The sequence below is a fragment of the Phytohabitans sp. LZ39 genome (assembly GCF_059359075.1).
This window is the reverse complement of the sequence record NZ_JCADBM010000028.1, coordinates 1-55,886: the sequence shown is the minus strand read 5'-3', so window position 1 is coordinate 55,886 and position 55,886 is coordinate 1. Positions and strand designations below refer to the sequence as shown.

The 55,886-nt window shown below is 69.6% G+C and carries 61 protein-coding genes, 4 pseudogenes and 1 CRISPR repeat array (1 of these 66 running past the window's edge); of the genes and pseudogenes, 30 read left to right on the top strand and 35 right to left on the bottom strand.

All coding sequences use genetic code 11. The features are described 5' to 3' along the window. A protein-coding gene (locus AC5L36_RS38785; RefSeq protein ID WP_441223675.1) for an SLC13 family permease crosses the window boundary here: on the bottom strand, positions 1-191 show its 5' portion. 265 nt of this gene lie to the left of the window's left edge; 191 of the gene's 456 nt are visible here — the first part of the coding sequence; it begins with the start codon at positions 189-191; its stop codon lies beyond the left edge, outside the window. A 34-nt stretch (positions 192-225) separates the two neighbouring features. On the opposite strand from AC5L36_RS38785, the gene AC5L36_RS38780 reads away from it, so the two are divergent. Further along, complete coding sequence (locus AC5L36_RS38780; RefSeq protein WP_441223674.1) at positions 226-756, top strand: MarR family winged helix-turn-helix transcriptional regulator; 531 nt, start codon at positions 226-228, stop codon at positions 754-756. Between the two features lie 16 nt (positions 757-772). On the opposite strand, the pseudogene AC5L36_RS38775 reads toward AC5L36_RS38780, so the two are convergent. Together AC5L36_RS38775 and AC5L36_RS38770 are read right to left on the bottom strand one after the other, a co-directional pair. Further along, a pseudogene (locus AC5L36_RS38775) lies at positions 773-1,162 on the bottom strand (zinc-binding dehydrogenase); the annotation flags it as partial. A 61-nt stretch (positions 1,163-1,223) separates the two neighbouring features. Then, positions 1,224-1,766 carry an alcohol dehydrogenase catalytic domain-containing protein gene (locus tag AC5L36_RS38770; RefSeq protein ID WP_441223673.1) on the bottom strand — a complete coding sequence of 181 codons (543 nt, stop codon included), beginning with the start codon at positions 1,764-1,766 and terminating at the stop codon, positions 1,224-1,226. Positions 1,767-1,919: 153 nt separating this feature from the next. On the opposite strand from AC5L36_RS38770, the gene AC5L36_RS38765 reads away from it, so the two are divergent. The 7 genes from AC5L36_RS38765 to AC5L36_RS38735 all read left to right on the top strand — a co-directional run bounded on the left by AC5L36_RS38765 (position 1,920) and on the right by AC5L36_RS38735 (position 5,237). Beyond that, positions 1,920-2,249, top strand: a complete 330-nt coding sequence (locus AC5L36_RS38765) for an STAS domain-containing protein (RefSeq protein ID WP_441223672.1) — start codon at positions 1,920-1,922, stop codon at positions 2,247-2,249. Positions 2,250-2,354: 105 nt separating this feature from the next. Further along, positions 2,355-2,576 (top strand): hypothetical protein, encoded by a 222-nt coding sequence (locus AC5L36_RS38760; protein WP_441223671.1) that lies wholly within the window; start codon positions 2,355-2,357, stop codon positions 2,574-2,576. A gap of 94 nt (positions 2,577-2,670) precedes the next feature. After that, complete coding sequence (locus tag AC5L36_RS38755) at positions 2,671-3,039, top strand: STAS domain-containing protein (RefSeq protein ID WP_441223670.1); 369 nt, start codon at positions 2,671-2,673, stop codon at positions 3,037-3,039. Beyond that, on the top strand, positions 3,033-3,335 hold the full coding sequence (locus AC5L36_RS38750) for a BON domain-containing protein (RefSeq protein WP_441223669.1): 303 nt from the start codon (positions 3,033-3,035) through the stop codon (positions 3,333-3,335). Before AC5L36_RS38755 ends, AC5L36_RS38750 begins: the two co-directional genes overlap by 7 nt. Positions 3,336-3,382: 47 nt before the next feature. After that, complete coding sequence (locus AC5L36_RS38745) at positions 3,383-4,567, top strand: FAD-dependent oxidoreductase (protein WP_441223668.1); 1,185 nt, start codon at positions 3,383-3,385, stop codon at positions 4,565-4,567. Next, a complete protein-coding gene (locus tag AC5L36_RS38740; RefSeq protein WP_441223667.1) occupies positions 4,564-4,950 on the top strand; it encodes an STAS domain-containing protein in 387 nt (128 codons plus the stop codon). Before AC5L36_RS38745 ends, AC5L36_RS38740 begins: the two co-directional genes overlap by 4 nt. After that, on the top strand, positions 4,950-5,237 hold the full coding sequence (locus tag AC5L36_RS38735) for a BON domain-containing protein (RefSeq protein WP_441223666.1): 288 nt from the start codon (positions 4,950-4,952) through the stop codon (positions 5,235-5,237). The genes AC5L36_RS38740 and AC5L36_RS38735 overlap by 1 nt, the downstream gene beginning before the upstream one ends. Here the strand turns inward: AC5L36_RS38735 and AC5L36_RS38730 are convergent. The 4 genes from AC5L36_RS38730 to AC5L36_RS38715 form a co-directional block, all read right to left on the bottom strand. Then, complete coding sequence (locus AC5L36_RS38730) at positions 5,234-5,956, bottom strand: DUF4142 domain-containing protein (protein WP_441223665.1); 723 nt, start codon at positions 5,954-5,956, stop codon at positions 5,234-5,236. The two genes, AC5L36_RS38735 and AC5L36_RS38730, sit on opposite strands and share 4 nt — an antisense overlap. 298 nt (positions 5,957-6,254) lie before the next feature. Continuing rightward, positions 6,255-6,536 carry an adhesin gene (locus AC5L36_RS38725; protein WP_441223664.1) on the bottom strand — a complete coding sequence of 94 codons (282 nt, stop codon included), beginning with the start codon at positions 6,534-6,536 and terminating at the stop codon, positions 6,255-6,257. A gap of 65 nt (positions 6,537-6,601) precedes the next feature. Then, complete coding sequence (locus AC5L36_RS38720; protein WP_441223663.1) at positions 6,602-8,038, bottom strand: alpha,alpha-trehalose-phosphate synthase (UDP-forming); 1,437 nt, start codon at positions 8,036-8,038, stop codon at positions 6,602-6,604. 91 nt (positions 8,039-8,129) lie between these two features. Further along, on the bottom strand, positions 8,130-8,534 hold the full coding sequence (locus AC5L36_RS38715; RefSeq protein WP_441223662.1) for an STAS domain-containing protein: 405 nt from the start codon (positions 8,532-8,534) through the stop codon (positions 8,130-8,132). Between the two features lie 159 nt (positions 8,535-8,693). On the opposite strand from AC5L36_RS38715, the gene AC5L36_RS38710 reads away from it, so the two are divergent. From AC5L36_RS38710 to AC5L36_RS38655, 12 genes and pseudogenes are all read left to right on the top strand, one after another. After that, on the top strand, positions 8,694-9,371 hold the full coding sequence (locus AC5L36_RS38710) for a response regulator transcription factor (RefSeq protein ID WP_441223661.1): 678 nt from the start codon (positions 8,694-8,696) through the stop codon (positions 9,369-9,371). Next, positions 9,368-10,723 carry a HAMP domain-containing sensor histidine kinase gene (locus AC5L36_RS38705; protein WP_441223660.1) on the top strand — a complete coding sequence of 452 codons (1,356 nt, stop codon included), beginning with the start codon at positions 9,368-9,370 and terminating at the stop codon, positions 10,721-10,723. The genes AC5L36_RS38710 and AC5L36_RS38705 overlap by 4 nt, the downstream gene beginning before the upstream one ends. Next, the gene (locus AC5L36_RS38700) at positions 10,720-11,307 is read left to right on the top strand and encodes a GerMN domain-containing protein (RefSeq protein ID WP_441223659.1); all 588 of its coding nucleotides are present in this window, start codon (positions 10,720-10,722) and stop codon (positions 11,305-11,307) included. Before AC5L36_RS38705 ends, AC5L36_RS38700 begins: the two co-directional genes overlap by 4 nt. 149 nt (positions 11,308-11,456) lie before the next feature. Further along, positions 11,457-11,897 carry an STAS domain-containing protein gene (locus tag AC5L36_RS38695; protein ID WP_441223658.1) on the top strand — a complete coding sequence of 147 codons (441 nt, stop codon included), beginning with the start codon at positions 11,457-11,459 and terminating at the stop codon, positions 11,895-11,897. Between the two features lie 124 nt (positions 11,898-12,021). Then, positions 12,022-12,394, top strand: a pseudogene (locus AC5L36_RS38690) (acyl-CoA thioesterase/BAAT N-terminal domain-containing protein); the annotation flags it as partial. Further along, positions 12,363-12,770 (top strand): annotated as a pseudogene (locus AC5L36_RS38685) (alpha/beta hydrolase family protein); the annotation flags it as partial. The pseudogenes AC5L36_RS38690 and AC5L36_RS38685, both read left to right, overlap by 32 nt. A 98-nt stretch (positions 12,771-12,868) precedes the next feature. Further along, positions 12,869-13,183 (top strand): acyl-CoA thioester hydrolase/BAAT C-terminal domain-containing protein, encoded by a 315-nt coding sequence (locus AC5L36_RS38680; RefSeq protein WP_441223718.1) that lies wholly within the window; start codon positions 12,869-12,871, stop codon positions 13,181-13,183. A gap of 360 nt (positions 13,184-13,543) precedes the next feature. Further along, positions 13,544-15,298, top strand: coding sequence for a DUF1996 domain-containing protein (locus tag AC5L36_RS38675; protein WP_441223657.1), 1,755 nt, complete (start codon positions 13,544-13,546; stop codon positions 15,296-15,298). A gap of 1,057 nt (positions 15,299-16,355) precedes the next feature. Further along, positions 16,356-16,724: an STAS domain-containing protein gene (locus tag AC5L36_RS38670; protein WP_441223656.1), complete on the top strand. Its 369-nt coding sequence runs from the start codon at positions 16,356-16,358 to the stop codon at positions 16,722-16,724. Between the two features lie 22 nt (positions 16,725-16,746). Continuing rightward, complete coding sequence (locus AC5L36_RS38665; RefSeq protein WP_441223655.1) at positions 16,747-18,063, top strand: NfeD family protein; 1,317 nt, start codon at positions 16,747-16,749, stop codon at positions 18,061-18,063. Next, the gene (locus tag AC5L36_RS38660) at positions 18,053-18,865 is read left to right on the top strand and encodes a slipin family protein (protein ID WP_441223654.1); all 813 of its coding nucleotides are present in this window, start codon (positions 18,053-18,055) and stop codon (positions 18,863-18,865) included. The genes AC5L36_RS38665 and AC5L36_RS38660 overlap by 11 nt, the downstream gene beginning before the upstream one ends. A 172-nt stretch (positions 18,866-19,037) precedes the next feature. Continuing rightward, positions 19,038-19,361, top strand: coding sequence for a DUF3040 domain-containing protein (locus AC5L36_RS38655; protein ID WP_441223653.1), 324 nt, complete (start codon positions 19,038-19,040; stop codon positions 19,359-19,361). Between the two features lie 577 nt (positions 19,362-19,938). Here AC5L36_RS38655 and AC5L36_RS38650 read toward each other — a convergent pair. The 3 genes from AC5L36_RS38650 to AC5L36_RS38640 all read right to left on the bottom strand — a co-directional run bounded on the left by AC5L36_RS38650 (position 19,939) and on the right by AC5L36_RS38640 (position 20,869). Continuing rightward, entirely contained in the window at positions 19,939-20,121 is a 183-nt protein-coding gene (locus AC5L36_RS38650; RefSeq protein WP_441223652.1) for a hypothetical protein, read from the bottom strand. Between the two features lie 198 nt (positions 20,122-20,319). After that, a complete protein-coding gene (locus AC5L36_RS38645; protein WP_441223651.1) occupies positions 20,320-20,445 on the bottom strand; it encodes a hypothetical protein in 126 nt (41 codons plus the stop codon). 223 nt (positions 20,446-20,668) lie between these two features. Beyond that, a complete protein-coding gene (locus AC5L36_RS38640) occupies positions 20,669-20,869 on the bottom strand; it encodes a hypothetical protein (RefSeq protein ID WP_441223650.1) in 201 nt (66 codons plus the stop codon). A gap of 877 nt (positions 20,870-21,746) precedes the next feature. On the opposite strand from AC5L36_RS38640, the gene AC5L36_RS38635 reads away from it, so the two are divergent. Further along, positions 21,747-22,361 (top strand): ATP-binding cassette domain-containing protein, encoded by a 615-nt coding sequence (locus AC5L36_RS38635; protein WP_441223649.1) that lies wholly within the window; start codon positions 21,747-21,749, stop codon positions 22,359-22,361. A 551-nt stretch (positions 22,362-22,912) separates the two neighbouring features. Continuing rightward, complete coding sequence (locus tag AC5L36_RS38630) at positions 22,913-23,281, top strand: hypothetical protein (protein WP_441223648.1); 369 nt, start codon at positions 22,913-22,915, stop codon at positions 23,279-23,281. Positions 23,282-23,622: 341 nt separating this feature from the next. On the opposite strand, the gene AC5L36_RS38625 is transcribed toward AC5L36_RS38630, so the two are convergent. Together AC5L36_RS38625 and AC5L36_RS38620 are read right to left on the bottom strand one after the other, a co-directional pair. Then, the gene (locus tag AC5L36_RS38625) at positions 23,623-23,871 is read right to left on the bottom strand and encodes a hypothetical protein (protein ID WP_441223647.1); all 249 of its coding nucleotides are present in this window, start codon (positions 23,869-23,871) and stop codon (positions 23,623-23,625) included. 463 nt (positions 23,872-24,334) lie between these two features. After that, a complete protein-coding gene (locus AC5L36_RS38620; protein WP_441223646.1) occupies positions 24,335-25,447 on the bottom strand; it encodes a serine hydrolase domain-containing protein in 1,113 nt (370 codons plus the stop codon). A 384-nt stretch (positions 25,448-25,831) separates the two neighbouring features. Between AC5L36_RS38620 and AC5L36_RS38615 the strand changes: the two genes are divergently transcribed. After that, positions 25,832-26,149: a hypothetical protein gene (locus AC5L36_RS38615; RefSeq protein ID WP_441223645.1), complete on the top strand. Its 318-nt coding sequence runs from the start codon at positions 25,832-25,834 to the stop codon at positions 26,147-26,149. A 5-nt stretch (positions 26,150-26,154) separates the two neighbouring features. Here AC5L36_RS38615 and AC5L36_RS38610 read toward each other — a convergent pair whose 3' ends face one another. Together AC5L36_RS38610 and AC5L36_RS38605 are read right to left on the bottom strand one after the other, a co-directional pair. Further along, positions 26,155-26,574, bottom strand: coding sequence for an STAS domain-containing protein (locus AC5L36_RS38610; RefSeq protein ID WP_441223644.1), 420 nt, complete (start codon positions 26,572-26,574; stop codon positions 26,155-26,157). 460 nt (positions 26,575-27,034) lie between these two features. Continuing rightward, positions 27,035-28,276 (bottom strand): cation:proton antiporter, encoded by a 1,242-nt coding sequence (locus tag AC5L36_RS38605; RefSeq protein ID WP_441223643.1) that lies wholly within the window; start codon positions 28,274-28,276, stop codon positions 27,035-27,037. A 191-nt stretch (positions 28,277-28,467) separates the two neighbouring features. Between AC5L36_RS38605 and AC5L36_RS38600 the strand changes: the two genes are divergently transcribed. After that, positions 28,468-28,956, top strand: coding sequence for an Rv1733c family protein (locus AC5L36_RS38600; protein WP_441223642.1), 489 nt, complete (start codon positions 28,468-28,470; stop codon positions 28,954-28,956). A gap of 522 nt (positions 28,957-29,478) precedes the next feature. On the opposite strand, the gene AC5L36_RS38595 is transcribed toward AC5L36_RS38600, so the two are convergent. The 12 genes from AC5L36_RS38595 to AC5L36_RS38540 all read right to left on the bottom strand — a co-directional run bounded on the left by AC5L36_RS38595 (position 29,479) and on the right by AC5L36_RS38540 (position 39,086). Next, on the bottom strand, positions 29,479-31,161 hold the full coding sequence (locus tag AC5L36_RS38595; RefSeq protein ID WP_441223641.1) for a Na(+)/H(+) antiporter subunit D: 1,683 nt from the start codon (positions 31,159-31,161) through the stop codon (positions 29,479-29,481). After that, entirely contained in the window at positions 31,151-31,420 is a 270-nt protein-coding gene (locus AC5L36_RS38590; protein WP_441223640.1) for a hypothetical protein, read from the bottom strand. Before AC5L36_RS38590 ends, AC5L36_RS38595 begins: the two co-directional genes overlap by 11 nt. Beyond that, on the bottom strand, positions 31,417-32,898 hold the full coding sequence (locus AC5L36_RS38585; protein WP_441223639.1) for a proton-conducting transporter transmembrane domain-containing protein: 1,482 nt from the start codon (positions 32,896-32,898) through the stop codon (positions 31,417-31,419). The genes AC5L36_RS38590 and AC5L36_RS38585 overlap by 4 nt, the downstream gene beginning before the upstream one ends. After that, a complete protein-coding gene (locus tag AC5L36_RS38580; protein WP_441223638.1) occupies positions 32,891-34,369 on the bottom strand; it encodes a monovalent cation/H+ antiporter subunit D family protein in 1,479 nt (492 codons plus the stop codon). Before AC5L36_RS38580 ends, AC5L36_RS38585 begins: the two co-directional genes overlap by 8 nt. Next, positions 34,366-34,725 carry a cation:proton antiporter subunit C gene (locus AC5L36_RS38575; RefSeq protein WP_441223637.1) on the bottom strand — a complete coding sequence of 120 codons (360 nt, stop codon included), beginning with the start codon at positions 34,723-34,725 and terminating at the stop codon, positions 34,366-34,368. Before AC5L36_RS38575 ends, AC5L36_RS38580 begins: the two co-directional genes overlap by 4 nt. Beyond that, on the bottom strand, positions 34,722-35,714 hold the full coding sequence (locus AC5L36_RS38570) for a DUF4040 domain-containing protein (RefSeq protein ID WP_441223636.1): 993 nt from the start codon (positions 35,712-35,714) through the stop codon (positions 34,722-34,724). Before AC5L36_RS38570 ends, AC5L36_RS38575 begins: the two co-directional genes overlap by 4 nt. Next, entirely contained in the window at positions 35,714-36,022 is a 309-nt protein-coding gene (mnhG, locus tag AC5L36_RS38565) for a monovalent cation/H(+) antiporter subunit G (RefSeq protein ID WP_441223717.1), read from the bottom strand. Before mnhG ends, AC5L36_RS38570 begins: the two co-directional genes overlap by 1 nt. A gap of 2 nt (positions 36,023-36,024) precedes the next feature. Next, positions 36,025-36,306, bottom strand: coding sequence for an MrpF/PhaF family protein (locus tag AC5L36_RS38560; protein ID WP_441223635.1), 282 nt, complete (start codon positions 36,304-36,306; stop codon positions 36,025-36,027). After that, the gene (locus AC5L36_RS38555) at positions 36,303-36,779 is read right to left on the bottom strand and encodes a Na+/H+ antiporter subunit E (RefSeq protein WP_441223634.1); all 477 of its coding nucleotides are present in this window, start codon (positions 36,777-36,779) and stop codon (positions 36,303-36,305) included. The genes AC5L36_RS38560 and AC5L36_RS38555 overlap by 4 nt, the downstream gene beginning before the upstream one ends. 56 nt (positions 36,780-36,835) lie before the next feature. Beyond that, entirely contained in the window at positions 36,836-38,029 is a 1,194-nt protein-coding gene (locus AC5L36_RS38550) for a PucR family transcriptional regulator (RefSeq protein ID WP_441223633.1), read from the bottom strand. Continuing rightward, entirely contained in the window at positions 38,026-38,490 is a 465-nt protein-coding gene (locus AC5L36_RS38545) for a CBS domain-containing protein (protein ID WP_441223632.1), read from the bottom strand. The genes AC5L36_RS38550 and AC5L36_RS38545 overlap by 4 nt, the downstream gene beginning before the upstream one ends. Positions 38,491-38,810: 320 nt before the next feature. Beyond that, positions 38,811-39,086: a hypothetical protein gene (locus AC5L36_RS38540; RefSeq protein WP_441223631.1), complete on the bottom strand. Its 276-nt coding sequence runs from the start codon at positions 39,084-39,086 to the stop codon at positions 38,811-38,813. Positions 39,087-39,199: 113 nt separating this feature from the next. On the opposite strand from AC5L36_RS38540, the gene AC5L36_RS38535 reads away from it, so the two are divergent. Together AC5L36_RS38535 and AC5L36_RS38530 are read left to right on the top strand one after the other, a co-directional pair. Continuing rightward, positions 39,200-39,637, top strand: coding sequence for an NfeD family protein (locus AC5L36_RS38535; RefSeq protein ID WP_441223716.1), 438 nt, complete (start codon positions 39,200-39,202; stop codon positions 39,635-39,637). Positions 39,638-39,655: 18 nt separating this feature from the next. Beyond that, entirely contained in the window at positions 39,656-39,799 is a 144-nt protein-coding gene (locus tag AC5L36_RS38530; protein WP_441223630.1) for a hypothetical protein, read from the top strand. A 537-nt stretch (positions 39,800-40,336) separates the two neighbouring features. Here the strand turns inward: AC5L36_RS38530 and AC5L36_RS38525 are convergent. The 3 genes and pseudogenes from AC5L36_RS38525 to AC5L36_RS38515 form a co-directional block, all read right to left on the bottom strand. After that, positions 40,337-40,521 (bottom strand): annotated as a pseudogene (locus AC5L36_RS38525) (cytochrome c biogenesis protein CcdA); the annotation flags it as partial. A gap of 8 nt (positions 40,522-40,529) precedes the next feature. Continuing rightward, positions 40,530-41,300: an AfsR/SARP family transcriptional regulator gene (locus tag AC5L36_RS38520; RefSeq protein ID WP_441223629.1), complete on the bottom strand. Its 771-nt coding sequence runs from the start codon at positions 41,298-41,300 to the stop codon at positions 40,530-40,532. Positions 41,301-41,499: 199 nt separating this feature from the next. Continuing rightward, positions 41,500-41,961 (bottom strand): hypothetical protein, encoded by a 462-nt coding sequence (locus AC5L36_RS38515; protein WP_441223628.1) that lies wholly within the window; start codon positions 41,959-41,961, stop codon positions 41,500-41,502. Positions 41,962-42,236: 275 nt separating this feature from the next. Here AC5L36_RS38515 and AC5L36_RS38510 point away from each other — a divergent pair, with 275 nt between their 5' ends. Continuing rightward, complete coding sequence (locus tag AC5L36_RS38510; RefSeq protein WP_441223627.1) at positions 42,237-43,706, top strand: vanadium-dependent haloperoxidase; 1,470 nt, start codon at positions 42,237-42,239, stop codon at positions 43,704-43,706. A 96-nt stretch (positions 43,707-43,802) separates the two neighbouring features. On the opposite strand, the gene AC5L36_RS38505 is transcribed toward AC5L36_RS38510, so the two are convergent. From AC5L36_RS38505 to AC5L36_RS38480, 6 genes are all read right to left on the bottom strand, one after another. Next, entirely contained in the window at positions 43,803-44,657 is an 855-nt protein-coding gene (locus tag AC5L36_RS38505; protein WP_441223626.1) for a cytochrome c biogenesis CcdA family protein, read from the bottom strand. A gap of 11 nt (positions 44,658-44,668) precedes the next feature. Further along, entirely contained in the window at positions 44,669-45,229 is a 561-nt protein-coding gene (locus tag AC5L36_RS38500) for a TlpA family protein disulfide reductase (RefSeq protein WP_441223625.1), read from the bottom strand. Between the two features lie 98 nt (positions 45,230-45,327). Continuing rightward, positions 45,328-45,762 carry a hypothetical protein gene (locus AC5L36_RS38495; RefSeq protein WP_441223624.1) on the bottom strand — a complete coding sequence of 145 codons (435 nt, stop codon included), beginning with the start codon at positions 45,760-45,762 and terminating at the stop codon, positions 45,328-45,330. Continuing rightward, positions 45,759-46,865, bottom strand: coding sequence for a molybdopterin-dependent oxidoreductase (locus tag AC5L36_RS38490; protein WP_441223623.1), 1,107 nt, complete (start codon positions 46,863-46,865; stop codon positions 45,759-45,761). The genes AC5L36_RS38495 and AC5L36_RS38490 overlap by 4 nt, the downstream gene beginning before the upstream one ends. Then, on the bottom strand, positions 46,862-47,953 hold the full coding sequence (locus AC5L36_RS38485; RefSeq protein ID WP_441223622.1) for a DUF2064 domain-containing protein: 1,092 nt from the start codon (positions 47,951-47,953) through the stop codon (positions 46,862-46,864). Before AC5L36_RS38485 ends, AC5L36_RS38490 begins: the two co-directional genes overlap by 4 nt. A 2-nt stretch (positions 47,954-47,955) precedes the next feature. Further along, positions 47,956-49,693: a CRISPR direct-repeat array (repeat unit 28 nt; unit sequence GCGCTCCCCGCGCACGCGGGGATGGTCC). A gap of 1,778 nt (positions 49,694-51,471) precedes the next feature. Then, positions 51,472-52,458 carry a site-specific integrase gene (locus tag AC5L36_RS38480; RefSeq protein ID WP_441223621.1) on the bottom strand — a complete coding sequence of 329 codons (987 nt, stop codon included), beginning with the start codon at positions 52,456-52,458 and terminating at the stop codon, positions 51,472-51,474. A gap of 588 nt (positions 52,459-53,046) precedes the next feature. Here AC5L36_RS38480 and AC5L36_RS38475 point away from each other — a divergent pair. From AC5L36_RS38475 to AC5L36_RS38465, 3 genes are all read left to right on the top strand, one after another. Further along, on the top strand, positions 53,047-53,682 hold the full coding sequence (locus AC5L36_RS38475) for a hypothetical protein (protein ID WP_441223620.1): 636 nt from the start codon (positions 53,047-53,049) through the stop codon (positions 53,680-53,682). Positions 53,683-53,798: 116 nt separating this feature from the next. Continuing rightward, complete coding sequence (locus AC5L36_RS38470; RefSeq protein ID WP_441223619.1) at positions 53,799-54,092, top strand: hypothetical protein; 294 nt, start codon at positions 53,799-53,801, stop codon at positions 54,090-54,092. Between the two features lie 954 nt (positions 54,093-55,046). Then, positions 55,047-55,511 (top strand): hypothetical protein, encoded by a 465-nt coding sequence (locus AC5L36_RS38465; RefSeq protein ID WP_441223618.1) that lies wholly within the window; start codon positions 55,047-55,049, stop codon positions 55,509-55,511. Positions 55,512-55,886: the final 375 nt, after the last annotated feature.

Sequence of the window (55,886 nt, the reverse complement as noted above, 5' to 3'; positions counted from 1 at the left end):
CTCATGGTGGCCACGTAGGGAATGTTGTCGACGATCGCCGAGAGGAACGCCGATCCCCACAGCAGCACCATGGAGGCGAGGAACAGCCGGCCTTCGGTGGCGTCGGTGGCGGCCCGCGAGATTTCTTCGATGACGCCAGTGTTGACCAGGGCGCCGACCGTGACGAACAGGCCGAGCGGCTCGCGGGGCATCCGTGTCCGGCTACTAGTGTGCAAACATTGCGTTGTGGCAAATTCCGCGGTGCGCGGCCGGCGCACATCGGCCGAAACGGCCGCTCTCGTCGACGGTTTTCTCGGTGCCAGCCGGGCGCTGGTCGCGCTGTCGGCGCGTTCGCTGGCGCAGGTGGATGCCGAGGTGACGCTCGTGCAGTATCGGACGCTGGTCGTGCTCGCCGCCCGCGGCCCGCAGCGGACGACTGACCTGGCCGCCGAACTGGAGGTGGCCGCGTCCACCGCCACACGGATGTCCGACCGCCTGGTGCGCAAAGGGCTGGCCGAGCGGTTCCGGCGCGGTGAGGACCGGCGTGCGGCCTGGGTCTTGCTGACCCCGGCCGGCCGCGATTTGGTCGGGGCCGTCATGCGGCACCGCCGGCGGGCGATCGCCAAGCTGGTGCGCGGCCTCCAGGTCGAGGACCCGCAAGGGCTCGCCGGCGCGCTGGAGGAGTTCGTGGCGGCCGCGGGGGAGGCTTCCGAGCCGCTGTGGTGGCGGCAGTGGCGCGCGTCAACGACGCGGCCGGCGGATACCGTGCCGGCCTGACCGGCGCCGGTAACGGTCACACGGTGAGCACGTTCCGTCCGACGGCTTGGCTGCTGGACAGGTAGCCGATGGCCTGTGCCGCCGCACCGAGGTCGAACGTGCGGGCGAGGACCGGGGCCAGCTGCCCTGCTTCGAGGTATGCGCGCAGCGCGGCCATCGCATCCTGCTTGCTCTGTCGCGCGGGGCCGGGCCGGCGCAGCTGGGGCACGAACAGCGACAGCGCGCCGAGCCGCGCGAACCGGGGCAGGCTGCCCAGCCAGCCGCGTCCGGCGCGGCCGAAGTGGTCGTGTCCGATGAGGACGTACCTGCCGTCGGGGGTCAGCGCCCGCCGGTACGCGGCGAAGGGCCGGTCGCCCGGGATGTCGACGACTAGGTCGTACCGTTGCCCGGTGCGGGTGACGTCGTTGGTGGTGTAGTCGGCGCCGAGCGGCGGACCAGATCCAGCTTCCGGCTGTGGTCCACGCCGGTCACGTGCGCGCCACTAGCCTTCGCGAGCTGCGCGGTGATCGCTCCGACGCCACCGGCCGCCCCGTTGACCAGCACCCGCTGGCCGGACTGGAACGATCCGGGTGGAGGTTGGCCAGGACAATGTATCCGGCGGTCGGCACTGTTGCCGCCCGCTCGAACGTAATGTTGGGTGGTTTGACCGCGAGCCTGCTCTGCGGCACCGAGACGTAGTGCGCGAACGCGCCGCCGTTGCGCCACGAGTATCCACGTAGCGTCTTCCCGAAGACCTCGTCCCCGGGCTGAAACCTGGTGACCGCATGACCGGCCGCCTCGACGGTGCCGGCAACGTCGGTGCCCGGGATGCGGCCCGTGGGGCGGTGTAGGCCCGAACCCTTCGGGCGCGGTACGAACGGCCGACCGGTCACGACATGCCACACGTCCGGATGCACGGACGTCGCGCGCATCCGGAGCAGCACCTCGTCGTCGCCGACCGCCGGCCGGTCGACCTCGGCCAGGCGCAGTCGATCGGCCGGGCCGTAGCCGTCCTGAACGATCGCACGCATGCGCCCCCATCGTCGCATCGTCCCGGCCGAACCAAGCGAACTGTCATAGGAGCGTGGCAATCCTGATCGGTGATCGCCACAAACGGCGGCAAGCGTGGATCGCGTCAGAGCTCTACCGGAGGTGTGCCCCCTCCCGTTCTGGACGGAGATGTGATGACTCTCGTGATCACCACTCGTCGTGTACCCGAACCGTCGATGACCATCGCGATCGCGCCGCAAGGTGGAATCAGGGCGGAAAACGCCCGCATGCTCCACGATCGGGTCATCGCCGTGCTGGCGGCGACTCGACCCCACCGCATCGTCGTTGATCTCAGCGCCGTGCCGTCCATCGACGAGGGTGGCATCGACGCCTTGCGGGCCGGCCAGGAGGCGGCCTCCGCCCAGGGGGCGCGCCTGGTGGTGGCCGACCCGGATCCACGTGTGCGTGAGCTGCTTCGCCGCCACGGCCTCGCCCAGGTCCTGGACGGTTCGGTCCCCGCATAGGCCGGCCCTCAGCGCAGGCGCCGGCTGCGGTGTTGCGGCGCGTCGTTCACACAGCTGCACCTGTGCAAAGATTGCCGAGATGAACGCGGTGTGGTCGGCGCCGGCATGAGCATGCAGCCAAGGCCGAAGCCGGGGCAGCCCGGGTTCGTCGTCCTCGTGTGTGAGCGGTGCGCGGTCGAGTTCGGCTCGGCTGTTCACCTACGGGACTGGTTCGTGCTGTGGCCGGCGGCCGTCCGGGCCGGGTGGAGCGGGGAGCCGAGGCCCTTCGGCACGCACTTTTGCGGCACCTGCGGTGGGCCGGCGGTGCCGGACGAGGTGCCGTCGTAGCTGGTTGTCACGGGACTGTCATGGTTCCGCGAAGGTGCCTCCACATGGCCGCACCAGTCTGGATTTCGTACCGGCCGACGTGAGGAGGTGCGGCGTGAGTGTGGTTGCGCAACCTGTGGCCGGGCCGGTGTCGGTGCCGGTGTTGGAGATCTACCTGACCGACCGCCTCGATCGCGCCAGTTTGGCGCCAGTGCAGGCGGCACTGGACACGGCAGTGCGGCTGCGCCCGGACCGGCTGGTCGTGGATATGGCCGGATGCGTCGGGATCGACGCGGCGGGCGTCGCGCTGCTGCTTGATGTGCACCGCCAGCTTTTGCGGGTCGGTGCGGGCCTGACGCTGCGCGCGCTGTCACCGCGTCTGCGGCGGATTTTGCGGATATCCCGGGTGGAGCAGGTGCTGCACGTGGTGCCCGAGGAGGTGCCGCGCTCCGGGCATACAACGATCGGGAGCGCGCCGTGCTGACGCCGTGGCCGATGCCCGACGACGGGTCCGGACAGCCGGTTCGCCGCCCGGCGCCGCACGCGAGTCGGGACAGAACGCTGGCCGACAAGGTGGTGGCGCGGCTGGTCGAGGATGAGCGGACACGTCTGCAGAACATCGCGGTCGAGGTGCAGAACGGTGTCGCCATCCTCACCGGCCCGGTCGACACACCGGAGCTGATGTTCGTCGCCGGAGGCCTGGCGTGGCAGACGCCGGGCGTCCGCGACGTCTGCAATGCCCTCGAACCGTCCGATGGGGACGATCTGGCCAGCATCTGACCCCGAGTTCTGCGGGCGTGGGCTGCTGCTGGTGTCAGGGAGGAACTGTGAAAGCGATCATTTGTGGTGCGGGTATCGCTGGGCTCACGCTGGCCTGGTGGCTGGAGCGGGACGGCTGGGACGTGGTCCTGGTCGAGCGGGAGGACGGCCCGCGGGCCGGTGGATACATGATTGACTTCTTCGGCTCGGGCTACGACGTTGCCGAGATGATGGGGCTGCTGCCCGAGCTGAACAAGGCCCATACCAGGGTCGCTGAGCTGTCCTATGTAGACCACAATGAGCACGGCGAGGGCGGCATCGCCTGCTCGCGGGTCGCTTCGGTCTTCGACGGACGGATCCTGTCGCTCATGCGCGGCGCCCTGGAGCAGGCGCTGCTCGACGCGGTCAAGGGCCGCATCCACATCCGCTACGGCACGACCATCGAACAGGTCAGCGACGGCGACGCTGTCACGGTGAGGTTGAGCGACGGCAGCGTGCAGCGAGGTGACCTGCTGGTCGGCGCGGACGGCGTGCACTCGCGGGTCCGGGAGCTGGTCTTCGGGTCGCAGGAGCGTTACCTGCGCTACCTGGGCTACCACGCCGCCTCCTTCGTCCTGCGCGACGACGAGCTCGGCCGCCGGGTCGGAGATCGCTTTGTCATGGTTGGTGTGCCGGGCCGCCAGGCCGGGCTGTACCCGACCAATGACGGCCGGCTGGCCGCGTCGTTCATCCACGCCAGCCCCGACCGTGCCATCCCGCAGGACCCGCAGCAGGCGCTGTGCAAGCTGTACGGCAACCTCGGTGGCCTGGTGCGGTGGACGCTGCGGCAGATGCCGCAGGACGGCGAGGTCTTCTACGACCAGGTCGCGCAGATCGAGATGGACTACTGGAGCCGCGGGTCGATCGTGCTGATCGGTGACGCCTGCCACGCCGTGTCCCTGATGGCCGGGCAGGGAGCCTCGCTCGCCGCGGGCGGCGCCTTCGTGCTGGCCGAGGAGCTACGCACGGGCGCCGGTGTCGGACGGGCCATCGCCGCCTACGAGCGGCGGATGCGGCCGTTCGTGCAGGACCGGCAGCGGACCGGACGCAAGACGGCACGCTGGTTCGTGCCCACCGAGCATTGGCGGATGACCGCCCGCCGGATAGCCTTCGCCGCAGCCCGTCTTCCCGGCGCCACCGCGGTGCTGCGCGCCGCCTTCAGCCCACTGCGTGACAGCGTCGTGGAACGGCCAGTGGAGGCGCGAGCGGCATGAACGACGACTCCCAGCCCGAGATGAGCATGTTGATAACGGAGCGGCATAGCGACTCCGGCGTCCGTCTCCTACCGTTCGGTGAGATCGACATGGCCACCGTCGGCCAGGTGCGCGACGCGATCATCGCTGTGCTGGCCCGGGACAAGCCGGCAGCGATCGTCCTGGACCTGCGACACGTGTCGTTCATCGACTCGACCGGCATCGGTGAGCTTGTGCGATGCCACCGTGCCGCGGCCGTCTCCGGCAGCGTCCTGACGGTGGAAAACCTGGCCCCCTTCCCACGCCGCCAACTGTGGGCCACCGGCCTGCTCGGCCTGTTCGGCATGGCCGACCAGCACCACGACGGCCCGGTCCTGGCCCCGCAGATCGAAAGAAGTGCGTGATGGCGGTGCTGTGGCCGTACCCGGAGGACGCCTTCTTCTACCGTGCTCAGCCGGGCCGCTCGGTCGACCGCGAGGATGTCGACCAGGCGGTTGCCGAAGGCGTGCTGGCCCGCCTGTTGGGCCACGACGTTACCGGCGACCAACCCATCCACGTGGATGTGCAGAACCGGGTGGCGGTCCTCACCGGCTCGGTTGACTCGTCCGAAATGATCGGCATGGCCGGCGATCTGGCCTGGCAGGCCCCCGGCATCGTGGACGTCTGCAACGCGCTCACCGTGCGAACCTAGCGGGGTCTGAACAGTCGCCAGGTGCCGCCGATACCGGCGACGATGGCGACGATGGTGATGATCCAGACGTCGGAGGAGTTGAAGCCGCTGCCGGCGGTGGCGCCGGCGAGCGTGGCCCCTTGCAGTGAGCCGCCGTTTTGCTGGTCGCCAGGCAGGACTGCGGGCGGCAGGTCACCGTAGCGGACCAGGCCGGTGCTCTCCAGCAGGGTGAGGTGGTTGAGCACGAACTTGTTCGCCGCCTCGGCGACCTGACGCACGACATCGTTTCGGGTGCCGGAGCGGACCGCGCCGATGACCGGAAAGATCACGCCGTGCGCGGCCCGGAGCCGGTGAACGAAGATGCGGTCGAACTCGCGGTCGGAGGCGGCGCCACGCATTTCGTCGAGCCACTTTTGCTGGGTGGCGCTGGGCTTCGTCGGCAGTTGCACACCGAGCTTGTTGGCGCCATCGACGACGATCTGGTCGAGCTCGGCGTGCTCGGCGGCGATCTGCGCGCCAACCTCGCGGACCCGCTGGGCACTGCCGCGCTCGGCGGCCATCTGCCCGGCCGGCATCTCCCACAGCCCGGCCAGCCGCACACCGTTGAACAGGGCGAGGTCCGTCGCGCCGAGCTGTGCGGGCGCCGCGGGCTGAGCGTTGGCCGCGGCGGCCGGCGCGCCCAATGCGAGTGCCAGCCCGACGAGGACGGCCGTAAGAGCCGTAAGATATCGGCGGGTCACCACGAAATCACCTCCGTGAGTGTCGGCCAAACGCTTCTATTTGAGCACGCTAAACAGTCCGCTATAGGAAGTCAAATGGTGACTTCTTAAGAAAGAATTTGCGCTTGGTCGTTGAATCGACCGTGTCGTCCAAAAGGACGAAGTGGCCACGTCAGAATACGTTTGTTGTGAATGCCACAATACCGCTGCCGGCCGTTTTCCGGAGCGGTTTCGGAACGCTATGGGGTGTGTCAGTCAGTCATGGCCGCCGCCGGTCGCGCGTCGGTGCGCGACCGGCGGGTGGTGCGGGACGAGATGGTCATCCGGCCTGCTCGGTCACGGTGAAGGTGACGGTGCTGTCCTGGATGGCCGCGTCCAGGGCTTTGTCGTCCAAGGTCCGTACCGCCTCGGCGTCGAGATAGACCCGCGCTCCGGAGGTGTCGAGCACGTGGTCGCCGTCGAGAGGGCCGCTGACGACCCCGACGGTGAGCGCACCGGCGGCTGATCCGGTCGCGATGCGCAGGCCCGCTTGGTCGGGGATTCCGGGCCGGTCGGTGAGGCGGCGGATGAGGCCGATCGCGTTGTCGGTGAGGGTGACCATAGGTGTGGAACTCCTTGCCTTTCTGCCGGTTCAGGTGCTGCCGTCCGCGGGGGCGCGGCGGGGGTTCAGTGCGGGGTGCCGATGGCGACGTAGCGTGGATCACCGTCGGTTCGCAGCGGTGGTGCGGCGAGCGCGTGCAGAAAACGTCCGACCCAGCTGTCCATGTCCTGGCTGTGCAGCCGTTGCCGGGTGGCGCTCAGATTGGCGGAACGGATCCCGGTCTCGGCCGCGGCTGCCGCGATCGCGTCGAGCAGGGCGTCCGGGTCGTGCGGGTTGACACTCGTCACTCCGGGCAGCCGTTCGGCGGTGAACTCGCTGAGCACCAGTCGCGCGGTGTCGTCGGTACGCGCGGCGAGGAATTCCTTGGCGGTGGTCGCAGTGCCGGCGCTCAGCGGTGTGGCGAGCAGGACGTCCGCGGCCAGGTAGAGCGCCACCCGCTCGCGCAGCGGCGGGCTACGGCGCAGGTAGTGGATGACCGGGTGTCCGACCCGGGCGTGTTCGCCGTTGATTTGCGCGACGCGGCGGTCGATCCGGGCGCGGACCCGTTCCCGGCGTGTCGTGTCCGGCCCATCAGGGGCGGCGACCTCGACCAGGACGGTGCGGTCAGGGTCCAGGCGCCCGGTGCCCAGCAGGGTGGCGTAGGCGTCGAGACACTGCTCGATCCCCTCGGCCGGGTCCAGCCGGTTGACCGCGAGCAGGGCCGTGCGGGCACCGTGCAGCTTGGCCCGGATGCCGGTCGCCCGGGCACGAACCGAGGGATCGGCGGCCAGTAGTTCGATCGCGGCCGCGTCGATCGATAGCGGATATGAGCCGACCGTGACCCGCCGGCCCTCGATCGTTACGGCGTCATCGCGGACCGCCAGTTGCAGCAGGTGGCCGGCGAGTTCGAGTACGGTGGCGGCCGCCCGCGGGTGCGGCACGCCGATCAGGTCGGCGCCGAGCAGCCCGTGCAGGGTCTGGGCCCGGGTGGGCAGTTGCACGAACAGCTCGGCCGGCGGAAACGGCGCGTGCAGGGACATACCGATGCGCAGGTCGGGTCGGCGGCGGCGCAGCAGGGCCGGTACAGCCTGCAGGTGGTAGTCGTGCACCCAGACGATGCCACCCGGTGCCGCCAAAGCGGCGGCCGCGTCCGCGAACCGCTGGTTGACCCGCTGGTAGGCCACCCGCCACTGGTCCCGGAACTCGGGCGTCTCCACCCGCCCTTGATAGAGCGGGGCGAGCGAGGCGGCGCAGTAGCCCCGTTCGTAGTCCAGGACGTCGGAATGCGACAGGCCGACCGGATGCAGCCGCAGGCCCTCGTGCTCGAACCACGCGGTCGATGCGTTGACGCCTCCGGCCCAACCCAGCCAGGCCCCGCCGCGAGCGGCGACCGCCGGGCCCAACGTGGCTGTGCCGTCACCGATCCGGTCCGCCCACCTCGGCTGTGTGTCGTCGACCGTGACCGGCAGCCGGTGCGAAACCACCACCAGGTCGTGTAGGTCCGGACTGCGGGACCCGGTCATGATTCTCCGATGTGGACAGTTGTGGCGCCTGCCTCACCCCGCCCGTCGGGGGGATGGGAAGGGCGGGGTGAGGGGCTCAACGGCGCCACCGTCACCGCGTCGGCCGCGGGTCCACGAGTGTGCCGGTGCCGGCCGCCGCGGACCAGTCCTCGGCCGGCAGCGAGACCTTAGGCAAGACAATGTGCAGCACATTCGCCACGCGGGCCAGCTGAAGGTTGCGGTGCACGCTGGGCGACGGTGCGCGCAGGCTGAGCCGCCCGCCATCGCGCATCGCTTGACGGTGCGTCTCGAGCAGCGCGGCGACGCCGGACGCGTCGACGTGCGTGCAGCCAGCGAGGTCCACCACGAGGTGCTCCGGCCGCAGTGCGAGGACCTCGTCGAGCAGGACGCGTAGGCGGGGCGTCACCTGCGCGTCGATCGCCTCGGTGACAACGACCTCGACCAGTGGTACTCGGCCCGGCCGTGGCAGCAGCTCGGCCAAGGCTGGAGTACTCACCTGGAACCTCCCGCGTGCAGGACATGATGATCTGGGGTCTGTCCAGACTCTTTAGGTGGTATGGCGGTCCCTCCGCGGTCCTGTGACAGTCCCATGACAAACCGCCGGGGATCCCGGCCGGGCTGCGAAACCTGCTCCGTGGCTGGGCATGATTTAGCGATGGAGCACGTGTTGCTGATCGAGGACGACGACCGGATCCGGCTGTCCTTGACGCTCGGCCTCGAAGACGAGGGCTACACGGTCCGGGGCGCGGCCACCGCGGAAGAAGGGCTGCGGGAGCAGCGGCGCGCGCCGGCCGACACGGTCCTGGTCGACCTGATGCTGCCCGGCATCGACGGCTACGAGTGCATCCGCCAGTTGCGCGCCCGCGACGACGTACCGATCGTGGTGGTCAGCGCGCGCGACGACACACACGACATCGTGGCCGCCCTGGAGGCCGGCGCCGACGACTACGTCGTCAAGCCGGTCGCGGTCAAGGAACTGTCCGCGCGGCTGCGGGCGCTGCGGCGCCGTGCCCGCGCCAGCACGGTCGCCGCCGTACCAGCACTGGTCTTCGACGACCTGGAGATCCGGCCCGAAGCCGGCGAGGTCGCGCTGCGGGGCGAGCCGGTGGCGGTGACCCGCACCGAGTTCCGGCTGCTGTGCGAACTCGCCGAGCACCCGGGCCGGGTGCTGTCCCGGGCGCAGCTGCTGGAACGGGTCTGGGAGTACACCTACGGCGACGAGCGACTCGTCGATGTCCACATCGGACGGTTGCGGCAGAAGATCGAGGACGATCCGACCTCGCCTCGGCACCTGGTGACCGTCCGCGGCATGGGCTACAAGCTGCAACGATGAGACGTCCTGGCCTGCGCTCCCGAGTGACCGCCGCGTTCGCGGCGGGCGCCTTCGTGTTGTCCGCGTCGATGGCGGCACTGTCGTACGAGTTTACCAGCCAGGCACTGATGGCCGGCCGGGAACGCAGCGCCCTGCGCTCGGCCTATTTGGACGCCGGCGTGGTACACGCCGGCCTGGCCACCGAACGGCCCGACATCTCCGCCGTGCTCAGCACCCTCAACACCGGCAACACCCGCCGCGCCCTGCTGCACCGCGACGGCCGCTGGTACGCCCGCGCCGCCGACGCCGGTCTGACCGACGCCATCCCGCCCGCGCTGCAAGACATGGTCGAGCAGGGCAAGCTCGGCATGCAACGGGTCCACACCGACAGCGGCCCCGCGGTCGTCGTCGGCGTGCCGCTGCCGTCGTCGTCCGGCTTCTACGTCATCGACTCGATGCGCGAGCTCGACCAGACCCTACGCACTCTCGCCCTGGTACTCACCCTCGTCGCCGCCGGCACGACCGCGGCCGGCGCCGGCTTCGGCTGGTACCTGACCCGCCGCGTGCTACGCCCTCTCGACACGGTCACCGCCGCCGCGCGTGAGATCACCGCAGGTGACCTCAGTGCCCGCCTCGACCCGGCCACCGAGCCCGATCTGGAACGGTTGACGACGTCGTTCAACGAGATGGTCGACCAGCTTTCGGCCCGCCTGGAACGGGACCGCCGGTTCGCCGCCGACGTCAGCCACGAGCTGCGCTCACCACTGCAGACGCTGTCCGCCGCGACCAGCGTGCTGGACCGGCACCGACCCCGGCTCGACGGCCGGGCTGCGACCGCGGTGACTCTGCTGTCTGACGAGGTGGATCGGTTCCAGCGGCTTGTCGCCGACCTGCTGGAACTGGCTCGCGACGATCGACCGATCCAGCGCACACTGTTCGACGTCGCCGCGGTGGCACGTGAAGAATGCCGCGCTCGCCGCCTACCCGAGCAGGTGGTGCGGGTGGCCGAGGGGAGCACGGCGACCTGGTCAGTCGACCGGCGCCGCTTCATCCAGATCCTGGGCAACCTGCTCGACAACGCCGACCGGCACGGCGGCGGCGCGGTCGCCGTGCGCCTCAACGCGACATCCGACGCGTTCGTGCTGGAAGTGGACGACGAGGGACCGGGCGTACGACCGGAAGACCGCGAGGCCATCTTCGACCGGTTCGTGCGCGGCCGCGCCGCCAGCGCACGCGGGGACAGCGACGGCACCGGACTCGGGCTCGCCCTCGTCGCCCGGCACGCCACCGCACACGGCGGACGCGTGACGGTGACCGACCGGCCCGGCGGCGGCGCCCGATTCCGGGTCGAACTGCCCAGGACGAACTCGTGACCAGAACACGCCGCTCTCCGTACGCCGGCACGCTGTCGGTGCTGCTCGCGGCCGCGGTCACCGGATGCGGCGCCCAAGCCGAGGACCTCCCTCGCGAGGTGAACCCTCCCAATGGGGTCTCGCACGCCTGGGCGACCGAGACACCGCCGGATCCCGGCCCTGGCGCCGGCGTTGTCGCGGAACGCCTGTACTTCGTCCGGGACGGCGAGCTGGTCGCCGTCACCCGCAACGTCGATGCGCAACCCAGCGTCGACGAGCTCGTCGACGACCTGCTCGCCGGACCCACCGACGTGGAGCAACGCGAAGGGCTCACCAGTTCGCTGCTCGGCAACGATATCGTCGTCGGCGTCCAGCTGAGCGACGGCCGGGCCACAGTCGAGCTCACCGCCGCCTTGGACGAGAGCGGCCGCACCGACCAGATCCTCGCCTTCGCCCAGATCGTCTGCACCCTCACTGCCCAACCCGGCATCACCGCCGTGAGGTTCACCCGCGGCGGCCAGCCTGTCGGTGTACCCCACGCCGACGGCTCGCTGTCCGAGGCTCCGGCCACCGCGGCCGACTACGCCAGCCTCCTCGCGACGTAGCCGGTGCGCGTTGCGGGCACCGCCCAGGCCGCATACGTTGGACACAGGTGTGCCGGGAAGGCTGGTCGGCGATACAGAAGGAGGCCGACCATGCCGCCGACGCAGCGACCAGGCACCCAACGGCAGGGCACACTCCGCGAGGTCACGTCGTGACGCTGTCGATCGCCCACCTCTATCCGCACGGCAGCGAGTCGGTCGTCCTGGCTCTGCGCGGGACGCTGGACCACCACACAGCCCCACACCTGCGTATGGCGATCATCGCCGAAGCCGAGCGGATGCCGCGCCCCCGGTCGATCCTGGTGGACCTGACCGATATCGAGCAGGTCGACCCGGCCGGCGTGGGCAGCCTGGTCGCAGGAAACCGCTCCTGCGCGGTGGCCGGCATCGGCTTAGTCGTTCGCGGCACCTCGCCGCTGATCCGCGCACTTCTACAGCTGCAGACAAGCCGCGGACCGGCGCCTGCGACCGCGAGCCAACGGACCTCACAGTGGTGCACGCCTCGCCGCCCGCCACGCCGGCTCCGCCCGACCGGAGGGACCGCCGCCCCGCCACAGGCGCCGGCGCGGACCCGACCCGGCCGCGGACGGTGACAGGGTGGCGCGGCTCGTTGTCTGTTCGGCTGGCGGCGACTGCGTGTCTACCTTGCCGTGGTACTGCTTTCGGGTCCCGGGATCGCGGTCGCTGGCTGCGATACGCAACCAGGGCGAAACCCCCATGGTCACCGCCGACCCCGCGTGGGCCCTGGCGGATCAGCCGGTACAGCTGCGGATCTCCGGCCTCAGAGCTGGCCAGCGGGTCGAGGTCGCGGCGACGTCAACCGACTACCAAGACATGAGTTGGCGCGGCCATGCGGCCTTCACCGCCGACGAGGACGGCACTGTGGACCTCAACCGCGCCGCGCGATGGCACCTACGACCAGGTCGACGGCATGGGCCTGCTCTGGTCAATGGTCCCAGCGGACGGCGACCCAGACCAACAGTGGTTCTTCCCCACGTGCCCGGAACTCGCCGCCGCATTCGAGATTCAGGTCGCCGTCACGGTCGACGGCCGCGCGGATGCCAACCGCACGCTGCGTCGGCAGTGGATGTCGCCCGCAGCCACCCATCGGGTATTCCGGATGGAGACCGAGGGCATCCACGGCGACCTGTACCTACCGCCAGCGGGCAGCACACCCGCGTATGCCGGCGCTTGTCTTCGGTGGCTCCGAGGGCGGCACCAGTCAGAAGTTCACGGCCGCGTTGCTGGCCTCGCACGGCCATCCCGCGCTGTCGCTGGCGTACTTCCGAGTGCCCGGGCTGCCGCAGACGCTGGCGGACATCCCGCTGGAGTACTTCACCACGGCGGCGCGGCTGCTGGCACGTCAACCTGGCCTCAGGCCGGAACCCGTCGCCGTCGTCGGGTACTCGCGGGGCAGCGAAGCCGCTCTCCTACTCGCCCACCACTACCCCGACCTGTTCCGCGGCGTGGTCCTGCACGCGCCCGACGACACCGTAGGCCCGCGTTCCCGGATCCGGCAAGCCCTGCCTGGACCAAGGACGGCCGGGCCACACTCAGCGGGCCGATTCCTGTCAGCAACGTCGAAGGGCCCGTCCTGGCCATCGCCGGTGGCGAGGACAACCCGTGGCCTTCGACGCCGCAGGCCCAGGCCATCCAACCACGGCTGCACGCCGACGCCGCCAAGGCCACCGTCGAGGTGCTGACCTATCCTGCCGCCGGACACGGCGCTGCCACCTACCCGTTCCAGCCGGCAGGCGTCGTGGGCGTACACCCCGTCGACGGCCGCACCTACCACCACGGCGGCACCAGAGCCGCGAACGCCGCCGCCCGCAGCGACAGCCGGTCCAGGGTGATCGCCTTCCGCGCGGACCTGCCCTAGCCGCCCCGATAGCCTCAGGTCGCCTCGAGGTCGCGGCGGAGCAAGCCGACCAGCCCGGTCGCGACGAGCGCGGTCGCGGTCGGGACCGGCGAAGGGGTTCGTCTCCTGGGCTTCATCGCCGAGGACCAAGCCCGACGGCAAGACGTTGCGCCGGCAAGGGATTGGCGGGACAACTTACCGCGCCCGCGTGGTGGTGAACCTTACCGAACGGTGACGACCGCGCCCTCGCTGATGCGGTTCTTACAGGCCGATGACGTGCGTGCGCGTCACTCATCGAGGTGTCCGCTGCCGCCGTACCCACTGGCGCCGCAACCGCGGTGCCATCGGCTTGGGCCGTGGCGTATCGAGTGAGGTGAGAGCATGCGTCAACGCGTGATCCGGACGCGGTCACAGGAGTTCCGCATCGTGGCGGTGCTCGTCGTGCTGGCGGCGACCGCCGCGGTCACGGCGGGCATCGTGTCCAGCGCCCGTAACGGCAGAGCGTTCGCCGAAGCGGCGCCGCTGTCCAGCTTCGTGCCGATCCAACAGGTGGCACCGAACGTGAAAGCCCCGGCACCGCGCCGTGGAGCCTCGACAGGTGTGTTCACCGTGGACTGTGGAACGAACGAGAACGAGAAGTTCAGCCCGGACAACCCGGTCGCGCAACCCGGGATCCGCAACGGCGCCCAGCACGTGCACGACTTCGTCGGCAACCTGTCGATCACCGCCGACTCCAGCGACGAGAGCCTGGCCGCCTCCGACACCACCTGCCGCAACGGCGACAAGTCGTCGTACTTCTGGCCGGTGGTCCGTATCGACCGGACCGCGAACCGGCAGGCCAACCCGGTCGGTGCGAACCCCGACACACTCAAGACCGCCGGCACCCCCACGGTCGCGTGCCCCAGCGTGGCCGACAAGCTCCCGGCCGTCCCGGCCCCGGCGTCCGCCGAGGTGAACCGCAACCTGCGACTGCTGGACCAGCAGATCGCCGAAGCGAACCAGCGCATCGTGACCAGCCGGGGCCAGGGCGGACCAAACTTCGTCAACAACGCCATCCTCGGCCCGCTGCGCTCCAAGCGAGTGGCCACATTGGACCGCATCGCCATCGCCATCGGCCGCCAGGGCACCCACCCGACCGGACTGGCCTCCTTGGCAGACTGTGACCTGAGCTACGACGGTGCACACGCCGGACACAACGGCGGCAACGACACCGGCGCTCCCGCATCGGCGCCGGCCGCGATGACGCCGACCGTCAACTGCCCGACCGTCCGGGACAAACTGCCGGCCGTCCCCGCTAGCGCGCTCGACGAGGTGAACCGGAACCTGGCCCTGCTGGACCGGCAGATCGCCGAGGCCAACCAGCGAATCGTCACCACACAAGGACAGGGCGGCCCCAACTTCATCGACAACGCCATCCTCGGCCCGCTGCGCGCCAAGCGAGCGGCCACATTGGACCGCATCGGCATCGCGATCGGTCGGCAGGGCACCCGTCCGACCGGCCTGGAAGCACTCGCCCCCTGCACCCTCAACAGCGGCGGCAACAACAACGGCACCGAGCAGGAACTGCCCGGCGTGCAGGGTCCGAACCAGGAGATCGCCGGCAACGTCGGCGGCATCGTCCGCCCCGCCAAAGTGCTGATCGAATACCGCGGCAACCCCACCAGCAAGGTGGTGCCGATGCCCAGATTCCTGCGCGCGATCACCGGAGACGCCAAGCCGACCAGCCGCGGCCCGGCCAACGCCCGCAAATCCTGGACTTGCAGCGGCTTCGCCGACCGGCTCTCCGACAAGTACCCGATCTGCCCGCCCGGCAGCCAGGTCACGCGCGTGCACGACTTCCCCAGCTGCTGGGACGGCAAGAACACCGACAGCGCCAACCACCGCACCCACATCCAGTTCCCCGACGCCAAAACCGGCGCCTGCCCCACCGGCACCCGCGCCGTGCCGCAACTGCGGATCAGCGTCAGCTACGACATCCCCCTCGACGTCCAGAAGAAGGGCCAGTACCAGCTCGACACCTTCCCCGAGGAGAACCACAACCCGTTCTCCGACCACAACGACTTCCTCAACGTCAACTCCATCCACCAGATGACCAAGATCACCAACTGCGTCAACGCCGGCCGCCGCTGCCGCTGACAGGCGCAGGCTCGTACCAAAGTGACCATGCCCTACGACGGCCTGTGCGGGGACAGGGAGGGTAGCCGTCTCCCACAGGCCGTCCTGGCCCTCGATAACCCGAAGGCCCGCGTACGTTGCCGAACGGTCGGCGACAAGTAGGGACCAATCCTCGATCGACGTCTTTTGGCATCTCAGTGCAAGGTTCGACAACCAATGGCAAGCCGGGATGGGCACATGTGGTGCAAGGAGTCGCCGGGTCAGCGCGGCCGTCCCGACTGCAAGGGGTCGCAGGTTAGATGCGGCGCAACGGGTGCGCCGATGTGGAATCACCGGCACCGGCGGCCGAGCCCGCCGATCGGGAGCAGCCGGACAGCGCCCTTGCGCAACCTCGTTTCCGATGCCTGGACGCCGTGGCATCGCGACGGTTAGCGGCGCCCCTGATCGGCGGCCCGGTCGGCGCCGCCCTGGCCCGCCTGGAGCGCGGAAACCCCGCCGAACGGATCCGCACCGCGCTCGACCGCGCGGTCGTGCTATGGAGCGAGGACTCGGCGGATTCGGCGGCTAGAATTCGGCCGGCTGCCGCAGGTGTTGCGAGTGGCTATGGTTGCCTGTTCGTGGCCGAACACCGGGTCTAGCGATCACGGTGGTCGCGGTGCTGACCGCGATCAACGTGCGTGACGTGCGGGCGTCCCGGTTCGCGTTCGCGATCCCACCCACCTGTGGATATGGCGCGGGCCGGGCGCTTGATCTGCTCGGGTCAGCTAGGCGGGACAGTTGCCTGCGGACACCGGGCGGGTTAGGTTGTGGTTGGTGTGCCGGGAAGCCTGGTCGGCGAGCACGAGGAGGCTGACCATGGCGGTAATGCGGTTCCCGGTATCGCATCTAGCGAGCGTAACTCTCCCTTTTGCGTGGTGCGGGCTGATGTGTCCGCGCGTTCGACGCTGCGTGGATTGACTTCGGCCGTTGGTGGGGCCGCAGGGTGCGGTCCGGTCGGGTCATGTCGGTGTTCGCGTGTTGGGTTCTTACCGAGGGGCGGGAGAGTGCTGCTGTGACGCTGTCCATGAGTTGGCGATACATGCTTGACCGGTCGGTGGTGTTGGCGTTGCGCGGTCAGCTCGACTACGCCGGTGCGCCCGATCTGCGGGCCGTGATCTCGGCCGCTGCGGTCCGCGACCCGCGGCCGCCGAGGATCGTGTTGGACCTGAGTGGGGTGACGTTCATCGACCACGTCGGTGTGGGCACCCTGGTCGTGGGTAACCGCATCTGCGCCCAGGTCGGTGTCGAGCTCGCGGTGTCCAACCCGTCACCACTGATTCGGCAGCTGCTCGGGCTGCGCAAGGACCGCCGGTCCGACGGGCCGGACCTGACCGGGCCGGTTCGCGAGACCACCGAGCCCGTTACGCCGGGCGGGGAGTGGATCGATGTCAGCGCGAGGGCTGGATAGCCAGCGCCTGGATCGCCCGCTGATGACGCGGGCGGCATTGGGTGGACTGTGCGCGGCGGTCTGCGTCTTCGGCGCGCTGCTGGCCGCACCGGGCATCGCGGTAGCCCAGGCATCCACGGTCGCAGTGACCACTGTGGACGGTCCAATCACACCGGTGGTCGCGCAACACCTCATCGACGGGGTGGGCGAGGCCGCCGCTGGGGGGCACCAGGCGCTGCTGGTGGAGCTGGACACCCCTGGCGGTCTGGATACTTCGATGCGGCAGATCATCAAGGCGTTCCTGGCCGCCGATACGCCGGTGATCGTGTACGTGTCACCGCCGGGTGGCCGGGCCGCGTCGGCCGGGGCGCTGATCACGTTCTCGGCGCACCTGGCGGTGATGGCGCCGGGCACCACCATCGGTGCTGCGACGCCAGTGAACGCCGAGACCGGCGAGAAGGCCAGCGACAAGGTGATCAACGACGCGGCGGCGTTCGCCGAGTCGGTGACCCGTCAACGCGGCCGGAATGTCGACTTCGCCGTGGCCACTGTCCGGGAGGGACGCGCCGTGACCGCCGACGAGGCCGTGCGGATCGGTGCGGTTGACCTGATCACGGACAACCGGGCCGGGGTGCTGGCCGCCGTCGACGGGCGTACGGTCACCGTTGCCGGTGGCCGGCAGGTCACGCTGGACACGGCTGGTGCGCGGACGGTGGACTACGAGATGGGGCTGCTGCGTCAGCTGCTGGCCGTCATCGCGGACCCGAACCTGGTGTTCCTGTTCCTGTCCATCGGCACCCTGGCCCTCATCTACGAACTGGCCGCCCCCGGCATGGGCCTGGGCGGCGTCACCGGGGCGATCCTGCTCATCCTCGGCTTCTTCGCCCTCAGCGTGCTACCGGTCAACATCGCCGGGATCGCCCTGCTGGTCCTGGCCGGAGCGCTGTTCGCCGCCGAAGTATTCACTCCCGGCGTCGGGGTGTTCGCCACCGGCGGCACGATCGCCCTGCTGGTCTCCGGCCTGTTCTTGTTCGAGGACGAGGCGGTGCGGGTCAACCCGGCCGTGCTGTTGCCGACCGTGCTGGTCGTCGGCGGCGGGTCGCTGCTGGCCGGCCGGCTTGCCTGGCGGGCCCGCAAGAACCCGCCACTGTCCGGTCCGCAAACACTGCTCGGCGCCGTCGCCACCATCAACGCCGCAGCGGGCAACACCGGCCGGATACGCGTGCAGGGCGCCTGGTGGAACGCCCGCAGCCCGCACAGCGACCTGCACGACGGCCAAACCGTACGAGTGCTCGACGTGCAGGGCCTGACCCTCATGGTCGAACCCGCGAAGGACAGGGAGGACCCCGATGTCCAATAGCATCCTGGCGTTGCTGATCGCCGCCGGCGCGGTCCTACTTTTGCTGACCGCGTCGGTGCGCATCGTCCCAGAGTACGAGCGGGGCGTGATCTTCCGGCTCGGCCGGGTGATCGACGCCAAGGGCCCCGGCCTGTTCTTTATCATCCCGATCGTCGACCGCATGGTCCGCGTGTCCCTGCGCACCGTCACCATGGACATCCCACCGCAGGACGTCATCACCAAAGACAACGTCACCGTCAAGGTCAACGCGGTCACCTATTTCAATGTCACCCAGCCGATCCGGTCCGTCATCGCGATCGAGGACCACATCGTCGGCACCTCCCAGATCGCCCAGACCACTCTGCGCAGCATCCTCGGCCAGGTCGACCTGGACGAACTGCTGATCAAACGCGACGAGATCAACCAGCGGCTGCAACAGATCATCGACGACGTCACCGACCCGTGGGGTGTCAAGGTCACCCTGGTGGAAGTCAAGGACGTCGAACTGCCCGAGGCGATGCGCCGGGCCATGGCCCGGCAAGCCGAAGCCGAACGGGATCGCCGCGCCAAAGTCATCCACGCCATCGGCGAATATGAGGCCGCCGCCAACCTCGGCAAGGCCGCCGAAGTCCTCGAGGCCCACCCCGCCGCCATGCAGTTACGCGTGCTGTCCACCATGGCCGAAGTCGCCTCCGAACGGAACTCCACCCTCATCTTCCCGCTGCCCATCGAACTGCTCCGCCTGGTCGACACCCTCACCGCCCAAGCCGACGGTGCCACCCCGCGCCCAGCAGCCACAACCCGACCCGCGCACGACACATAGCCGCTCATGACTGTCCCGCCATCGTGTCGCGTTGTGCGCTCGCCGCACCGGTGGCCGGCGGCGACATCCGCGTCCACTGCCCGGGCGGGGCCGATCGCTTCGACAGCACCGTGGGCCACCGGAGGTCCCGCCTTGTGCCGCCATCTCGCATCAAGGTCGAAAGGGGGACGGCATGCTCGAAGGTGAACACCACCGCCGGCTTCACGATCTCACCGCGGCCGTGACGCGGGACGACCCCCGATTCGCCGCGGCGCTGGCCCGGGGCACGCCATGCGCCCCGTGGGAGTACCGGCGCCGCCGCCGCATCATCCTGCTCAGCGCCGTGCTGCCCATCGTCGTGGTGTGCGCGGCGGGGTACCCGGTGATCGGTCTGCTGCTGGGTTGGTCGGCGGCACTACTGGCGATCGTCTGTACCCGGCACCTGCTGCAGAACCCGCGTCAACGCGGCGACGGCCCGCCCCGCCCCGATACCGAGGGCCCGCCGTTCTTCGTGTGAGCCGTCCCCTGGGACGTTGCCCGAGGCCCAGGATTGCGGCCGCTGCCCGGCAGGCGCCTGCCATGTCGGGTCGGTGGCGGACAGCGTGACGGCGTGCGAGGCGGCGAGCGCTGGACGAGGATGGCGCACCAACAGCAGGTCCGTAGGAGCACGAGGCCGAGTAGTAGCGCAGTCCACCAGAGCATCGACGGGTCGGCCACGGCTGGCAATCCGTCCGGTGGCCCGAAGCGGGGGCGGTGGCGGCCTCCGACCACGCGGCGGCCGGAAACTGTAGTGGTGTGCGTAGCTTGTCGCGTTGCGGTCCGCTCGTTCCCGGCCGAACGCGTACCAGTGTGCGGGTTGCTGCGGTAGACCGCGTCGAGGTCCCGGGTCACTGCACGGATCTGCGGCGGGGTAGCGGCCGGTGCGGATCAGCTGGGTGAAGGCCATTGAGGCGAGCAGCAGCAGTTGCACCTGTTCACGTGGGCGGTCGTAGCATGCAGCAGCAGAGTCCATGTTTCGTATCCCTGGCCGCGCCCCACTTTCAACGTGTACCACAATCGGTAACCGACCCCATCCCACCAGGCTTGTGACCGGTTCAGGATAGGCGGGCCGGCGGCAGCAGCACCGGCCGTCGCCGGGCGGCCAGGTCCTCAACCCAGCCGACACAGACGACGGTGGCAACCGTAGTCAGTACCCCCAGCCCGAGGGTGGCCGCGTAGCCGCGTCCGCAGGACAGGTCGACTTCGGCGAGCATCAGCAGGCCGCCGGCGGCGAACAAGGCCGGCAGGTGCCAGATCCGGCCACCGCAGCGGGCTGTCCGGGTCGGCCAGCCAACCGCGGGCCAGCATCAACGGCACCGCCACCACGGCCAACGCCCACGGCGGCGGCAGCAGACGTCGCATTCGCGAACCGACGGTCCGGACCGGGCCGCCCCGTTCCAATGAGGCTGCGGTCAGGCAGCCGGCGACGGCGAACATCACCGCCATGGACGGAACAGCGCGGCCAGCCAACTGGTCCACAACGCGTGCTGCATATAGACGCGGAGTATCGCGGTGGCGGGCAGCATGTCGAGGTAGCGGCTGCGCGGGGTGGACGCGTTCATCGGTGCACCCGGGTCGGTGTGTCAACGGCTTCGCGACCGTCGGGCCATCTGCCGTCCTGCCCGGTGCGGCGGACGATGCGGTCCCCGGCGTGGCCGCTCATGCTGTCGGCGCTGGTCGCCCGTCGGCGCTGGCGCGGCACGACTGACCTCGGCGACCCGTGTCGCGGACACAGAGTGCCTAACTGCGGCCGCTGGTCTGAGACTGCCGGGTCCACGGCAGCGGTCAGGCGCCGAACAGCCATACGACCGCGAGGACAATGGTCGTCGTCACGGCGGCGGTGAGGATGGCGCTGCCAACCGTGATCAACACCAGCGGCCAGCGTGGGTACACCTCTGCGTTGCTGCGCAACTGTTGGACGGACCGGTAGCCGTCGTCCGCGCCGGTGAGGCGATCAAGTGCTGTCGCCGCTATGTGACCTGCCACGCCGCCGCGGGTTGGCTGGCTTGGGTTGCCGGCCGGCCCCCGATCAATAGCCTCGGGGCTGGGCGGCGTGGCCGGGCACCTGTGCCGCACGGGTGAGGAACGCGGCCGGCCGGTCGTGCGGCGGCGCCGTACGGGGCGGCCGCCCGCGTCGGGCATGGGATGGCAGGTGCGCGGCGGGTTCATGGTGTGCCCGTCGCCTCCGGTGAACCGACGTCGTCAACGGCCGCAGTCGGCAACGAAGTGTGGTGGTACTTGTGGCGCGGACGATCAGGTGCAACACCGCTGTTGACCGCGTGGTTCGGGGAGCCAGGGTTTCCCAGCACGGCAGCGGTGAGTGGCACCAGTGTGAAGCCGAGAAGCAGCACCGGGGGCGCCTTCCAATCCGGGACACGAAAGCGGAGGTGCCGACCAGACTTCCCGGCGCGCCAAGGGTGTTTCGAGGCCCATCGTACGGGCCGCGACCGCGACCCAGGGTCAGGGGCATGGATAGGGCGCGTCCTGTCGTTGCCTCACCCTCACGTAGGGAGCTTCGTCGAGCCACCAGGCGCCATCTGACGCACACCACCACCGTTGTGCCGTCGCGGTGGAGCCGAAAGGGCCGACCTGTCGTGGCCGTCCGCGCTGAGACGCGGACGGATCGGCCAGCGTGTATCGCCAGCCGTGTCCCGCGGGCGTCCAGCACCGCTATGGTTCCGGTAGGTGCGCCGGGAAGTCTGGTCGGCAGGGGTCCTGCTGCCGTGGCCGGAGGTTGGCGCATGTTGGAGATGTCGCGGTTGGTGTGGCCGCCGTTGTCCTGGCGGGCCGGGTGAACGCGCCGCCGGTGCGGATGGACAGCGTGGTTCGGCGGGTCGGCTCCCGTGGCGTTCATCGTCTCGACATGACGGTGCAGGCTGGCGAAACGTTGGCCCTGGTGGGTCCGTGCGCGGCGGGCAAGACGGCCATCCTGCGACTGCTGTTGGGGGTAGATGAGCCGGCCAGCGGCGTGGTGCGGGTGTTCGGCGGCCGAGCCAACGATCCGTACATCCGCCGCCGGGTGGGTTACGTGCCGGCACGGATCGCGGTAGACCCGCGCTACACGGTGCGGGATTTGCTGGATTTCTACGCCGTCTTACACGGCGGTCACGACCGAGTGTGGGTCGAGGCTCTGATCGAACGGTTCAGCGTCGATCCCGGTGCGCGGATCGGTCGGCTCAACCCCTTTCGCCGTCGGATCGTCGGGATCACGGTCGCGGTGGCGCACCGTCCCGGTCTGCTGATTTTCGACCAACCCGCCGAACCCGCACCGCCATCGCTTCGTGCCAGCCTGCACCAGTTGATTGCTGAGCTCACCGCCGCCGGCGCGGCCGTTGTCACGGCTACCCGAAGCCTCGACCACATCGACACCGCCGCCAACCGGGTGGCCGTGGTGGACGCAGAACCTGTTGACGGCGTTGCCCGGGCCCGGCACACCGACGCACCGTCTACGGCGTCCGGATGGCTCAGCTCGGCGTAGCGGGGCTCCGTCGACCGACCCATCCGCATCCGGTATTCAACGCGTCGGCCACCCGATCAGTACCGGCCCGGACTGCGCGAGGCGGTCGCGGTGGCCAACTCGCCCTGCGCGGGCTCCTACCTGGGCCGTTGGGAGACGAAGTCATGGCGAGGTCGGCCGTGTGCGTTGCGTCGGCTGCCGGGGCAGCATACGTTGGGCACAGGTGTGCCGGGAAGGCTGGTCGGCGGTCCGGCAGGAGGCTGACCCATGGCACGGGCACGGCAGCTCGCCTCGAACGGCATACTCCACCCGCCGGCGAAGGCGGCAAGGTCCGCCGCGCTCTGCCTCGCCTGTGGACAGATCGTGAACCCCGAGCCCACCGTCATCAGCGCTCGAACGATCCACAGCGGACGCCAGCCGACTACCACATCGGGATCACCCCCAGGCCTGGCCGCCTCGCCGAGGCCGGCAGGTAGCGGACCGGGAAGTGGCCGGTGACTGGGATGCGTGAGCCTAGGTGGTTCCTCAGCACGCGACCTGGTCCCTTTGAACTGACCGTGGGGGCCGCGGCCATGGTCGCGGCCACCGTGGCGGCCGAGAGCTTCCTCGCGCCGCAGCAGGCGTCCGGACGCCTGATCACGGTCGTGGTCGCCGCGGGTGTCTGCGCCGCCGTGGTGAGCCGGGTACAAACCGCCGCCGCCGTCACCGGGCTGGGCTATTTGTTGTTCGTCGGCTTCCTCGTCGACGGTACCGGCGAGTTGCTCGGGCAAGGACTGCTTGGGCAGGGGCAGCTTCTCGCCTTCGCCTTCGCCGCCCTGGTCGGTGTGGGTTACCGCCGGCTCCGGGCGGTGCAAGCCGATGCCGCCCTTGACGCAGAACTGTACGACCTGCTGGACAACGCGGAAAAGACCGGCGACGATGACCAACGCCCACCCGGCTGATGTTGACCCTGTCGGCGACGACCGGGCTCATCGTGGCCACGTACGGGATGTCGTCCGCGATCGCGGACAGCACCGCCGGGCCCACAGCAGCACCATCGAGGCGGGAACAGCCGCCCCTTCGGTCGCGTCGGTGGTAGCGCGGAGGATTCTTCGATGACGCCGGTGTTGACCAGGGCGTCGACTATGACGAACAGGCCGGCGAAGAACACAACATCGGCCATTCCACGTCCCGGGCGACGTCGCCGGCTTCGCGCCGGGACCGGACCAGCAGCACCCAGCCCGCCAACGATCGCCACCACCGACAGCTCAGGTGCAGCGCGGTGGCAGCACGAACGCGGCGGTCACCGCGGCGCGCACGACCGCGCTGACCACGGGCAGGCGGGTTTGCGAGCCGCGTCGCGTTCGGAGGGTGCCGACCTGCGCGGCCGGCCGCGCGGGTCGTACCGGAACGCGGCCCGGAACAGGATCCGGCACAGCCCGATGAACACGACCAACGGGAGCAGCACGAGCGGGGCGGGATGGGTGAGGGCGTCGTTTTGGGACGTGCCGGAGCGGCTGGCGAAGATGATGCTCGGCCGGTCACCGACCAATGTGGAGGTACGCCGATATTGGAGGCAGGGACCTCGGCGATCAGGAACGGGTGGCCGGTACGCCGAGCCGCTCGCAGGCCAGGAACGTCAACGGGGCGTGGGGTCGCCCTGGCAGGACGACGGGAACGCCATCCCCCGGCACCTGCGTGCCAGGCAGGATCGTCTTCGGTCGGCCGGCGTCGTCGACCACGATCAGCCCGGGGCAGGGTTCTACCCGGCCAGCAGCCGGGCCACCGCTCAACGGCGGTGTGTCCACTGCGACCGCTCGGGAACAGCGCAGCCACGTCGTGGGCCCGCACAAGCGCTGCCCGGTCGAGGTGGTCACGACAGCTACGACGCCGACCCGACTTCCGGGCACACCTGGCGATCACCCCACCCGGCCGGCGGGTAAGGCCACCAACCTTTGATCGGTGGACCGGCGGCCGGCGCGGCGGAGGAGGGGGATGCGCGCCGGCCGCCGGAGTCATCCGCAGCCGCGCGCCGCTTTCAGGATCGCCGCTGCGGCGTGCTCGTCGCCGAGCTCGCTGGACAGGTACACGACGATCCGACCGGCGGCCGGGTCCACGGCCAGCAGGTTGCCGCCGAGGGCGCCGACGCCCCAGCTGCCGTCGTCCTCGATGATGACGCCCAGACCGCGGCGGACCGACCGGTTCAACACCAGGTCGTACCCCTCGATGTGGACCCGTCCGAGGTCGGTGGCCAGCACCGGATCGAGCAACGAGGCGTTCTGGTGCCGGCTGGCGGACAGCACGGTGGAGAAGAGCATCGCGACCGAACGGGCGGTGCCGTAGATGTTCACGGCCGGCAGTGGGGCGCCGCGGCAGTACGCGCTGTTGATGACGTCCGGGTCGAACGCGCCGACTGGGCAGTCCAACGCCCGCTGGCGCGGCGTGTAGGGCAGGCCGAGCGTGCGCGGCAGCCACTGCTCGTCCGCGTGCCGCACCTGGGCGGCGCGGGTCTGCTGTTTCGGGTTGAGGCCGAGGGCGAGGTCCAGCTGTGCCGGGCGGGCGATCTCGTCGCGCAAGAACACCCCCAGGGTGCGGCCGTCGACCTGGCGGACCAGCTCACCGACCAGGTGCCCGTAGGTCAGCGCGTGTTCGGCGACCGCTGTGCCCGGCGGCCACAGCGGGGCGGCGTTGGCCAGGTCGTTGACCAGGATCTGCCAGTACGGGATCAGCCGGGCCGGCCGCGGAATCGGGAAGGCCGGCAAGCCAGCGCTGTGGGACAACAGCTGCCGCACGCTCACCTGGTCCTTGCCGGCGGCGCCGAACGCCGGCCAGTAACGGGCCACCGGGGCGTCCAAGTCCACCAGCCTGCGGGAGGCCAGCATGAGCACTGCCAGCGCGGTGACGGCTTTGCCGAGGCAGAACAACGGTGTCAACGTCCGCGCCGACCACGGAACACTGCGCGTGGGATCTTGCCAGCCAGCGTGCAAGTCCAGCACCAGCCGCCCGTCCTGGACCACGGCGACGGCCGCGCCGGCGGCACGCCCGGTGTTCATCTGATCGGCGAAGGCGTCACAGACCGCGCTGTACTGGCTGTCGACCCACCCACCCATCGCGACCCGGCCGTTCACCGGGCACCTCGAACGCACCATCTGGCCGGCATCGGCATAACCCCCGCACGGTTGTGGCCATGCCGACCAGGCTTCCCGGCGCACCTACATTGCAGCCTACCCGAAGCTGATCGGCCCGATGTCGCCGTCTGGCGGTTTCGGCCCGGGGAAGGCATCGCGGTTCGGTTGGTGGGCTGTGTTTCGGTGTGGCGGGCCGTAGGCTATGGGTTAGGTGCGCCGGGAAGTCTGGTCGGCAAATGTCAGGCACGTCCCCCGACCAGCGAGGCCACCGATGACGATTTCTTCGCATACCCCGGTAGCTGTCGCGTCGCGCGCCGCCGGCAGCGCGTCGGTCGGGTCACCGTGCATCACAGCCAGCGCTGGAGGTGCGACATGCTCACGCCCATGGATGACCTGATCGGCCGGCATCTGCGCGACAGCGGCAACCAGCCGGTCGGGAAGATCACGGCTGTCTACCAGTACCCCACTGACATGAACGCCCCATGGGGCGCCGTCGCGATCAGTCACGGCCTGATCCGGCGCTCCACCCATCTGGTCGACCTCGAGCAGGCCGCTCTGGAGGGGGAGGCGGTGCGGGTGCCGCATACCCGCCAGATCATCAACACCGCCCCGAACCATCCACCGATGGTCGGTAACACCCTCGCCGACCACCATGCGGTGGAGGTTCGGACCCACTACTGGGGCGCCGCACAGCCCGCTTGACAGTCTCACCGGCCACGTCTGGGCCTGGCCGCGACGGCGGTCCGCCCAGGCGGACCACCGCCGTCGACGCGTGCGCGCTGGCGGCGCAAAGCCGTGTTCCGAGGGGTACAGCGCCAGCCTGGCCCGTCGCGGCCGGCTGGCGACTGCTCGCGGCCGCTGGCGCGCAGGCGTAGCAGGCCGCGTACTAGCGGCGATGCGCCACGCACCGCCAGGTGGATGCCGGCCACGGCGCAGACCCAGTTTCCGGCGACGAGGCAGTCCACGGCGGCTGGGTCGACGTGCTCAACGTCGCGCAGGTCCACGACGGCGGCGGTGTCCGCCGCGTGTGTGGTGATCGCGGCGTGTAGTCCGGTCGCCGCCGGTTGGTCCAGGGTGCCGCGTAGCGCGAGCACCACCTGGCCGTCCGCCGGATACACGTGCGTCACCGTGCCCAAACCCGGACCAGGCGCGGGACGGCGAGCCGCCGTGACCCGTCCATTCGAGGAGTTGCATTGTGGACAGACGCGCCAGCGGCGGCTCGCCCTTACCGTGCTCTACAAGGTGGGTCGGGCCCGCAGCGGCTACACGGCCGCCAGAATGAAGCCATCAGCGCGGAGGCCGTGACGAGGGCCGAACCGGTCATGATCAAAAAGAGGGGCCAGCTGGCGCGTCCGGGCTCGCTGCGGGGCCGGGGGCGGTGTGAGGAAAATGGTGCGTGGCCCGCTTGCGAGCCGCTCGCTCCACGGTGGAACTCGGTCCGGTCGCCAGCGGGCCGCGATCAGATGCACGGCATGCGGGCCCAAGGCCGCCGCCCCACGCAACGGGGCCGGCCGCGCGGCACACCGCGATCGCCCGCACGACGCGTGTGTCCTCGACCGGTACCGGGGTGGCAGGCCGTTAGCGCAGTCACGGTGCCGCCTTCGACGCCGCAGATGACGCCGAGTCAGGGCCGCCGCTGGGAGGGCGGCGGCGTATGTGATGCCAGGCAGCAGTGCGGGCCGGGTCGAAGGTGCGGGCGACGAGGATATCGGTCGAGGAATGCGCCACGACCGACAGCACGATGGTGAGCGCGACCAGGTGGAACACCTCGTCGCCGGCGGTGATGCCGGACTCCAGGACCAGCAGCCCGTAGACCACCGAGGCGAAGCCCTTCGGCCCGAACCACATCGCGGCGAACTGCTCGGTCCGGGACAGCCCGGAGCGAAGGAACGACACTCCGAGCGCGACCGGCCTGGCCACCACGATCGCCGCGATGGCGAAGACCCAGCCGGTCCAGGAGATCTCGCCCAGAAACTGGATCGAGATGAGGGCGCCGAAGACCAGCAGCGCGGCGAGCTTGAACAGCTCGGCCATCAGCTCGCCGAAGTGTTCGAACGCCTCCCGCTGGCGGGGGCCGAACGTGGCCACGGTGATCCCGGCGGTGAACGCTGCCAGGAACAGGTTGCCGTGCGTGACCGTGCCCAGTGCGAGGACGAGCAGGCCGATCGCGACCGCGTTCAAGGGCTCATAGGCGGTGGAGGCGGCGAAGAACCGGGTCTTCTCCAGCCGCAGCGCCAGCCACGGCACACCTACCCCGATTACGACGCCGACCGCCAGCTCGAGGCCGAGCTCACCCAGATGCAGATCCTCGGAGCCGGCCGCGATGGCCAGGAACAGGACCACGAACGGCAGCGCGAGGCCGTCGTTGACGCCGGACTCGACATTGAGCAGGTGCCGCAGCCGGGCCGGTACCTTGTCGTTGCCGACTAGTGCGGCGGCGAAGACCGGGTCGGTCGGGGCTAGGACGGCTCCGATCAGCAGCGCTTCGGGCCAGTCGAGGCCGGCTATGTAGTGGGCCAGCAGCGCGGTGATGAGCAGGGTGAGTGGCAGTCCCCAGCCCAGCGCGCGGCCGGGCAGCCGCCACGCGGTGCGCAGATCCGCCCAGCCGACCCGCATCCCGTCGGTGAACAGCACCGCGAACAGGGCCAGTTCGGCCAGGGTGGCCACGATCGGCGAATCGGCGCGCAGATCGAGCACGCCGAGGGTGTCCGGGCCGAGCGCGAACCCGGCGACCAGGAAAAGCACCGCGGTGGACAGGATCGTGCGGTGAGCGAGGCTGGACAGCAGCACCGCCGCGAGCAGCACGAGCGCGAAACACAGCAGCAGCACCGGGGCGCCTTCCGATCTGGGACATGACGGTTGCAGGTGCCGACCAGACTTCCCGGCGCGCCAAGGGTATTCCGCTGGTCATCGTACGGGTCGCCGAGAAGACTGTGGGGCCCCCGGTCGGCCGGGCTGCTCGCACACGGCGGTAGCCAGCCATCCCGGGCTGGCGGCCGTAGCATGTGAACGAGGAGATGGTGCCGGTGGCCGTCGAACCTGCTCGCAGCGGATCGGACCCTGCGCCGTACCGGCTGACCGCGGTGGTGGTGAGCGTGGCCGAGCGAACCTCGCGCCACACCGTCGCCGCCATCCTGCTGCAGGACTCCGGACCGCCGCGGGTGGTGCCGGGCGCCTCGATCGCGATGCGGCCGCTGGCACCCGCGCAGTGGACGATGCCGGACGGTCGAACGCGTACCGGGCTGGTGGCAGCCACCCCGCAGCAGCCAGCCGGCACGGCGGTGCGCATCTGGGTCGACCGCGCAGGCGGTCCCGTGCAGGCGCCGGCCACCGCCGACGAAGCCGCGACCCGGGCCGCCCTGCAGGCCGGGTTGGCCGCGCTGAGCTGCGCGGTCGTCATCGGCCTGCTGGGCAAGGTCACCAGCACAGCAGACCGTCGGCGCCGGTACACGGCGATAGACCGCGAATGGGAGCAGGTCGAGCCGGGCTGGAGTGGCCGACGCCGCTAGCCGCCGCGACACACAGGCGGGCGCGAAGGTGCCGGCCCGCGATGGTCGGGCGCCTCGATCCGTCACGAATCGGACCAGCCTGCGCTAGGAAGACAGTGCCGCGCGCTGAACCGCCGCTAGCTCTTGGTCCAGGTGCGCCGGGAAACCCTGCTCTCCACGGCTGAAGGCCGACGCGATGGCCCGGACATCACCGCACGGCGGGCCGCACCGCGCCTGGGCCTGGCCGGAGGAACGGCGCCTCCGGTTCTGGTGTCGACGGGTTGGTCGAACAATTCGTCGCCGGCTGCTCCTCGGCCAACGTGCCCGGCTGGCGCCGGCGCGGATCGCGGCGAGACGGCCCGTGTTGCTGACAGCGTGACGACGAGGACATGGACGTGCGGCCGCCGGATGGTGGCGATCTGGCCGGTTGCCTTGACGCCGTTGAGCTGGGATGGCTGCGAGGACCACATCGGGGTGTCGTTCGTCCTCATCCGTACCGGTCGACGAGCCAGGTGGAGAACATGAGGTCTCAGGTGGCCTGAGTCACAGCAATGCCAGCAGGAGCACAAGGCCGAGGAGCAGCACGACCCACCACACCATCAGATGTGTCGACCAGCCCACCGCAGTCTGTCCCCCCGGCCGCAGCGGCCCTGTCCCAACCTCCCAAACCCGTGCCGCGTGACGGCGTACCGGGGTGGCGAGCATACGAACGCGCACCGCGCCGTCGTTGACGGCGTGCCAGCCCGACGGCAGCATTCGGCGGTAGACCACGTCGAAGTCCAGGTTCACCGACCGGACCTCGGGCGGATAGAGGCCGGTCCGGACCAGCACGGTGAAGGCCATCGAGGCCAGCAGCAGCAGCTGCAGCTGGTTGATCACGTGCGGCGTCGTGTAGGGCACGTAGTCCATGTCGTGGGGCAGGATCCCGTACAGCAGGGCCGGTGCCACGCCGATCGCGACGCAGACCACGGCGGCCAGCGCCATCGCCGCGCGCATGTTCACCGGGGGCTCGGCGACGCGGTAGCCGCGGTCGTGCGCGAAGAAGGCGAAGTAGGGGATTTTGATGCCGGCGTGGTGGAACACGCCGGCGGAGGCGAACAGCAGCAGCAGCCAGATCACGGTCCGGTGTTCCTGCGCGACCGCCTCCAGGATCAGCGACTTTGTCGCGAAGCCGGAGAACAGCGGGAAGGCCGAGATCGAGGCGGCGCCGACGATGCACAGCACGGTGGTTTGCGGCATCGATTTGTAGAGCCCACCGAGTTCTGAGCCTTTGACGGTGCCGGTCCGCATCAGCACCGCGCCCATGCTCATGAACAGCAGCCCCTTGAACACCATGTCGGCCACGGCGTGCGCACTGGCACCGTTGATGCCCAGCGAGCCGCCGATACCGACGCCCACCACCATGAACCCGAGCTGGTTGATCATGCTGTAGGCGAGCACGCGGCGTAGGTCGTTCTCGATGACCGCGTAGAAGATCGGGAACACCGTCATGATCGCACCGATCCACACCAGCGGCTCGGCGCCGGGGAAGCCACGCGCCAGGGTGTAGACCGCGAACTTGGTGGTGAACGCCGACAGCGCCACCGCGCCGACGATCGTCGCTTCCGGGTAGGTGTCGGTCAACCAGGCGTGCAGTACGGGGAAGGCGCATTTGATGCCGACCGCGAGCAGGATCAGCACTCCGCCGGCCCCGTCCAGCCCGAGGTAGCTGAACTGCAGCCCTTCGCCTGCCGTTACGCGGAAGACGATTCCGGCCAGCATCAGCAGTCCGGAGATCGTTTGCGCGACCAGGTAGCGCATGGCGGCGCGATGGCTGCGCTCGGTTCGGCCCGCCCAGATCAGCAGGGCCGAGGACAGGCCGGCCAGCTCCCAGAACACGAACAAGGTCAGCAGGTCCCCGGCGAGGGTGCCGCCGACGGCGCTGGCCGCGTAGACCAGAATCACCGTCTGCTGCACCGAGTCCCGTAGGTGCAGTGCGTAGACAGCGGTCAGCAGGGCGGCGATCAGGAACCCGGTGGCGAACACGCGAGACAGCCCGTCCACCCGCACCGGGTTCAGGACCAGGCCGAGGAACTCGAACGTGGCGCCGCTGCCCTCGGGCAGCAGCCACAGCACGACGAGCGCCGCGATGGGCAGCGCCACCATCAGGATCCGGCGCGGCCAGCCACGTAGCAGCGGCACGCCGAGCGCGCCGACCATCAGCAACAGGGCGGGGCTAGTCGTCATCGCGGTGCTCCGGCCGCTCGTAGTAGTCCTCGTCGCGTCGCAGCCACCGCCGCAGCCATTTGGCCGAGAGCACCAGCCCTACACTGCCGATGAATCCGTAGACCGGGTAGAAGTCGAACCAGCCCTCGAAGCCGAAGTGTGGATGCTTGCGGTAGAACAGGTCGGCGAGCAGCGCCAGGGCGCAGAGCACGGCCAGGGCGTACACGACGCGGGTCACATTGCGGGGGTCGTCCAACCAGCGAGGGTCGTCGTCGTTCACGGCAGCTCCAGAATCCCGGCCAGCGGTGCCAGCACTGCTTGCGCGCCGAAGAAGAGCGCGACGCAGCCGGCCGCGGTCAAGACCAGCGGCCCGGCGATGCTCAGGCGGGCCTCGCCGTGCGCCAGCGGGCCGGGCGGCGGCAGGAAGAACCCGCGCATCGGAATCGGCATCAGGTAGGCCAGAGCCAGCAGCGAGCCCACCAGCAGAACGACTAGCATCACCATCTGGTCGGCCTCGGCCGTGCCCAGCAGCAGCAGCCATTTGCTCCACGTGCCCCCGAGTGGCGGCAGGCCGACGATGGAGATCGAGGCCGCCAGGAAGGCGGCGAAGGTCCACGGCATGGCGCGGCCCAGCCCGTCCAACTCGCTCACGCGGGACTTTTTGGCGGTGATGTAGATGGCCCCAGCGCAGAAGAAGAGGGTGATCTTGCCGACCGCGTGGGTCACCATGTGCAGCGCACCGCCGGCCACGGCCACGTCGTGGGCCACAGTCGCGGCGAGCACGATGTAGGCCAGCTGGCTCACTGTGGAGTAGGCCAGGCGCCGCTTGAGGTCGTCCGAGCGGAGCGCGACCAATGCCGCGGCGAGCAATGTGAACGCCGCGACCCACATCATCGGTCGAGCGGCGCCGCTGCCGCTGAGCGTGTCGAGTCCGAACACGTAGACGGCGACCTTGAGGACAGTGAATACTCCGGCCTTGACCACGGCCACCGCGTGCAGCAATGCAGAGACCGGGGTGGGTGCGACCATCGCCGCCGGTAGCCAGCGGTGCACCGGCATTAGCGCCGCCTTGCCGATGCCGAACAGGTAGAGGGCGAACAGTACGGTGAGCACGGCGGTCCCGGCGTGGCCTGCCAGCAGCCCGCCGGGCCGAAAGTCGGTGCTGCCGGCCAGCAGCCAGGTCCACACGATCGCGGGCAGCAGCAGCCCGATGGATGTGGCCAGCAGCACCACGAGATAGGTTCGGCTCCCGCGCCTGGCGTCCGCGCTGCCCTTGTGGGCGACCAGCGGCCAGGTCGCCAGGGTCATGATCTCGTAGCCGATGAACAGGGTGACCAGGTTCGCCGACAGCGCGATCCACATGGCGGCCGTTATCGTCAGCGCGAAGAAGGCATAGAAGCGGGTTTGGTTGTGCTCGTTGTCGGCGCGCAGGTAGCCGGTGGCGTACACGGTCGTCACCGGCCATAGCACGGCGGCGACCGTCGCGAACAGCAGCCCCAGCGGCTCCAGGGAGAACTCGAGCGACAGTCCGGGCAGCCAGGTCCACAGCTCGAAGCGCAGGTCGCGGTCGACTTGCGGCCACAACCCGAGCACGGCGGCGGCGAGCAGGATGCCGCTGAGCAGCGACGCGCCTTCGCGCGCGTTGGGGTGGCGCCGCAACAGCAGCAGGGCGCCAAGGCCCAGCAACGGGAGGGCCACCGTGACCGGTAGCGCCAGAGCCTGGCCGGGTGAGGTCCATGCGGCGAACAGTTCACTCACCCCGGTTCCCGAGCAGGGCGTCCGCCGCGGCGTCGGCGAGGCCGGCCGGCACCGTCGGGTCGAGTCCGAAATAGAGCGAGGCAAGGACCAGGACCCAGATCGCCGCGACCATCGAGGCCGGTGGCTTCGCTGTCTCGCCGGGCTCCACCGGGTTCCGGAACCAGGCGATCTCGAGGATGCGCCCGATGTAGACCAGGGCGAGCAGCGAGCTGACCAGCATGACTACCAGCACTGGCCACTGGCCCTGGTCGAGCAGGGCGGCCGCCAGCGCCCACTTGCTGACGAACCCGGCGGTCGGTGGCACACCGACCAGGCCAAGGCCCGCGATCACGACAGCGGCGAAGGTCCAGGGCATCCGGCGGCCCAGGCCGGCCAGCGCGGTGAGCCGCACCGAACCCAGCCGCAGCAACAGCAGTCCGGCCACGCCGAACAGCGCCGCCTTCACCACGGCATGGTTGATCATGTGCAGGTAGCCCGCCGACACGCCGGCTGAGGTCGCCAAGCTGATGCCGGCCACGATGTAGCCGATCTGCGCGACGCTCGACCAGGCCAGCAGGTACTTGAGGTCGGTCTGAAAACAGGCGACGGCGGACCCGATCAGCATCGCCAGGCTGGCCAGCAATAGACCCACCGGACCGATCGGCATGGTCCCGAATACCAGGGTGGCGCCGAACACGGTGAAAGCGAACCGGCAGAACACGTAGATCGCGACCTTGGTGCTGGCCGCGGCGAGGAACGTGCTGACCGCCGACGGAGCTTCCGCGTACGCGGCCGGCAGCCAGGCATGCAGCGGGAACACGGCCATCTTGACCGCGAGGCCGACGAAGACGAACACCACCGAGGCCAGCAGTGCGCGGTTGCCGTCGATGTCGGCCAGCCGCCGCGCCAGGTCCGCCATGTTGAGGGTGCCGGTGACCGCGTAGGCCAAGCCGATGCCGATCAGGACGAACGTGGCGCCGACGGTGCCGATCACCAGATAGCGGAAGCTGGCCACCAGTGCCCGTCGCCGCCGCCCCATGGCGATCAGCGCGTAGGACGACAGCGAGCTGATCTCCAGGAAAACGAACACGTTGAACGCGTCGCCGGTGACCGTGATGCCCAGCAGCCCGGTCAGCGTGAGGCACAGGCACGTGTAGAGCAGGGGAACGCGTCGGGTGTCGATCTCGGCGGCGACGCTGCGCCGGGCGTAGACCGCAGCGATCACCGCGACGAACGAGACCAGCAGCAGTACCGGCGTGTTGAAACCGCTGATCACGAACTCGATACCCTGCGGCGCCGGCCAGCCGCCCACCGCGTAGCGCATCGTCTCGCCGTCGGCCCCGCGTACCGCCAGCAGCACGGCGCTGAGCAGCGAGCCAAGTGCCGCCAGCAGGAACATCAACCAGGCCGCGGTCCGGGACCGCAGCAGTAGGCACAACGGCGTGCAGGCCAACGGCACCAGAACCGGCAGCACGGGCAGGTGCGCCGTCACGTGCTGCCCTCGTCGTGGTCGCGTTCGAGCAGTTCCTCTTCCTCGACCGTGCCGTACGCCTCGAACACGCGGACGGCCAAGGCCAGCCCCACCGCCAGGGTGGCCACGCCCACCACGATCGCGGTCAGGATCAGCACCTGAGGCAGCGGATGGGAATAGGTCTCCACGCCCTCGGAGATGATCGGTGCGCTGCCGCCATCGACCTTGCCGAGGCTGATGAAGAACAGAAACACCCCGACTTGGAACATGGCGAGGCCGATCAGCTTCTTGAGCAGGTTGCCGTGGCTGATGACGACGTAGAGGCCGATCATCATGAGCGCGAAGAGCAGCCAGAAGACATAGTGGGATCCGATCACCGCGTCGTCCTCCGGCTGGCGAAGCTGAAGAAGATCGACGTCATGACCGCCGCGACCGTGATACCGATGGCCGCCTCGACCAAGAGGATTCCCAGGTGTTGTCCGGCCGCGGGATCGCCGGGGCTGAGGGTGTTGTAGTCGAGGAACGAGCCGCCGAGCAGCATGCTCACCACGCCGAGGCCGATGAACAGCACGAGGCCGAGCGGGATCAGCGACCACAGCACCGCCTTCGGCAGCACCCGCTGAGCCTTGTCCAAGCCGAAAACCAGCCCGTACAGCACGAACCCGGTCGCGAAGATCACACCGGCCTGGAACCCACCGCCCGGGCCGAAGTCACCATGGAACAGCACATACAGTGCGAACAGCAGGATGAACGGCATCAACATGCCGCTGACCACACGCAGCACCCGATAGTCGACCAGGTCGAGACTCTTACGCCAGCCGGCGTCCTCCGGCCGGGCGAGCGGCCCCAGCAGCAGCAGGACCGCCACCCCGGCGGTCACGACCACGACCAGCTCGCCGAGCGTGTCCAGCCCGCGGTAGCTGGCCAGCACAGAGGTCACCGTGTTCGGGATACCGATGTCCTCTTGGGACTGTCGCAAGTAGACGTCGGTGATGGGGTGGTTCTGCACCGGGGTGTCGGCGGCACCGAACCCGGGCAGATCCTGAGCGGCGTAGATGAGCGTGCCACCGGTCAGCACAGCAACGGCGGCACCGGGCAGCCGACGACGGCGCGGCGTGACCGTCTCCCGCGAACGGGTCAGGCTCAGCCCGCCGAGCAGCAGCACCGTGCTGATGCCGACACCGACCGCGGCCTCGGTGAACGCCACGTCCACCGCGTCCAACAACACGAACAGACACGCGGTGACCAGACTGAACAACGCGGTCAGCATCGTGGCCTCATAGAGCGCACGCATCCGCGAGACGGTCAGCGCCGTCGCGGTCAGGATCACAAGCAGGGTGACATTGATCAGCACGAACGTCGTCATCAGCGGCGTCCGTCACCTTCGTGCCAGATGGGAACGCCGTCCCGACGGGCGGCGAAGGCAAGCACGTAGGTCGCGGTCGGGCCCGTCAACACCAGGAACAGCATGATGATCACCAGGCGGACACCGGTCTCCCAGCTGGGTGTCCGCACCAGCAAGCCGAGCAGGATCAGGCCGGCACCAGCCGAGTCTGTGATGCCGGCGGCGTGGATGCGGGTGTAGAAATCCGGGAACCGCAGCAGTCCCACCCCGCCGGACAGGACATATACAGCGCCCACGGACAACAGCACGCCGCTGACGACGTCGAGCACGGTCAAGCCCCATCCTCCCCGTTCTGGCTACCGACCGGGTCGTCGTGGTGGGTCAGCCGCAGCACCGCGACGACCGCGACGAAGTTGACCAGCGCGTACAGGATCCCGATGTCCAGGAACTCCGGCCGCCCGAACAGGAACCCGGCGACCGCGACGAACAGCACCGTCTTCGTGCCGAAATTGTTGATGGCGAGGATGCGGTTGTAACGACCTGGCCCCACGAACGCCCGGACCAGCGCGAGGAGCATGGTGACCAGCAGCGCGGCCATCACGGCGAACATCATCGGCGCGGCTCCAGACGGCGGACCTGACGCAGCATCGCCCCGGCGCGCAGGCCCTCCACGCCTGACTCGTCCAGGCTGTGAACCTTGATGCTGTCGTCGTCCACGTCCAAGGACAAGGTGCCCGGCGTGAATGTGATCGAGTTCGCGTACACCACCTGCGAGAACACCGACAGACCCGAGGAAGGCGTCGAGTCCACCACCGGCCGCAGCGCCGGCCGCGGCGCCCACACCTTGCGCGCCACCGCGAACGCCGAGACAAGCACCTCCACACCCAGCCACGGCAGGTATCGCAGCAGACGCAGCACCAGAGGCAACGTGACCCCGTCACGCTCGACAACGCCGGCACGACGCCAGAGCAGGCACACCAGCAGGACCGACGCCGCACCGAGGATCAGGAACAGCACCTCGAAGTGCCCGGACAGGACCAACCAGAACACGACGAGAACGGGCACGGCCCGCAACACCGCCCGCATCGCCCCATCACTCTCGCCCGACCCCGCTGCGGCGGCGGCAGCACCGTCGGATCTCCTCACGCGAGGCCGCCGTCGTCATCGGGCCAACCGATCAGGCGAGCGCCCAACACCGCAACCTGCAAGACGAACGCATCGGCAGGATCGTCGGCAGCGTACCCCGTCAGCTGCTTGACCCGACGCAGCCGGTAGGTAACCGTCCGGACGCCGATGTGCAGGCGTTGAGCGGCGACCGTGGCGACCCTTCCAGCCGTGAAGTAGGCCGCCAGCGTCTCCAGCAGCGGACCCGGACCGAGCCGAGTCTTGCGCAGCGGCTCCAGCACCTCCACGACCAGTTCGAACAATGCGGCGCTGTCACGACGTAGCACCTGGTACACCAGCAGGTCGCGGGCACGAAGGACACGCTCGGGCAGGTCGAGACGGTCACCGATGTCCAGCGCATTGCGCGCCTGCTCGAACGAACGCACAGCGCCGCCTGGCCCGGAATGGGGTTGGCCGATGCCAACCCGCCAGGAGGCGTCCGGCCGCAGGGCCCCGGCGAGTTGGCGGACAAACTCCTCGGGAACCAGGTCAAGGCCGTGCGGCGCCAGGCAGATCAACAAGCCGTCCTTCGTACTCACCAGAACGTCCCGCGGCCCGAACTGGAACCGCAACCCGGACTCGACCGCTCGCGCCGCTGACCCGCCGTCCACAAAGGCCTCTGCCGCGCGCGCGGCGGCTACGACATGGGTTCCGCCGAGCTGCAGACCGTACCGCTCGGCACGCTCAGCCAGCCGCCCAACATCGCGCCCGTCGAGCAGGTCATCGATAAATTCACGGCGCAGCGACTCCTCCCGACGCACTACCCACCGCTGCACCTCCTCGTAACCTTCCGTCAACGTCATAACGGCCGCGTCCGCGGCCCGCAGCACCGACTCCCCACTCAGCCGCAACTGCTCCGGAGGCGCCGCACCCCGCACGCCCGGCAACAACGGCCAGACCAACCGAGTCGCCACCAGGTAGAGATTGATCAACCTCCGCATCGGTATGCCGCGTTCGGCCGCCGCCGCCCCGATCCCGCGCCACCGCTCCAACTCGTTCTGGTGAAGCCGCCGCCCGCTCTGGCTCACCTCGACCAGGGTTCGCAGGTAACCGTCCAGCAACTCGGCCGGCACCCGGTCCGCGTCGTCGCTGGCCTTCGCGGCCAGAACCGCGAGATCCTCGGCCGACAGCGGACCACCGGCGCCCAACCCATCCAGGGAGGCAACGATCACCTCGACCTGTCCTCGGTCGCGGCCGCCACCACCCCGAGCAGGCGATTGGCGCTGACGACCCCCAGGGTGCCGCCATCGTCGCCCTCCACCAGCACCAGAGAACAGTTCCGCCGCGCCATCAGCTCGGCCAACTCGACAACCGTCGCCTGCGGGCGGGCCACCGGTACCCGCTTGGCCACCTCGCCGACGACAGCACGCACCGGCGTGTCGACGAGCACCGCGCAGATCCGGTCCGCGTGCTCCTCATCGAACACCCGCGCCAGGCCCGGTCCATCGTGCAGATAACGCGGCAACACCAGCCTGACCAGGTCGACCGACGACAGACACATCACCACGCGGTCGTGTTCATCGACGACGACCAAACCCGGCCACCCATGCTGCGAGACCATCCGCAACACCGACAGGAACTCATCATCCAGCCGCACGGAAGGCAGCGTCTCCATGACATCGGCAGCACGCATAAACCTCTCCCGTCGCCGATCTCGCCAATGACGCCTCAACCCCGCAAACCCCAACCTTATGATATGCAGAGACTCCGAACCAATGACCGACACAGCCAAGCAAACGGCCTCGTTTGTTGCCGGCCGCCGGCAAGGTCACCCCCGTTCAGGCCCGACAGGCAGTGAAGCGATCGGAACGACACCCTAAGAAGCGGTAGCCCGTGTTCGGGCCGTCGGTCCGGCAGCGGGAACGGCTAAGGCGCACATCCAGCTCCGGTTCATGCGACAGGTCCAAACGCCAGGCCCTCGGCCGCCGCTGCCGCCAGCTCGCTTGGGCCCGGTCAGGTGACGGCGGTGAAGCGTTCCACCTGGTCGAACGTGGAAAGTGCTGGCCACTGTCTGACGCCGATCACGTGACGCCGTAGCGGGTGCGCCGGGCCGAGTCCACCAGGGTGCGCCCGACCGCGTCGGCGGCGGATCTTGCCGATGGCGTACTCGTCGTCGAACTCGATCAGGTCGATTGCCCTACTGACGATCAGGTGAGCGACCCGGTCGCCCATGGTGGCCTCGGGGTGGCTGACGTAGGTCGGCGCCGACCACGGACCGGATCTTGCCAAGCTTGGCGGTGATCGCCTTTGGTCCATATTCCGGTACGCCAATATCAGCCAGCGCGAGGACGGTCAGCACGCTGGCGCGGCCGCCCGAGTGCCCGGTGTGCCACGATCGAGGGGTGGATGCCGTTCTCTGGATCGTTCTGGGGGTACTGCTCGCGGTCGCCGAGATGTTTACGTTCACGTTCGTCCTGATCATGTTTTCGACCGGCGCGTTCGCCGCCGCTATCGCCGCTGCCCTCGGTGCTGGTGTGCCCGTGCAGGCCGCGGTGTTCGCCATCGTCTCCGTGCTGACGCTGGTCGCGGTGCGGCCAATCATCCAGCGCCATCGGCAGTCGGACGTGGAGATCGACGGAACGCCGATGGGTGTGCAGGCCATCTCCGGCTCCACCGGCCTGGTCCTCGAGCAGGTCGACATCGAGCACGGGCTCGTCAAGATCGACGGAGAGCTGTGGACCGCGCGCGCGTACGACGCCACCCAGGTACTGGAGCCCGGCGAGCGTGTGCGGGTCATCGAGGTCAAGGGCGCCACCGCCATGGTCTGGCGGGATTTCTGAACCGGGGTTGGGGTAGAAATGGATGTTGTCATCGCGATCATCCTCGCCATCGAAATTCAAAGCCTGCTCGTCGGCGAGTCCGCCACCCCCGACCAGATCGCCGACATCCACACCGCCGTCCGTCGCGATGCCGGTTTCGCACCCACTGACATGGTCCGCTGATCCGTCGAGTCCTTCGTTCATCCGATGGCCCGTGTCGTCCACCGGCCCGGGCTCCTGGACCCCCTTCGTGCCAGCTCGTGAAGCTGCGTCAGGCCTGTGCGAGCGATGCGTCAGACGCCGCGCCAGATCGCTGTGCTGCCCCCGCCACCGCTTCAGATCACCCAAACCGACGCGTCTCTTCGCCCGCATCGTTCAGCGCTCCCGGCGGCAGTGCCGCCACATACACCTCAACGAGCCGGGACACCCTGTCCCACGACGGCTCCCGTCACCCACGTGCCCCGCAGCAGATCCCCACCGACGACGCACCCTGCCCGGCCCGCTTGGCCAACTCCGCGATCGACAACCCCGCATGCCGTCGTAACTGATCCAGATCAGCGGCGAACGCTCCTGCAACTCCGCCAATCCGCCACCCACTGAGCCCGCTCGACAACGGGAACGACCGGAATCCGGTCAGGCCTAATCCAGCCCTCACCAGCCCCGTCACCATCGCCAGCATCATTCGCACCATCCTCACCTGGATCGTCAACCATCTCGACCTCTAAATGCCACCAGATCGGCGGTCGGTGCGGCCAGCAGCCCGAACGCCCCGAACACCGCGACGAACCAGGCCGTCATCGCGGCGCTCAGCAGCAGTGCCCGGCCAACCGCCCGCCTCTGGTGCCGCTGGCGGTATCGCCGTCCAGGACCAGGAACGACAGGTACGCCGGCAACAGCGCGAACCCCGCGGTGGTCAGGACAGGATGCCAGTGATTCTCTGCGGCAGTGGGACGTGAGCGCGTAGCAGGTGGCCGTGTGCGCGGGCCAGCTCGGGGCCGGGATCCACGCCGAGCTCGGTGCGGAGCAGCGCGCACCCCTCCCGGTACACGGCGAGCGCGTCGCCCCGTCGACCGGCCAGGTGTAGCGCGACCATGAGCTGGGCGCGGGCGCGTTCGAGCAGTGGCCGCTCGTCGAGGAGCGAGCGCAGCTCGGGGATGACGTCGTGGTGGCGGCCCAGCCCGAGGTCGGCGGCCACTCGGTCGGCGAAGGCGGTGAGCCGGTGCTCCTCCAGACGGACCACTGTGGACGGGACGAACGACGCGCGGACGCCGCCTAGCGCCGTGCCGCGCCACAGCTCCAGCGCCCGGTGCAGGGTCCGCGCCGCCTCGGCGACCCGCTGCTGGCGCAGTGCGGCCCGGCCGGACCGGGACATGTCGAGGAAGATCGACAGGTCGATCCGCTGCGGATCGGCCGCCAGCCGGTAGCCGGCGGGGTGGGTCTGGATCGAAGCCCCACCCACGCCGGCGAGCAGCTTGCGCAGGCTCGAGACGCTGACGTGCACCTGCGTACGCACGGTCGAGGGCGGGCGCTCGCCCCACACCGCGTCGACGATCTGCGCGCCGCTGACGATCGTGTTGGCGTTGACCAGCAGCAGCGCCAGGAGCGCGCGGGCCCGGCCACCGCGGACCGGCACCAGCACCCCTTGGCGCAGCACCTCCACCGGACCGAGGACGCGGAAGTCCACGGTGGCCAGAGGGTTTTGCCGAACATTGGCAACCGGCACCGAAAATGGCGAAGCGATAGCCCCCACGCAGCCCTCCCCGAGCTCCCCGTAAGCGCGAGTGTGCTTTGCATGGAAGCGTACGAGGCGATCACTGGCCGCGCTACGAGGCAGGTCCGACAAGTCCGACGCGGACCGTTACGGCATCGCTACGAAAAATCGATCACGTGCGAACCTCGAAGTCGCACCAGGCGGACCACGCCGACGCCACGCCGTGGTCGACGGCGCGCAGCCGCCACCGGTAGTCGCCGTCGGCCAGGGTGCCGGCGGGCACCTCGTACAGCAGGGTGAAGCCGTTGAACGGCCGCACGTCCTGCCGTAGGAAGGCCGCGGTGCCGGGCCGGGCGACCTCGAAGGTGGCGCCCACGGTCGGGTACGGCGTCCCGGGCGGCGAGTAGCCGCCGCCAGGCGCGGTCGGCGTGGCGGCGAGCGCCGGACCGCTGGTCGTGGCGGTCGGTGCGCCGCCACCGCAGAGGTCGAAGCCGGCGTACGGACCGGAGGACAGGCGCAGCGTGGCCGGCACGCCGGGGCGCGGGCCGGCCTGCGCGGCGGGCGCCAGCGCGAGACCGAGCACCAGGCCGACGACGGCACTGCCGGCGGCGGTCCGGGTTGTGGCTACGGACATCGTTGGGCTCCTTCCCTAGGTGGATGGCCGTGAATGTCTCAGTCAGTGCAGCACGGCCGCCGCCGATCCGCCTGGGCCCACGGATCTCCGTAAGCAACCGGTAAGACCCGGCGTGGAAAAGCGAACCGCCGGCGTGGATAGCGAACCGATAGTGACGCCGTAGCCGGGACGTAGCGGACCCGTAGTGCCTACACCAAGACTCCGCACCGACCACGTGAACGAAACGGGGAGGGAAACCAGTGGCTCACATAGCGATCAAACGCAGAGTCGGTGCGGTGCTGCTCGCGGCCGTCTGCGCCGCGGCGGGCATGCTCCTGGCGACGCCGGGTCCGGCCGCCGCCGCACCGCCCGCCGACCATGTGCTGTTCTGGAACGATGTACTGCTGCGCACGTACCGCCAGGCCGGCGGGCCGCCCACCACGCTGTCCCGGGCGGGCGCGATGATGCACGGCGCGATCTACGACGCGGTGACGTCGTTCTCCTGCGAGGAGAACGAGCGGCAGGGTCTCGGCTGCGACTCCGAGCCGTACCTGGTGCGCGTCGACATCCCGAACGGCGTCAACCTGTTCCACGTCACGATGATCGACTACGCCGCCGTATCAGTGCTCCGGTCGGTGTTCCCCCAGTTCAACTTCGACGCCGACCTCACCGCCGCGCAGGAGGGGCGGACGCCGTCGCCCGGGCAGACCGAGTCGATCCGGGTCGGCAACGCGGCCGCCCAGGCGATGCTCAACGCGCGGGCCAACGACGGCTCGGCGAACAACACCCCCTACACGCCGGGCACCAACCCGGGCGACTGGCGACCCACCGGGTCCGGCAACGCGGCCTCGCCGAACTGGGGCCTGGTGCGACCGTTCGCGCTGACCTCCGGCTCCCAGGTACGGCCGCCGCTGCCGGGCGGCTTCGCCAGCACCGCCCAACTGCTGGCCAGCCCGCTTTACGCCGCGCAGGTCAACGAGGTCAAGCAGCTCGGGCGGGAGACCGGCTCGACCCGGACCGCCGAGCAGACGCGGATCGCGTGGTTCTGGGCCAACGACCTGGATGGCACGTACAAGCCGCCGGGCCAGCACTACGCGCACACCCAGATCGTGGCCAAGCAGCGGCAGCTAACCGAGTTCCAGAACGCGCGCCTTTTCGCCCTCGTAGCGCTCTCCATGGCCGACGCGGGCATCGCCTCGTGGGACGCCAAGTACCAGACGGCCGTTGACCTGTGGCGGCCGGAGACCGCGATCCGCCTCGCCGACACCGACAACAACTCAGCCACTATGGCCGAGCCGGGCTGGGAGCCACTGTCCGCAACGGCCGCCGGAGTCAACTTCTCACCGCCGTTCCCCGCGTACGTCTCGGGCCATGCGACCTTCGGCGCGGCCTGGGCGGGTGCCATGCGGCACTACTTCGGCACCGACAACATCACGTTCACCGCGACCACTGAGGACCCGCACGCCATCGGCGTGACCCGCACGTTCACCACCTTCAGCGCGGCCGCGACCGAGGACGCGCGGAGCCGCATCTACCTCGGGGTGCACTACCAGTTCGACGCCGACCAGGGCATGGCCACGGGGACCCGGGTGGCGGACCACGTCGCCGCCAACTACCTGAAGGCCGCACCCGAGTGGGACTTCTTCGGCCCGTTCCAGACCGAGCAGGAATGCCAGGCTGAGGGTGACCGCCTGGTCGCCACGCCCGACTACTACGAGTACTTCTGCGACGGGTACATCGGCGAATGGTTCCTCAACGTCCGCTGACCATCCAGATCGGAGGGAAGGGCCCGGCCGCCGCGGCGACCGGGCTCGTTCGCCGTCCGGCGCCCAGTAGCGAGTCAGAGTCTCCTGCGCTGAGGTCTACCGTCGGGTCCGGCGTAGCAGTGGAATTACCGCGGTGGCGATGAGTAGGACCGCCACGGTGGCGGCGACGGTTGCCGGGCCAACGCGGTCGAGCCAGGCCGACGCGGTGGCCTGGACTCGGGCGGCGTTGTCGATGATCGGGTCGGTGGTGTCCGCGTCGCGGAAGATGCGGATCTCGTACCACCCGTACCAGGCCACGTAGGCGCCGGCGAGCAGCAGCAACGCCCCGGCGGCCCGGCTGATGACCGGGGCGGCACGGCGTAGCCCGCGTATCAGTGAGGTGCGGGCCAGGGCGACGGCTAGAGCGACCGCGCCGACGACCAGGGCCATCCCCGCGGCGTAGGCGAGGAACAGCCCGACGCCGGCGGCGATCGAGTCGGTGCGGAAACCGGCCACCACGACCGCGAGGAACGGGCCGATGGTGCAGCCCAACGAGGCGATCGCATAGGAGGCACCGAACAGCGCCATCGAGCCGAACCGGCGCCTCACCTGCGGCCCGGCGCCAATCTTGAGGCCGAATGTGGGTAGCTGCCGGCCGGTCAGCAACCAGCCGCCCGCGCCCGCGAGGACCACGCCGATGACGACGCTCACCCAAGGCAGGTGCCGGGCGACCACGTCCGCGGTCGGTGCGGCCAGCAGCCCGAACGCCCCGAACACCGCGACGAACCCGACCGTCATCGCCGCGGTCAGCAGCAGCGCCCGGCCGACCGCGCGGCCGCGGCCGCCGGCGTCCGTATCGCCGTCGTCCAGGACCAGGAACGACAGGTACGCCGGCAACAGCGCGAACCCGCACGGGTTGACCGCGGCCAGCAGCCCAGCGGCCAACGCGAGGGCGTACGGGGCGTCCGGCACCAGCTTCGTCCTCAGCCGGCCAGTGCGGTGACCCGGTCGCGGAGCGCGTCCGGTGTCAACGGTCCCTTGTGGACCACCGTGCCGGCTGTGTCGAGGAGCACGTAGTACTCCTGCGTGGTGACACCGAACCGCCGCCATATCTCGCCCTCGTCGTCGGCGAGGTTGACGAAACCGCTGATGCCCTGATCGGCGACGAACCTGCGCATAGGTTCCGCCCCGCTGTTCAGCCCGGCCACCCCTACCACATGGACCCGATCGGCGAAGTCCCGCTGGACGCCGGCCACGTCGTCGGCCGCCGCGCGGCAGCGCGGGCACCACGCTGCCCAGAACCACAACACGACCGGCTTGCCGGCCAGAGTGGCGGCGTCGAACGGCTTGCCGTCCACCGTCTGTGTGGTGAAGGTCAGCGCCTGCGGCACCGCGACAGATCCGCCTGTGGGCGTCGACGCCGGGAGTGTGCTCGCCGTGGTCACGGTCGGGTCGCCGGCGGATCCCGGTGTGGCGTCACCGCCGCAACCGGCGAGCAGGAACGCGACAGTGGCAGCCGCAATGGTGTGCCCGACCCGCGACATCGCAACCTCCGCGCGTGTATGGATGAGACCGCATCATCCAACCACTGGTACCGACCGACCAACCCTTACCGAGCCCTTACAACAGCGTCACTCAAGTGTCAGCCCGCTTCCAGGTGCTCGCCGGTCCCGCGCGGGAGGTGCCGTCGACGCAGGTGGCTGGCCGTGGCGCCGAGCGCGATACCGGTCCAGAGGACGGCGAGCCAGATGGCCAGCTGCACCGGGTAGTCGCGGTCCTGGAGGCCGGGGTTGGGCGGCGCGGGATGGGGTCGCCAGAGCAGGGGTATGGCGATGAGCAGCAGCGTCGCGGTGACGGCCAGGCCGGCCGCGATCCAGCGCCGCCATGCCCGGCCGGGCAGGACACGGCCGAGGGCGAGGCCGGTGAGGCCGACCAGCGGTGCGGCCACCGCGTCGTGCAGGATCGGGCCGGCGATCAGCCAGGTCGCGGCGGCCGGCAGTTGCGGCACGAGCAGCCAGCCGCCGTACGCGGCCAACCCGATACCGGCCGCGGCGAGCAGGAGACGGACGGCCTTCACCGGATCTCCAGTCGGGTGACCCACTTGGTCTGCAACACGCCCGGGCGGCTCGGGGCGATGATCCGGCACGGGTAGCCGTGGTCCGCGTCCAGCACCTGCCCGTTGACCCGGAGCGCGAGCAGGGTCAGCGGGTCGGCGGCGTGCGGGGCGGGCAGGGTGCTGGTGGCGTACAGCCCGGCGCGCTCCAGCGACGCGACCCGTACCGCCCGGCCGGTGGGGGCGCCAACCGCGGCGAAGAGGTCTCGCACCGGCACGCCGGTCCACCGCGCGGTGGCGCTCCAGCCCTCGACGCAGGCGATCGGGAGCGTGGCCGTGTGCTGCGGCAGCGCGGCGAGCTCCGCGAGCGTGAACGCGTGGCGGGCGCCCGGCCAGACGATCTCCAGCCGCCAGCCCTCGGGCACGTCGACGCCGGCCGCCGCCGCGGTGCGGTTGACGGGCAGCCCCTGCGGGCCGCCGTCCGACCGCCACGCGAGCGCGGAGACACGGCGCAGCCACGGCACGGTGATGCCGGCGGTGGCGAGCACGGCCACGGCGGACGCCGCCCACGCAGTGCGCAGGAACGCCCGCCGGTCGCCGTCCGGCCGCGTACCGAGGCCGGTCCGGGCGCGCGGCAACTTGACCGCGATGTGTACGGCCAGCGCGCCCACCGCGATCCAGCCGACCGCGTAGTGGCTCTCGATGAAGAAGAACGACCACGGGTACGACTGGGCGACGTTGAACAGGCCGGTCGACAGCTCGAAGAACGCGGCGCACAGTAGGACGAGGATGGAAAGCCGCTCGGCCGCGTGGGTGACCACAAGGGACGGTGGGCGTCGGGGCGGGCGGATGAACAGGCGCGGGTAAACGCTCCACAGCTTGGCCAGCAGCAGCGGGATCGCGGCGATGCCGGAGAGCACGTGTACGCCCTGGGTGATCCGGTACAGGCTCACCGGTCGGGTGGGCCAGGTGAACCAGCCCGGCGGATGCTGGGCATAGTGGCTGGCCAGGCCGGTCAGGAAGCACAGTCCGAACGCGATGCCGAGCCACAGCCCGACCCGAGCGGTGACCGCGGGCGTGTGCGCCGGCGCCCGGAAGTCCTCTGGGCGAGGGATGCGTACCCTCATGGCCGTTCCAGCTCGGCGAACCAGCGCCGGTCCCGGTGCACCACCGCGCGCACGGTGAGCCCGGCCGTGGCGGCGAGCCGGTGGATCGCCGCGACGCCGAGGCGGGCCCACCGAAACGAGGGCGTCCGGACGGCGGAGTGCCCGAAGGCCAGGTGGGCGTACCCCCGCCACAGGCCGGTGTTTGCCGGGTCGACCTCGGCGAGGACGGTGCCGCCGGGCCGCAGCAGGGCGGCACAGCGGCGCAGGAGCGTGACCGGGTCGCCGCCGATGCCGATGTTGCCGTCGACGAGCAGGATGTGCGCCCACCGCCCTTCGGCGGGCAGCGGAGCGAACACGTCGCGGCGCAGGGTGCTGCCACCGCGGCGGCGGGCCTGGGCGATGGCGCCGGCGGAGGTGTCGATGCCGAGAGCGGCGACGCCCTGGGCGGCCAGCGCCGCGGTCAGCCGCCCGGGCCCGCACCCGACGTCCAGCGTCGGTCCGGTGCACCGGCCCAGCAGATCCCGGACGGCGGCTTCCGGTGTGGCCCGCCACCGCCACACGGGCAGGCGGGTACGCCACTGGTCGTTTCCCACCAACCACACCGGCCCGGCCCCTGCGTGCGCGCCCTCCCACGCGGTCGGCGTGCCGCCACCGCCGGTCTCGGCGACGGCGCCGGCGAAGCGCGACCCAGGCACCGCCGTCGCCACCGCGAGCGCGTCCGACCACGTGTCTACGTCGGATAGCACCGGCAGGTCAGCCACCCGCAGTCCCCTTCCGGTCAGCGCCAGCCGGGTGAGGCGGCCGGTGTCCGGTGTGGACATCGGTACATCGCGCAGCGCTTGGGCATGGCGGGCGTCGCGCAGCCCGAGCGCCCACCAGCCGCCGTCTCGCGCCGGGCCGAGCACCGCGTCGGCGTCCGCCAGCCGTTGCGCCGCGTCGGCGAGCAGGTCGGCCGTCACCTGCGGTGTGTCCATGCCGATCTGCAACACCGGGTGGCCGGGCTGCAACGCGGTCGCGTCGAGGTGAGCGTGGGCCAGGCGCGCACCGAACCCGTCGCCGCGCTGCCGCAGCAGGGCCCAGCCGGCCAGCGCGGCGTAGATCTCCTCCACCCGCGCTCCCCGCGCACGCGGGGATGGTCCCCCGGGCTGCGTGGTGATCAAGCTCAAGCTGCGCGCGCTCCCCGCGCACGCGGGGATGGTCCCGGGGATCTGCTCGCGGTCGTCAAGTACGGGTCGCGCTCCCCGCGCACGCGGGGATGGTCCCGGTCCGGGCCCGGGCGACCGTTGAGCGGCCCGGCGCTCCCCGCGCACGCGGGGATGGTCCCCACCCCCGAGATCCCGAGGAGGGATCATGCCCGCGCTCCCCGCGCACGCGGGGATGGTCCCCCCCCCCGTCCACCAGGAAGGGGGCACCGTGGCTGCGCTCCCCGCGCACGCGGGGATGGTCCGTCCGCGTCCCCGGTCTGCCGGTTGCCGGCCGCGCGCTCCCCGCGCACGCGGGGATGGTCCGGCGCCTACCACGGCGCGGTCGACTTCTTTATGGCGCTCCCCGCGCACGCGGGGATGGTCCCGCGCCCGTTACCCCGGCCGCGGACCTCGCCGAGCGCTCCCCGCGCACGCGGGGATGGTCCGTGGGGCAAGGACCCGTTCGGTGCGGCGATCGAGCGCTCCCCGCGCACGCGGGGATAGTCCCGAACAGCGGCCGCTCCCTTTGGGGGGCGGCCGGCGCTCCCCGCGCACGCGGGATGGTCCCTGTCGCCGGTAGGCGACGCGGTCAAGGAGTACGCGCTCCCCGCACACGCGGGGATGGTCCCGCGGCGAAGATGAAGCTTTGCGCCGGCCTGACGCGCTCCCCGCGCACGCGGGGATGGTGCCGGGTGCCAGAGGGCAGGCCACCGGCACGACCCGCGCTCCCCGCGCACGCGGGGATGGTCCCGTGACCCGATGACCTTCCGCCCGTGGTCGTACGCGCTCCCCGCGCACGCGGGGATGGTCCCGAGGACACGACCGTCGAGCAGGCGGTACAGGCGCGCTCCCCGCGCACGCGGGGATGGTCCGTGGTACGCGGTCATCCCGCAGCAGAAGTGGATGCGCTCCCCGCGTGCGCGGGGATGGTCCCAGTTTCGGCGGCTGCATGTGATGGGCCAGATCGCGCTCCCCGCGCACGCGGGGATGGTCCCCTACGACGTCATATACCTGGCCGGGCAGGATGGCGCTCCCCGCGCACGCGGGGATGGTCCCCTGCGCGCCCTGGTCGGTGTGGCCGGCCAGATGCGCTCCCCGCGCACGCGGGGATGGTCCCCCGAACCGGAAGGCCCGCCGGGTCACCCGGCAGCGCTCCCCGCGCACGCGGGGATGGTCCCGCGACCCGCGACCAGACGGCCACGCAGTCGTCGCGCTCCCCGCGCACGCGGGGATGGTCCCGCGACCCGCGACCAGACGGCCACGCAGTCGTCGCGCCCCCCGCGCACGCGGGGATGGTCCGTTGCACGACCGGAACCGCGCGTCCGACCGATGGCGCTCCCCGCGCACGCGGGGATGGTCCCATCCCCAGGTCCGTGGCAGCAGTATGCGGTGAGCGCTCCCCGCGCACGCGGGGATGGTCCCGCGCAATAGGCCGCCACGACCGAACACTGCACGCGCTCCCCGCGCACGCGGGGATGGTCCCCCAAGCCTGCCAACGGTTCCGGCTACGGGAGCGCGCTCCCCGCGCACGCGGGGATGGTCCCACGACCACGGCGGGAAGGACTGGCTGTGCACCGCGCTCCCCGCGCACGCGGGGATGGTCCCGCCGAGCGGGTTGTCTGGCCCGAGCAAACTACGCGCTCCCCGCGCACGCGGGGATGGTCCGGACCGGGCGTGATCTTCGTGTAGTTCGGCGGTACGCTCCCCGCGCACGCCGGGGATGGTCCCTTTCACGAGTGCGAGGTCAACCTCTGGGTGCCGCGTTCCCCGCGCACGCGGGGATGGTCCTGAGTACGGAGTGGGCGCGCACGCGGGGATGGTGGTTCCTTGCTTGATCGACCGCAGCCACAGCCTATGTCGCTCCCCGCGCACGTGGGGATGGTCCCACGCCGGACGTCACGGTCACCCTGGACGCCAGCGCTCCCGCGCACGCGGGGATGGTCCCACAAGCCCTTGGTCGACGACGCGACCTGGATGCGCTCCCCATACACGCGGGGATGGTCCTCGGGTACGGCCGGCGTTATTGACGAGAATGTCGCGCTCCCCGCGCACGCGGGGTGGTTCGGTATGCCGCCGTTGACACGCGCACCCCTGGTCAGCGCTGAGCGCTCCCCGCGCACGCGGGGATGGTCCCGCGGCGATCTGCTCCAGGCCGTCGATGAACGCGCGCTCCCCGCGCACGCGGGGATGGTCCGTCCCTAGCGTCCGTTGTGATCGCGACGGGTGCGCGCTCCCCGCGCACGCGGATGGTCCGTAGCCTACAAGTCGGGCGTGGTCGACCAGATCGCGCTCCCCGCGCACGGGGGGATGGTCCCATGCCAAAGGGCGATTACCTTGCGGCCTGGGCGCGCTCCCCGCGCACGCGGGGATGGTCCTGCCCGCGTGGAGGCCGAGGGTGAGGGCTACTCGCGCTCCCCGCGCACGCGGGGATGGTCCCTCATCCAGGAGGAACAGCCAGACCGGCATACCGCGCTCCCTGCGCACGCGGGGATGATCTGGAGATCTCCGGGTAGTCGAGCGCGATGGGCTGGCGCTCCCCGCGCACGCGGGGATGGTCCCCGCACAGCAGCAGTGGCACGTCGCTGGCCCCGCGCACGCGGGGATGGTCCGCCGACGACACCGTCGAAGTCAAGGTGCGCACGGAGCGTCATGGGACCGCGCTCGGTCGATTTTGCCGGTCAGACTGCATCTCGGCTGCATGGCGTCTCGTTCGTCGATGACGTCCCGATCGTGCCGGCCCGCCACGTCATCCTGCGCAGGCCTGGGGACCGGGAAATGACCGGGGACGAGTGCCGACCACTGGTGTCGCAGATCGGGACGTGTCCCGGGTTGGCAGGGTATGTGTCCCGTGTTCCGTCGAGTGTAGGGGAGCGCCATCCGACGCGATGCGGGATGGATCCGGAGTGCGGCAGGTCTGCCTCGGTCCGCCCCGTTGCGCGATCCAGCGAAAGGCGCGATTCGACGCGTGGGCGTCTCGTTGCCGGCGCGGCGTCTTGTTAGCGCAGGCAGGTCCAGTGTGGACGGGGGCATCAGGGGCTGCACTTGACTGGAGCCGCTAACGAACGCGCTCACAGCGGAGATCAATTACATCCGATGTGGTAGCACGGGCCAACACCACCCAGTACACAGACGTGTTAGTATTCGCAGGTCCCTTTGTATTTGAGGATATAGGCCGACACGAGGCAATACTCCATAGTGGAGCCGTTCCAACGCTGGGGTCAAGGGGTCGTGGGTTCGAATCCCGCCGTCCCGACATAGTCTGAGCTGCTGATATGCCGGTTGTGGCATATCAGCAGCTGTTTATTTAGGCCTGTTGTGGTCGCAATGTGGTCGCATGCGCGCACCTTCCTGTTGACGGTTGACTTTTGGCCCGGCGCTCGGCGTTGTCGAGGGCGGTTGCGGTGGCGTCGACGGCGTCTTGGCGGGTCAGGTGGCCGTAGATGTCAACGGTGGTCGACAAAGTGGAGTGCCGCAGGGTCTTGGACACCATGGCCAGCGGAACTCCGGACGCGATTCATGATGGTGGCGGCCAGGTGACGTAGGTCGTGGACCCGGATGAGCGGCACACCGGCCGCTTCAGCCAGTTCGTAGAAGTGGCGCAGCACGTGCTCGGGGCGGATCGGCTGTCCTTCTGGCCGGCAGAAGACGAGTCCCCGTTCGTTGGACGCCGTGCCGGTGAGGGCTTCGGCGCGATGGCGCCTGCCGCGGCGCCGTAGCGCCTGGACAGCTCGGGTGGACAGCGCGATCCAGTCACGGCTGCCTGGCGTCTTCGGCGTACTGAGGACCAGGCGGCTGTTGTCGACGGCGACGAGGGTGTGCCGGACGAACAGCAGCCGGGCTTCGAGGTCGACGTCGGCCCATTGCAGGCCGAGTGCTTCGCCTTTGCGCATGCCGGTACAGATCAGCACCTCGAAGAGCTTGGTGAGCGGGTCGTCGACCAGGTGGCAGTAGCCCAGGAATGTGGCCGCCTCCTCGGTGGTCCAACATGGACGTTCGACGCGGTGGGGGAGTGGGATAGCGGTGTAGCGAGCGGCGTTGTGGGTGAGGCTGCGTTGGCGGATGGCGTTGAGCGCGCTGGATAGCGTGGCGATGCAACGGCGTAGGGTGACCGGGCCGCGGCCTGCGGCAAGCTGGGTCCGCACGAACTGGTCGACGTGTTGGTGCGTCAGGCGTTCGAGGCGAATGGCGCCGAAGGCGGGCAGGAGATCGTTGCGCAGGTAGTCGCGGTAGCGGGCTACCGTGGTCGGCTTGAGCTGACGTGCCTTGGCGTCCAGCCAGCCGATCAGGTAGTCGGCGAAGGTCTGCGCGTCGTCGAGGTAGACGCCGGCGTGTTCGCATTCCAGCACCCTGGCCAGGGCCGTGCGGGCGTCGGCGCGGGTGTCGTAGCCGCTGCGGCGCATGGTCTTGCGCTTGCGGTCGGGTGAGGGCATGTCCACGGCGAACGCCCAGCTGCGTGTCGCGGGTTGGCCAGTTGCGGGCAACGGGCGCCCAGTTGCCGGCCGTGCTCGTCGCGGCAACCGCAGCGGCGGTACACCCGGCCGCGGTTCGGATTCGGTCTCATGACGACCTCCTGGCATCGAGTGCTCCTGGAGGTCATCATGATTGTGTTCGGGTGCGACCACGTTGCGACCACCGGCCGCGTTGCCGCTGGTCAGCGGTGGGGCAGGTGAGGCTTCGTCAAGGGGCGGTGAGCTGGAGGCGTCCCCACCTATCGATCGGTAGATGGGGAGCGTGACGAGGGCACCGCGCCCAACAAGCTCCAGTCTGGCGGGTGTGCTATCTGCAGGGATGGGCCGACTACGACGTGTTACGGCTCGGCACGTGTGAGCCTTTGATCGGCTCACTCTTCTGCCGAGAACAGTGCACCCGATCGTGTCGATGAGAGGGTGCTTGCTCAGCCACTCGCACCTCACACCTAGACGAACGAATCTGCGGGACGCGATTGATCCGCATCCTCAAGGCTGGAGCCACTGGTGCGGCTCTTGGCCTCCTTGCTTTGGTGAGGCACCATGGTGTTTGTGACCGAAGATGCTCGGGCCAAGGCTGTTAAGCGGGTTGAGAATTCTTTTCGCGATATCTACCTAACCTTGATCAGCATCATTCAGGGCGTGGCGCTCGGTTTTCTGGTTCAGGCGGTCGGCACAGACTACCGTCACATAGGTGCTGATCGCGCTGGCCGCACTGCCGCTATCTTTATACTGATCGTTATCATCTGGCAGGAGTACGTCATCGGGTCGACCATGTATGCATGGATACCTCGCACGATCGACGCTTTGGTTCCTTTCCTGCTGGGCGCCGGACAGGGCCTGATGATCGCCGCATTGGACGGCACGATCACGGAGTTCCTATTCTTCTACACCTGCACGATTGGCATAGGGGTGGTGGCAGCGATCAACTACGCGCGGAACGCCACCGCCGGCGAGTTGGAATCCACCCGGGACGCGCAGCTCGTAATCGCGGTTCACCCCCGGCTTCTGGTCTGGCTGGATTCCATTGGGCTAGTGCTGAGTGCGACGCTCCTTATCTATGCACTTTCGTCGTTGCCGCAACCATCGTCGGCAGTGCTTTCATGGCTATCGGCCGCTTTAGTGTTCGGCCTGCTCGCCAGTCATTACTGGAGATGGGTGAGACCGATGCGCGAAGCGTTACACTAGTGGCGGTAAGGACTGGATGTACCACAGAAGGTTGGCCGAAGTGGGCGCGCGGCCCTATGCCGTGGTCGACTACCGGCCGCGATGCAATTGGCGCTGGCACCGCCACCATCATCTTTATGACCATGCTCCTTGCAGCCTTCGAGTGCTTCTCTGACTGGATTCTGCTCTGGGTCAGGAAGGACTTCCTGGCCCACGCCGACTGCCAGGGATGCGAAGACAGCCTCTCGGTGACGTCCCGCTACCTGGCGGCGGTGCCGCGACGACGGTCACCACCACTCCAAATATGGAAGGTGGGTATCGTCCTCAACGTGGTAAATCTCGTCTGCCTGTTGCGCGAAAGCCAATGCTTCCCTGAAGTGTTCGACTGCAGCACGCAATTCGCCGTCCGTCGCTCGGGCATCAAATCCTAATGTAGCCTCTGCTCGCGACAGGAGCACCGATCGACGCCTCGCAAGATCTTGGGGTGTCGCTGATTCGAGCTGGCAGAGATCTGCTGCCTCACGGTATAACCGTGCTCTCTCTGCGTGGCGCGCTCGCGCAGCGCGGGCCTCGAATAGCAGGGAGAGTCGAAACGCGGCAGTCCTGGCATCTACCGAACTCAGTGCGGTGAGCTCCCACGCTCTCAGCCTCACAATCGCGAGTCGCGGGGCGCTCGGATCTCGGTAGAGCATCCATGACCGGAGTTTCTGAAGATATTCTTCGCAGGATGTCGAGTATTCGTGAAGTCGCGCGAACCAAGGATGCGGGCCGATGACTAGCTGCCTTTCAACCTCATCGATCCAGGTGACCCAGAATTCATCCACCGCCGATGTATGTTGATCTTGGCCCACGTCGACACGAAGTTGAGCCCATGCTCGGTCCAAACGAACACGAGCCTGTAGTGCGTGTACTCCTGAGGTACCCTTGCAGCGTCGCAATGCCGGTACTCGGAGCAGTTTCGTAGCCACGACGACCAGAGTATGTCTATCGTGCGAAATGGTGAAGGGCACATCGGTGCGCGTGAAGAGCGACGCAGTGCACCTGTTTGCTTCGGCTGCCCCCCGGGTTGACCGGCTCGATCACAAAGCGCCCGACAGTCGCACTGTCATGCCGCGGTCCGTGCGCGCCGGGCGGTCTGCGCTGCTGCAGTTCGGATGATGCGCTGCTCCTCTGTCGGGGCGACGGGGGCAAATCCGCCAATCGGCGGTATGGCTGGCCATGGCCGCCACCCATGGTTCGTCGACGTTGAGGCCCGGGCCGCCCTCGGGCGCGCCTCCACCAGCTCACGCCGGCGGTAGCCGTCCGCGTCGTGGGTGAATGACGATCAAATCTGGACATGGTGTAGCGCGCTTGACAGGCGCCGACTTGTGTAGCATGCTTTACGCATGACTGGCCAGATCCGATACACCGCGCGCCTCACCAACGCCGTCCGCGGCGGCCACCAGTTGCAGGTCACGGTCTACGCCCACGAGGACGGCGACCTGGCTGGTCAAGCCGTCGTGGCATACCCCGTCCGAACTCTCGCGGGCGGCGCAGACCAGGCGAACCACGATGACGCCATCACCACCCTCGCCAACAATGGCTGGTCAATCGCCTCCACGGGATGGAGAGCCGTCGGTGGTTTCGACGCGCCCGTCGTAGAGGTCGAGCCGGTTGACTGGCGGCTGATCGTGGAGGATGCAACTGCGGCTCGGGAGGCCGCTGAGGCGCAGGCCAAGAAGACCGAGGCCGCATGGCGGTTCGTCGTCAAGCAAGCGCAGTCGCCGACCGCCCTGGGCGCCACCGCTACCGCCAAGGCCGCGAGGATCAGCCGCGAGCGCGTCTACCAGATCCGCGACGACCGTCGCTGACGAGGCTAGTCCGCGGTGGTGGGTAGCGCGTTGACGGCAGACGGATTCGGCCTCATGCCGACTGTCGAGCGGGCGAAGACTCAGCGCCGGGGCATCTTTGGCCCGCCCGCAGCGTGGTCTTCTGCTTCGGCGTGGGCTTGCCGGGGGAGAGAATCCGGTGGTCTTCGTGGCCCAGCGCGTACCACCTACGGGTGCCGATCCACGTGGTGACGGGCCCGAGTCTATGGAACAGAGTTGATGCTGTTCAGCAGGCGGCGGATGTCTTTGCGGGACTGGATTCGTACGAACGTCAGGTGGTGCCAGAGGGGGTCGTTGGCCATGGCTAGGTATCGATCCCGGTAGACCGAGTGCCGGTGCCAGGCCCATAGGATGACG

Coding starts and splice junctions, on each gene's coding strand:
- AC5L36_RS38595 (WP_441223641.1), bottom strand. CDS start 31,161: ATGACGACTAGCCCCGCCCTGTTGCTGATGGTCGGCGCGCTCGGCGTG.
- AC5L36_RS38470 (WP_441223619.1), top strand. CDS start 53,799: ATGACCATGCTCCTTGCAGCCTTCGAGTGCTTCTCTGACTGGATTCTG.
- AC5L36_RS38555 (WP_441223634.1), bottom strand. CDS start 36,779: ATGCGGGCGGTGTTGCGGGCCGTGCCCGTTCTCGTCGTGTTCTGGTTG.
- AC5L36_RS38740 (WP_441223667.1), top strand. CDS start 4,564: ATGAACGACGACTCCCAGCCCGAGATGAGCATGTTGATAACGGAGCGG.
- AC5L36_RS38660 (WP_441223654.1), top strand. CDS start 18,053: ATGTCCAATAGCATCCTGGCGTTGCTGATCGCCGCCGGCGCGGTCCTA.
- AC5L36_RS38720 (WP_441223663.1), bottom strand. CDS start 8,038: ATGACCGGGTCCCGCAGTCCGGACCTACACGACCTGGTGGTGGTTTCG.
- AC5L36_RS38705 (WP_441223660.1), top strand. CDS start 9,368: ATGAGACGTCCTGGCCTGCGCTCCCGAGTGACCGCCGCGTTCGCGGCG.
- AC5L36_RS38725 (WP_441223664.1), bottom strand. CDS start 6,536: ATGGTCACCCTCACCGACAACGCGATCGGCCTCATCCGCCGCCTCACC.
- AC5L36_RS38560 (WP_441223635.1), bottom strand. CDS start 36,306: ATGATGTTCGCCGTGATGGCCGCGCTGCTGGTCACCATGCTCCTCGCG.
- AC5L36_RS38480 (WP_441223621.1), bottom strand. CDS start 52,458: ATGCCCTCACCCGACCGCAAGCGCAAGACCATGCGCCGCAGCGGCTAC.
- AC5L36_RS38615 (WP_441223645.1), top strand. CDS start 25,832: ATGGATGACCTGATCGGCCGGCATCTGCGCGACAGCGGCAACCAGCCG.
- AC5L36_RS38630 (WP_441223648.1), top strand. CDS start 22,913: ATGGTCGCGGCCACCGTGGCGGCCGAGAGCTTCCTCGCGCCGCAGCAG.
- AC5L36_RS38570 (WP_441223636.1), bottom strand. CDS start 35,714: ATGACGACGTTCGTGCTGATCAATGTCACCCTGCTTGTGATCCTGACC.
- AC5L36_RS38465 (WP_441223618.1), top strand. CDS start 55,047: ATGACTGGCCAGATCCGATACACCGCGCGCCTCACCAACGCCGTCCGC.
- AC5L36_RS38500 (WP_441223625.1), bottom strand. CDS start 45,229: ATGTCGCGGGTCGGGCACACCATTGCGGCTGCCACTGTCGCGTTCCTG.
- AC5L36_RS38665 (WP_441223655.1), top strand. CDS start 16,747: ATGACGCGGGCGGCATTGGGTGGACTGTGCGCGGCGGTCTGCGTCTTC.
- AC5L36_RS38490 (WP_441223623.1), bottom strand. CDS start 46,865: ATGAGGGTACGCATCCCTCGCCCAGAGGACTTCCGGGCGCCGGCGCAC.
- AC5L36_RS38635 (WP_441223649.1), top strand. CDS start 21,747: ATGACGGTGCAGGCTGGCGAAACGTTGGCCCTGGTGGGTCCGTGCGCG.
- AC5L36_RS38670 (WP_441223656.1), top strand. CDS start 16,356: ATGCTTGACCGGTCGGTGGTGTTGGCGTTGCGCGGTCAGCTCGACTAC.
- AC5L36_RS38765 (WP_441223672.1), top strand. CDS start 1,920: ATGACTCTCGTGATCACCACTCGTCGTGTACCCGAACCGTCGATGACC.
- AC5L36_RS38735 (WP_441223666.1), top strand. CDS start 4,950: ATGGCGGTGCTGTGGCCGTACCCGGAGGACGCCTTCTTCTACCGTGCT.
- AC5L36_RS38515 (WP_441223628.1), bottom strand. CDS start 41,961: ATGTCCGTAGCCACAACCCGGACCGCCGCCGGCAGTGCCGTCGTCGGC.
- AC5L36_RS38645 (WP_441223651.1), bottom strand. CDS start 20,445: ATGAACGCGTCCACCCCGCGCAGCCGCTACCTCGACATGCTGCCCGCC.
- AC5L36_RS38770 (WP_441223673.1), bottom strand. CDS start 1,766: ATGCGTGCGATCGTTCAGGACGGCTACGGCCCGGCCGATCGACTGCGC.
- AC5L36_RS38675 (WP_441223657.1), top strand. CDS start 13,544: ATGCGTCAACGCGTGATCCGGACGCGGTCACAGGAGTTCCGCATCGTG.
- AC5L36_RS38655 (WP_441223653.1), top strand. CDS start 19,038: ATGCTCGAAGGTGAACACCACCGCCGGCTTCACGATCTCACCGCGGCC.
- AC5L36_RS38760 (WP_441223671.1), top strand. CDS start 2,355: ATGAGCATGCAGCCAAGGCCGAAGCCGGGGCAGCCCGGGTTCGTCGTC.
- AC5L36_RS38530 (WP_441223630.1), top strand. CDS start 39,656: ATGGATGTTGTCATCGCGATCATCCTCGCCATCGAAATTCAAAGCCTG.
- AC5L36_RS38710 (WP_441223661.1), top strand. CDS start 8,694: ATGGAGCACGTGTTGCTGATCGAGGACGACGACCGGATCCGGCTGTCC.
- AC5L36_RS38545 (WP_441223632.1), bottom strand. CDS start 38,490: ATGCGTGCTGCCGATGTCATGGAGACGCTGCCTTCCGTGCGGCTGGAT.